General features: G+C 34.9%; 56 protein-coding genes, 1 tRNA gene and 1 other annotated feature (1 of these 58 running past the window's edge). Of the genes, 38 read left to right on the forward strand and 19 right to left on the reverse strand.

The window, feature by feature from the left end; genetic code table 11:
- Window positions 1–522 precede the first annotated feature (522 nt).
- The gene (locus tag U8521_RS06925; protein WP_334331826.1) at window positions 523–2,172 is read left to right on the forward strand and encodes an alpha,alpha-phosphotrehalase; all 1,650 of its coding nucleotides are present in this window, start codon (window positions 523–525) and stop codon (window positions 2,170–2,172) included.
- A 52-nt stretch (window positions 2,173–2,224) separates the two neighbouring features.
- On the forward strand, window positions 2,225–2,956 hold the full coding sequence (locus U8521_RS06930) for a GntR family transcriptional regulator (RefSeq protein ID WP_334331825.1): 732 nt from the start codon (window positions 2,225–2,227) through the stop codon (window positions 2,954–2,956).
- Between the two features lie 127 nt (window positions 2,957–3,083).
- On the opposite strand, the gene U8521_RS06935 is transcribed toward U8521_RS06930, so the two are convergent.
- Entirely contained in the window at window positions 3,084–3,806 is a 723-nt protein-coding gene (locus tag U8521_RS06935; protein WP_334331824.1) for a GntR family transcriptional regulator, read from the reverse strand.
- A gap of 156 nt (window positions 3,807–3,962) precedes the next feature.
- Window positions 3,963–5,039 (reverse strand): GDSL-type esterase/lipase family protein, encoded by a 1,077-nt coding sequence (locus tag U8521_RS06940; protein WP_334331823.1) that lies wholly within the window; start codon window positions 5,037–5,039, stop codon window positions 3,963–3,965.
- Window positions 5,040–5,252: 213 nt separating this feature from the next.
- On the opposite strand from U8521_RS06940, the gene U8521_RS06945 reads away from it, so the two are divergent.
- The 8 genes from U8521_RS06945 (at window position 5,253) to U8521_RS06980 (ending at window position 12,777) form a co-directional block, all read left to right on the forward strand.
- Complete coding sequence (locus U8521_RS06945; protein ID WP_334352284.1) at window positions 5,253–5,996, forward strand: ChbG/HpnK family deacetylase; 744 nt, start codon at window positions 5,253–5,255, stop codon at window positions 5,994–5,996.
- Between the two features lie 101 nt (window positions 5,997–6,097).
- Complete coding sequence (locus tag U8521_RS06950) at window positions 6,098–6,793, forward strand: GntR family transcriptional regulator (protein WP_334352377.1); 696 nt, start codon at window positions 6,098–6,100, stop codon at window positions 6,791–6,793.
- A 143-nt stretch (window positions 6,794–6,936) separates the two neighbouring features.
- Window positions 6,937–7,245, forward strand: coding sequence for a PTS sugar transporter subunit IIB (locus U8521_RS06955; RefSeq protein WP_334352285.1), 309 nt, complete (start codon window positions 6,937–6,939; stop codon window positions 7,243–7,245).
- 1 nt (window position 7,246) lies between these two features.
- Window positions 7,247–8,671, forward strand: coding sequence for a PTS sugar transporter subunit IIC (locus tag U8521_RS06960; RefSeq protein ID WP_334352286.1), 1,425 nt, complete (start codon window positions 7,247–7,249; stop codon window positions 8,669–8,671).
- Between the two features lie 12 nt (window positions 8,672–8,683).
- Window positions 8,684–9,022, forward strand: coding sequence for a PTS lactose/cellobiose transporter subunit IIA (locus tag U8521_RS06965; RefSeq protein WP_334352287.1), 339 nt, complete (start codon window positions 8,684–8,686; stop codon window positions 9,020–9,022).
- The gene (locus tag U8521_RS06970) at window positions 9,015–10,493 is read left to right on the forward strand and encodes a sialate O-acetylesterase (protein WP_334352288.1); all 1,479 of its coding nucleotides are present in this window, start codon (window positions 9,015–9,017) and stop codon (window positions 10,491–10,493) included. The genes U8521_RS06965 and U8521_RS06970 overlap by 8 nt, the downstream gene beginning before the upstream one ends.
- A 2-nt stretch (window positions 10,494–10,495) precedes the next feature.
- The gene (locus U8521_RS06975) at window positions 10,496–11,380 is read left to right on the forward strand and encodes an ROK family protein (RefSeq protein ID WP_334352289.1); all 885 of its coding nucleotides are present in this window, start codon (window positions 10,496–10,498) and stop codon (window positions 11,378–11,380) included.
- A gap of 2 nt (window positions 11,381–11,382) precedes the next feature.
- Window positions 11,383–12,777 (forward strand): glycoside hydrolase family 1 protein, encoded by a 1,395-nt coding sequence (locus U8521_RS06980; RefSeq protein WP_334352290.1) that lies wholly within the window; start codon window positions 11,383–11,385, stop codon window positions 12,775–12,777.
- Window positions 12,778–12,830: 53 nt separating this feature from the next.
- On the opposite strand, the gene U8521_RS06985 is transcribed toward U8521_RS06980, so the two are convergent.
- Complete coding sequence (locus tag U8521_RS06985) at window positions 12,831–13,634, reverse strand: WxL domain-containing protein (protein WP_334331815.1); 804 nt, start codon at window positions 13,632–13,634, stop codon at window positions 12,831–12,833.
- A gap of 301 nt (window positions 13,635–13,935) precedes the next feature.
- Here U8521_RS06985 and U8521_RS06990 point away from each other — a divergent pair, with 301 nt between their 5' ends.
- From U8521_RS06990 to U8521_RS07055, 14 genes are all read left to right on the forward strand, one after another.
- Entirely contained in the window at window positions 13,936–14,811 is an 876-nt protein-coding gene (locus U8521_RS06990; RefSeq protein WP_334352291.1) for an ROK family protein, read from the forward strand.
- A 732-nt stretch (window positions 14,812–15,543) separates the two neighbouring features.
- Window positions 15,544–15,693: a teichoic acid D-Ala incorporation-associated protein DltX gene (locus U8521_RS06995; protein WP_135372392.1), complete on the forward strand. Its 150-nt coding sequence runs from the start codon at window positions 15,544–15,546 to the stop codon at window positions 15,691–15,693.
- Between the two features lie 17 nt (window positions 15,694–15,710).
- Window positions 15,711–17,228, forward strand: a complete 1,518-nt coding sequence (gene dltA, locus U8521_RS07000; protein WP_334352292.1) for a D-alanine--poly(phosphoribitol) ligase subunit DltA — start codon at window positions 15,711–15,713, stop codon at window positions 17,226–17,228.
- A complete protein-coding gene (gene dltB, locus U8521_RS07005; protein WP_334331812.1) occupies window positions 17,221–18,432 on the forward strand; it encodes a D-alanyl-lipoteichoic acid biosynthesis protein DltB in 1,212 nt (403 codons plus the stop codon). The genes dltA and dltB overlap by 8 nt, the downstream gene beginning before the upstream one ends.
- A gap of 12 nt (window positions 18,433–18,444) precedes the next feature.
- Window positions 18,445–18,684: a D-alanine--poly(phosphoribitol) ligase subunit DltC gene (gene dltC, locus U8521_RS07010; protein ID WP_334352293.1), complete on the forward strand. Its 240-nt coding sequence runs from the start codon at window positions 18,445–18,447 to the stop codon at window positions 18,682–18,684.
- Window positions 18,685–18,692: 8 nt separating this feature from the next.
- Window positions 18,693–19,955: a D-alanyl-lipoteichoic acid biosynthesis protein DltD gene (gene dltD / locus U8521_RS07015; protein ID WP_334331811.1), complete on the forward strand. Its 1,263-nt coding sequence runs from the start codon at window positions 18,693–18,695 to the stop codon at window positions 19,953–19,955.
- 118 nt (window positions 19,956–20,073) lie between these two features.
- Window positions 20,074–20,490 carry a MerR family transcriptional regulator gene (locus U8521_RS07020; RefSeq protein WP_334352294.1) on the forward strand — a complete coding sequence of 139 codons (417 nt, stop codon included), beginning with the start codon at window positions 20,074–20,076 and terminating at the stop codon, window positions 20,488–20,490.
- Between the two features lie 275 nt (window positions 20,491–20,765).
- Window positions 20,766–21,977, forward strand: coding sequence for a quaternary amine ABC transporter ATP-binding protein (locus tag U8521_RS07025; protein WP_442886144.1), 1,212 nt, complete (start codon window positions 20,766–20,768; stop codon window positions 21,975–21,977).
- Window positions 21,970–22,836: an ABC transporter permease gene (locus U8521_RS07030; protein WP_334352296.1), complete on the forward strand. Its 867-nt coding sequence runs from the start codon at window positions 21,970–21,972 to the stop codon at window positions 22,834–22,836. Before U8521_RS07025 ends, U8521_RS07030 begins: the two co-directional genes overlap by 8 nt.
- A gap of 10 nt (window positions 22,837–22,846) precedes the next feature.
- The gene (locus U8521_RS07035; protein WP_334352297.1) at window positions 22,847–23,752 is read left to right on the forward strand and encodes a glycine betaine ABC transporter substrate-binding protein; all 906 of its coding nucleotides are present in this window, start codon (window positions 22,847–22,849) and stop codon (window positions 23,750–23,752) included.
- A 201-nt stretch (window positions 23,753–23,953) separates the two neighbouring features.
- The gene (locus tag U8521_RS07040) at window positions 23,954–24,838 is read left to right on the forward strand and encodes a helix-turn-helix domain-containing protein (RefSeq protein WP_334352298.1); all 885 of its coding nucleotides are present in this window, start codon (window positions 23,954–23,956) and stop codon (window positions 24,836–24,838) included.
- A gap of 165 nt (window positions 24,839–25,003) precedes the next feature.
- The gene (locus U8521_RS07045) at window positions 25,004–26,131 is read left to right on the forward strand and encodes an AI-2E family transporter (protein WP_334352299.1); all 1,128 of its coding nucleotides are present in this window, start codon (window positions 25,004–25,006) and stop codon (window positions 26,129–26,131) included.
- A 134-nt stretch (window positions 26,132–26,265) separates the two neighbouring features.
- Window positions 26,266–26,955, forward strand: coding sequence for a hypothetical protein (locus tag U8521_RS07050; RefSeq protein ID WP_334352300.1), 690 nt, complete (start codon window positions 26,266–26,268; stop codon window positions 26,953–26,955).
- 227 nt (window positions 26,956–27,182) lie between these two features.
- Entirely contained in the window at window positions 27,183–27,383 is a 201-nt protein-coding gene (locus U8521_RS07055) for a hypothetical protein (RefSeq protein WP_334352301.1), read from the forward strand.
- Window positions 27,384–27,555: 172 nt separating this feature from the next.
- On the opposite strand, the gene U8521_RS07060 is transcribed toward U8521_RS07055, so the two are convergent.
- The 4 genes from U8521_RS07060 to U8521_RS07075 all read right to left on the reverse strand — a co-directional run bounded on the left by U8521_RS07060 (window position 27,556) and on the right by U8521_RS07075 (window position 33,431).
- Entirely contained in the window at window positions 27,556–28,959 is a 1,404-nt protein-coding gene (locus U8521_RS07060; RefSeq protein WP_334352302.1) for an MFS transporter, read from the reverse strand.
- A gap of 4 nt (window positions 28,960–28,963) precedes the next feature.
- Complete coding sequence (locus U8521_RS07065; RefSeq protein WP_334352303.1) at window positions 28,964–30,511, reverse strand: DUF5060 domain-containing protein; 1,548 nt, start codon at window positions 30,509–30,511, stop codon at window positions 28,964–28,966.
- A 140-nt stretch (window positions 30,512–30,651) separates the two neighbouring features.
- A complete protein-coding gene (locus U8521_RS07070; protein ID WP_334352304.1) occupies window positions 30,652–31,665 on the reverse strand; it encodes a LacI family DNA-binding transcriptional regulator in 1,014 nt (337 codons plus the stop codon).
- 335 nt (window positions 31,666–32,000) lie between these two features.
- On the reverse strand, window positions 32,001–33,431 hold the full coding sequence (locus tag U8521_RS07075) for an L-fucose/L-arabinose isomerase family protein (protein ID WP_334352305.1): 1,431 nt from the start codon (window positions 33,429–33,431) through the stop codon (window positions 32,001–32,003).
- Between the two features lie 288 nt (window positions 33,432–33,719).
- Here U8521_RS07075 and U8521_RS07080 point away from each other — a divergent pair, with 288 nt between their 5' ends.
- From U8521_RS07080 to U8521_RS07090, 3 genes are read left to right on the forward strand one after another with little or no spacing between them, the layout of a single operon-like run.
- On the forward strand, window positions 33,720–34,544 hold the full coding sequence (locus U8521_RS07080; protein WP_334352306.1) for a transketolase: 825 nt from the start codon (window positions 33,720–33,722) through the stop codon (window positions 34,542–34,544).
- Window positions 34,544–35,488 carry a transketolase family protein gene (locus U8521_RS07085; RefSeq protein ID WP_334352307.1) on the forward strand — a complete coding sequence of 315 codons (945 nt, stop codon included), beginning with the start codon at window positions 34,544–34,546 and terminating at the stop codon, window positions 35,486–35,488. The genes U8521_RS07080 and U8521_RS07085 overlap by 1 nt, the downstream gene beginning before the upstream one ends.
- 14 nt (window positions 35,489–35,502) lie before the next feature.
- Window positions 35,503–36,981 carry an FGGY-family carbohydrate kinase gene (locus tag U8521_RS07090; RefSeq protein WP_334352308.1) on the forward strand — a complete coding sequence of 493 codons (1,479 nt, stop codon included), beginning with the start codon at window positions 35,503–35,505 and terminating at the stop codon, window positions 36,979–36,981.
- Window positions 36,982–37,017: 36 nt separating this feature from the next.
- Here U8521_RS07090 and U8521_RS07095 read toward each other — a convergent pair whose 3' ends face one another.
- On the reverse strand, window positions 37,018–37,401 hold the full coding sequence (locus U8521_RS07095) for a hypothetical protein (RefSeq protein WP_334331803.1): 384 nt from the start codon (window positions 37,399–37,401) through the stop codon (window positions 37,018–37,020).
- 254 nt (window positions 37,402–37,655) lie between these two features.
- On the opposite strand from U8521_RS07095, the gene U8521_RS07100 reads away from it, so the two are divergent.
- On the forward strand, window positions 37,656–39,305 hold the full coding sequence (locus tag U8521_RS07100) for an aryl-sulfate sulfotransferase (RefSeq protein ID WP_334352309.1): 1,650 nt from the start codon (window positions 37,656–37,658) through the stop codon (window positions 39,303–39,305).
- Window positions 39,306–39,333: 28 nt separating this feature from the next.
- On the opposite strand, the gene U8521_RS07105 is transcribed toward U8521_RS07100, so the two are convergent.
- The 5 genes from U8521_RS07105 to U8521_RS07125 form a co-directional block, all read right to left on the reverse strand.
- Window positions 39,334–39,786 (reverse strand): hypothetical protein, encoded by a 453-nt coding sequence (locus U8521_RS07105; RefSeq protein ID WP_334352310.1) that lies wholly within the window; start codon window positions 39,784–39,786, stop codon window positions 39,334–39,336.
- Window positions 39,787–39,890: 104 nt separating this feature from the next.
- Window positions 39,891–40,541: an HAD hydrolase-like protein gene (locus tag U8521_RS07110; RefSeq protein ID WP_334352311.1), complete on the reverse strand. Its 651-nt coding sequence runs from the start codon at window positions 40,539–40,541 to the stop codon at window positions 39,891–39,893.
- An 11-nt stretch (window positions 40,542–40,552) separates the two neighbouring features.
- Window positions 40,553–41,725, reverse strand: a complete 1,173-nt coding sequence (locus U8521_RS07115) for an MFS transporter (RefSeq protein ID WP_334352312.1) — start codon at window positions 41,723–41,725, stop codon at window positions 40,553–40,555.
- Window positions 41,726–42,254: 529 nt separating this feature from the next.
- Entirely contained in the window at window positions 42,255–42,806 is a 552-nt protein-coding gene (locus tag U8521_RS07120) for a TetR/AcrR family transcriptional regulator (protein ID WP_334331798.1), read from the reverse strand.
- A gap of 9 nt (window positions 42,807–42,815) precedes the next feature.
- Window positions 42,816–43,289 (reverse strand): nucleoside 2-deoxyribosyltransferase, encoded by a 474-nt coding sequence (locus U8521_RS07125; protein ID WP_334331797.1) that lies wholly within the window; start codon window positions 43,287–43,289, stop codon window positions 42,816–42,818.
- Window positions 43,290–43,678: 389 nt separating this feature from the next.
- Between U8521_RS07125 and U8521_RS07130 the strand changes: the two genes are divergently transcribed.
- Window positions 43,679–44,620: an ADP-ribosylglycohydrolase family protein gene (locus U8521_RS07130; protein WP_334352313.1), complete on the forward strand. Its 942-nt coding sequence runs from the start codon at window positions 43,679–43,681 to the stop codon at window positions 44,618–44,620.
- Window positions 44,621–44,622: 2 nt separating this feature from the next.
- Here the strand turns inward: U8521_RS07130 and U8521_RS07135 are convergent, their stop codons facing one another.
- The 3 genes from U8521_RS07135 to U8521_RS07145 are packed head-to-tail and all read right to left on the reverse strand — an operon-like array spanning window position 44,623 to window position 46,813.
- The gene (locus U8521_RS07135; protein ID WP_334352314.1) at window positions 44,623–45,489 is read right to left on the reverse strand and encodes an amino acid ABC transporter substrate-binding protein; all 867 of its coding nucleotides are present in this window, start codon (window positions 45,487–45,489) and stop codon (window positions 44,623–44,625) included.
- A gap of 19 nt (window positions 45,490–45,508) precedes the next feature.
- The gene (locus U8521_RS07140; protein ID WP_334352315.1) at window positions 45,509–46,147 is read right to left on the reverse strand and encodes an amino acid ABC transporter ATP-binding protein; all 639 of its coding nucleotides are present in this window, start codon (window positions 46,145–46,147) and stop codon (window positions 45,509–45,511) included.
- A 12-nt stretch (window positions 46,148–46,159) separates the two neighbouring features.
- Entirely contained in the window at window positions 46,160–46,813 is a 654-nt protein-coding gene (locus tag U8521_RS07145; RefSeq protein ID WP_334352316.1) for an amino acid ABC transporter permease, read from the reverse strand.
- Between the two features lie 165 nt (window positions 46,814–46,978).
- Window positions 46,979–47,200 (reverse strand) — a binding site (T-box leader).
- A gap of 208 nt (window positions 47,201–47,408) precedes the next feature.
- Here U8521_RS07145 and U8521_RS07150 point away from each other — a divergent pair.
- Genes U8521_RS07150 through U8521_RS07165 form a run of 4 tightly spaced genes read left to right on the forward strand, consistent with a single transcriptional unit; the run spans window position 47,409 to window position 50,166 of the window.
- Window positions 47,409–47,726, forward strand: coding sequence for a PadR family transcriptional regulator (locus tag U8521_RS07150; RefSeq protein WP_334331792.1), 318 nt, complete (start codon window positions 47,409–47,411; stop codon window positions 47,724–47,726).
- Window positions 47,716–48,378, forward strand: coding sequence for a DUF1700 domain-containing protein (locus U8521_RS07155; protein WP_334331791.1), 663 nt, complete (start codon window positions 47,716–47,718; stop codon window positions 48,376–48,378). Before U8521_RS07150 ends, U8521_RS07155 begins: the two co-directional genes overlap by 11 nt.
- Window positions 48,371–49,312: a DUF4097 family beta strand repeat-containing protein gene (locus U8521_RS07160; protein WP_334352317.1), complete on the forward strand. Its 942-nt coding sequence runs from the start codon at window positions 48,371–48,373 to the stop codon at window positions 49,310–49,312. The genes U8521_RS07155 and U8521_RS07160 overlap by 8 nt, the downstream gene beginning before the upstream one ends.
- Before the next feature lie 56 nt (window positions 49,313–49,368).
- The gene (locus U8521_RS07165) at window positions 49,369–50,166 is read left to right on the forward strand and encodes a DUF975 family protein (protein WP_334352318.1); all 798 of its coding nucleotides are present in this window, start codon (window positions 49,369–49,371) and stop codon (window positions 50,164–50,166) included.
- Window positions 50,167–50,185: 19 nt separating this feature from the next.
- On the opposite strand, the gene U8521_RS07170 is transcribed toward U8521_RS07165, so the two are convergent.
- A complete protein-coding gene (locus U8521_RS07170) occupies window positions 50,186–50,836 on the reverse strand; it encodes a metal-dependent transcriptional regulator (RefSeq protein WP_334331788.1) in 651 nt (216 codons plus the stop codon).
- Window positions 50,837–50,955: 119 nt separating this feature from the next.
- Here U8521_RS07170 and U8521_RS07175 point away from each other — a divergent pair, with 119 nt between their 5' ends.
- From U8521_RS07175 to U8521_RS07190, 4 genes are all read left to right on the forward strand, one after another.
- Window positions 50,956–51,477: a DUF308 domain-containing protein gene (locus U8521_RS07175; protein WP_334352319.1), complete on the forward strand. Its 522-nt coding sequence runs from the start codon at window positions 50,956–50,958 to the stop codon at window positions 51,475–51,477.
- Between the two features lie 52 nt (window positions 51,478–51,529).
- A tRNA-Thr gene (locus U8521_RS07180) sits at window positions 51,530–51,602 on the forward strand.
- A 187-nt stretch (window positions 51,603–51,789) separates the two neighbouring features.
- Window positions 51,790–52,137 (forward strand): hypothetical protein, encoded by a 348-nt coding sequence (locus tag U8521_RS07185; protein ID WP_334352320.1) that lies wholly within the window; start codon window positions 51,790–51,792, stop codon window positions 52,135–52,137.
- A 245-nt stretch (window positions 52,138–52,382) separates the two neighbouring features.
- Complete coding sequence (locus tag U8521_RS07190) at window positions 52,383–54,377, forward strand: collagen-binding domain-containing protein (protein WP_334352321.1); 1,995 nt, start codon at window positions 52,383–52,385, stop codon at window positions 54,375–54,377.
- Between the two features lie 41 nt (window positions 54,378–54,418).
- On the opposite strand, the gene U8521_RS07195 is transcribed toward U8521_RS07190, so the two are convergent.
- Window positions 54,419–55,492, reverse strand: a complete 1,074-nt coding sequence (locus U8521_RS07195) for an acyltransferase (protein ID WP_334352322.1) — start codon at window positions 55,490–55,492, stop codon at window positions 54,419–54,421.
- A gap of 110 nt (window positions 55,493–55,602) precedes the next feature.
- On the opposite strand from U8521_RS07195, the gene U8521_RS07200 reads away from it, so the two are divergent.
- Complete coding sequence (locus U8521_RS07200) at window positions 55,603–56,268, forward strand: CPBP family glutamic-type intramembrane protease (protein WP_334331783.1); 666 nt, start codon at window positions 55,603–55,605, stop codon at window positions 56,266–56,268.
- Window positions 56,269–56,371: 103 nt separating this feature from the next.
- On the opposite strand, the gene helD is transcribed toward U8521_RS07200, so the two are convergent.
- Window positions 56,372–57,671, reverse strand: partial view of an RNA polymerase recycling motor HelD gene (gene helD / locus U8521_RS07205; protein ID WP_334352323.1) — the 3' portion only. It continues 974 nt past the right edge of the window; 1,300 of the gene's 2,274 nt are visible here — the last part of the coding sequence; the start codon falls outside the window, past its right edge; it ends in the stop codon at window positions 56,372–56,374.

Raw genomic sequence — 57,671 nt, forward strand, 5'->3', positions numbered from 1 at the left:
TTTGCTTTCAAATCAAAACTATATTTAACCATACAAAAAGTGCTCCATAATCATTAGATTTCTTGTCTAACAATTATGAAGCACTTCAAATTAGTGATGTCTTCTTTTTTGTGTTATTCATATTTCTATTCTGAATAGGGAAGGAAATATAACTATAAATATTAAGCATTATTTATGAATAGAATTAGAATTCCTAAATGAATGGAAAGCAAATAACTAAAGGAAGTGAAATTCAGTCCGGAATAGCAAAGCCGATTTGGCTCAGTGGTGCCCACACGTTCCAGCCAAAATCGGCTTTGCTATGGAGGACGGCATGCTACATCCACCCATCAAACAATAAGAATCTACACTTATAGTTATTTATTTATAAAAATGGACTAGTTCAAAGAATCTTTATATAATAGCTAAATGTAGCTTATTTGAGGAATCTGTATGGTTATAACGTCGTTGACAGATGTATAAACATATTATAAGATTGCGTCGTTAAGTGAGGATTTATCAAAGATTGAGGAGCATTTGTAAATGAAGGAATGGCAAAAAGAAACTGTGTATCAAATTTATCCACGCAGTTTTCAAGATTCTAACGGAGATGGTATCGGTGATATCAACGGTATCATTTCACGGCTAGATTACTTGCAAAAACTGGGGATTGGACTTATTTGGTTGACGCCGATGTACGTTTCACCAGGTAATGATAATGGTTACGACATTGCGGACTATTACCAAATTGACCCAGTGTTTGGGACAATGGCTGATTTTGAGCATCTTTTGCAGGAAGCACATAAGCGGGACATTAAAATTATTATGGATATGGTTTTAAACCACACTTCTAATCAAAACCCTTGGTTTAAAGAAGCCTTGAAATCGAAGGAGAATCCCTATCACGATTTTTATATTTGGCGTGATCCAGTTGATGGTCATGAGCCTAATAATTGGGTCTCTAAATTCAGTGGTAGTGCTTGGAAATATGTCCCTGAGTTAGACCAATATTATTTGCATCTGTATGATGTAACGATGCCTGATTTAAATTGGCGCAACGAAGAATTACGTAAAGAGATTTTTAAGATGCTACAATTCTGGGCTAAACGTGGCATTGACGGTTTTAGACTCGATGTTATCAATAATATTTCTAAAACAAAAGAGATGCCAAACGATACTTTCAAGACACCGCTCGATGATGGTAGAAATTTCTATACCAATGGTCCTCACGTACACGAATATATTCATGAAATGTATGAAAAAGTTTTTGGACCAAATAATTTCATCACGGTTGGAGAGCTTTCTTCAACTCCAATTTCTGAAGCGGTCAAATATACTAACCCTAAACGTCAAGAATTGTCGATGGCTTTTACTTTCCATCACGTAAAAGTTGATTATACGAATGGCAACAAGTGGACGCTTGGACATTATAAATTAGCAGATTTAACAAGTATTTTGAGTGAATGGCAAGTTAAAATGGATCAACAAGGTGGCTGGAACGCACTGTTCTGGAACAACCATGATCAACCACGTGCGATTTCTCGTTTTACTGATGATGATAAGTATCGTGATCAGTCGGCTAAGTTGTTGGCGATGGTCGAGTTTGGACTAAAGGGGACGCCATACATTTATCAAGGCGATGAAATTGCGATGAAGAACGCTTATTTCACTGATATCAAGCAGTACAACGATCATGAATCAATCAATGCCTACAATGAATTGATCAACAATGGCGTGGACAAAGCTTTAGCCATCAAGATTCTGCAACAGAAATCACGCGAAAATGCTAGGTTGCCAATGCAATGGGACTCTACTAAAAACTATGGCTTCACAACTGGCGAGCCTTGGTTGAAGCCGCTTCATCATGATGATTATTCAGTTGAAAAAGTATTGAAAATGAAAGATAACGTTTTTGATTTTTATCGGGCTTTGATTTTCATTAGAAAACATAAAGAAGTTCTCATTGATGGTGATTATAAGTTATTAAATCCTGGGGATAATAGTGTTTATAGCTATGAAAGATTTAATGAAAAGCGTAAAATTTTAGTTATGGCGAACTTTACTGCTCAAGAACAAAAGAGAACTATTCCAACTGGATTCGACCTAGTTTTGGGGAACTACGGTGGATTACAGTTAGATAATGGAACAGTAATTATGCGTCCATATGAAGCATTAATGTTAGAGAAGAGATAGTGGGATTTTTATTTTTGAGGTTTATTGCTAGATGCAATTGTGAGGAGAAATTATGCCAAAAAACTTATATTCAGATATTTACCACATATTAAAAGGTGAGATTGACAGTGAAGTTTATCCACCTAAAACAATTTTGCCAGGTGAGGAAGAATTGTCACAACGTTTTAGTGTGACTAGAAATACGATCCGTCGTGCGTTGAAGAAATTACAATCTGAGGGCTTGGTTTATACTGTTAAAGGCCGTGGTGTAGTGGTTCTAGAACCAGTTACCGACAATCGCATGGTCTTTTCAGCTGCTAATAGAGCCGGCTTTCAAGATTTGATGAGTTTTCCACAAAATAAATCAATTCGTGAACTAGCTACTAAAGTGTTAGCCTTTGAAGAAGTTGAAGTTGATAGTATTCTGTCGGAACACACGTCATTTAGTTTAGGCGATGTTGCTTATCACGTTGAACGACTTCGGATGGTTAATGGTAAAGCTATGGCATTGGATACAAGTTATTTCAGAAAAGAAAATATGCCTAATTTGAGTTCTGAAGATGCTAAGAGTTCAATTTACCAATATATTCGTGACAATAATCTTTTTAAAATTGCGGCTGCCCGTTCAGTTGCAACAGTTGAAACAGCGACTCAAAAGGAATCTGATTTGTTGGATTTACAAGAAGCTAATTGTGTCGGTGTCTTGAAGAAATATGTTTATACTGATTTAGGTAGTTTATTTGAATGTACTGAGACTAAATATATTCCTAACCATTTTTCTTTGGTTGGATTTGAATCTTATTAGATTTGGATATTAAAAAAAGCTTCCCGATTTTGGGAAGCTTTTTTTTAATATCCATAGTTCTATGTTTTATAGTCAAAACGCGTTCCAGTCAACAGGAGTCAACATCCTCCGCCCCTGCTCCACGCTCTTAAAATTTGATAATCTGATTAAATATAAAGTTATCTGGAATAAAATGTGATTCGGTATATTCGAATTGCTTTCCATCATCATTGAAGGCAAAACTGATCATATTTCCGATACAATTATTGATACCTAGATTCAGGTGTTCATAATCGGTTTGGGTGGCATGTTCAATTCTTAATTGTCTTTTGACGACGGCAATTTTCATCTGTAAATCATTGTTTATGTAATTATAAATTGAACCCTTAGCTATTTCGGGAGTTATCTCTGGGACTACTTGAGCGTTGAAGTAGTTGATATCTAAGACAGCGTTCTTATCGTTGATTCTTCTAACTCGTTTAATGGCATAGACTGGGATGCCTACAGCGAACGAGGTCTTATGGTGTAAGTTTTCATCGACGATCACTTGTTGAAAATCGGCAATGATTGTTTTTCGCTCAAGTTTTTGATCTGAATTCAATGATTGAAGACCATTAATTTTTTCCAAACTGAGGTTTAATTCTTTAGTTTTTGGTGTTTGTTCCAATACGACAACGCCTTTTCCTTTAACACTGTAAACTAAACCTTCATTTGCTAGTTGTTTGATTGCTTTACGGATTGCATAACGACTAACGTTGAATTCTTCAATTAATGCATCTTCGGTTGGAAGGCGCATTTTAATGTTGTATTGTCCGCTTAAGACACGTTCTTTTAAAATTGTATAAATATCCTTGTTAGTAGTTTCAACCATTCTTTGTTCTCCAATTAAATATAATTGATCATTATTCACTATTTTATATTACATTATATTAAAAATGATTTAAACATGGTACGTAAAACTTAATAATTACTATAAATAGATATTCCAAATCTCCATAGCAATTATACATCATGGAATATACCAACCTTAAATCATCCGCTTACGAATTAATTGTTCTTGAATGTATTTAGCAACTTTTTTACCACCCTCAGCAGAGAAGTGAACGTGATCGCCACAATCGAAGTTAGCTTTTAATTTATCGTTGTCTGCTACTAGACTGGCAACGTCAATAATATGTGGCATTTTTAGCAATTCTTTATTAACAGCTAAACGGAGTGCCTCTTTTTTATCAGACCAACCATTGACACCACCGTTGATATTGCCCCTGGCAGGCGTTATTGTCATTGGTACGAAGGTAATATCATGCTTCTTACATTTTAATTTGAGCAGTTTGACTGCTTTGACAATAGCTTGGGCCGTTGGTAATTCGTTGATTGGGGCACCGGTACCTGGATGAAGTAAATCATTGATGCCTTCCATGAAAACGACGATGTTAGGTTGATAATTAGCAATCATGTGGTCAAATCTTGTAAAACCGGCTTCACCAAAACTGGTTGACCATTGCGAAATGCTGTGTCCTGGATGCAAAATCCGGTTTCCAGAAATACCAAAATTGGCAGTCATACAATGGAATTCAGATTCCAGATTCAAAGCTAAAGGGGCTGAATAATTGCCTTGATTAGTTAAAGAATCTCCAAAAAAGGCGATTCGTTCGTATTCTTGGTTAGTTTGGACTTGAATGGCGGAAACTCCAAAGAAGTACTTTGGCTCCTGGACAGTTCTGTCTTCAGTTTTAATCAAATCATTAGAGATAGTCATCCCTAAACTGTGGATTGTTTTATTAGGCGAAGTGATTTCAATCGATAGGAAAGAATTGTCACGCATTTTCAAGTCGATCCAATCTGACCATTCAACTAAACGTGGTTCGATCTCAAACGAAGTCTGTCCATTTAAAGTAACTAGTTTTCGATCAGTCGGAGTACTATAAATCTCTAATTGTTCAATTTTTAATGGTACCTCGTCGAATAAATTATTCAGTTGTAATCTAATTTTTTTGCATGGCAATGGTTGAAAAATTTGTAACCGTTGTTGCTTATTTGGATTTATATTTTCAAGATTGGCATAATTAGTGAAATTATGTTTCCAAGTGGTAGTTTCTATCATTTAGTATTCCTTCTTTTTTTGTTGAAACCCTCTAATACCATAATAGCATGTTTAAACAATTTTGGTTATAAGAAAAATCATTATTTTAAGAGAACAAATACAAAAGGTTCGATTTATATTTTAATGCATGTTTACTATTCTTTAATAGGCATAAGAAAGTATAACAAATTTTGAAATTTGTTATATACTTATCTCTGGGGAAGTAGGATAAAAATGAAAATTATTATAAGAGCTGATGATTTAGGATATTCTGAGGGAGTAAATTTTGGGATATTAAAATCAATTGATGATGGAAAAATTAATAATGTAAGTATGATGTCAAACACTGCGTATGCAAAAAAAGGTTATGATTTAATTAAAGATAAAGGTGTTTGTGTGGGATTGCATGCTAATATTTCTGGAGGTTATCCGGTTTCCAATCCTACCGAAATTGATACATTAGTTAATGGTAGAGTATTTCATAAATCCTCTTTTTATAGAGAAGTGGAAGAAGATATTGTTGATACTGAACAAGCTAGAATTGAGGTAGAAGCTCAAATAGAAAAATTTATATCTATAACGGGAGTCTTACCCGCTTATATTGATATTCATGCGACTAATAGTGGTAACTTTGAAGAAGGAGTTAAAGAGGCTGCATTAAAATATGGAATTACTTTTGTACCCGCGGATTTCTCTGGAAGGATAACTAACTTTAAGGGATATAAGTTAAAAACTATTGTAAAATCGTCAGAACCTAACTACGAACCTAAGCAAGTGTTTATTGATTCCATAAACAATAATGTTCAAGATCTTCTACTTTTCATATTTCATCCAGGGTTTATAGATAAGTATTTGTATAATCATTCTTCACTTTTAATTCCAAGAATAATGGAAACTGATTATCTATGTAGTACTGATTTTAAGGATTATTTAAACAAAAAGAAAATTGAATGTATTCGAATTGATTCACTAGTTTGAATTGAATACTGTAGAATTATTGGGTACATTAGAGGGAGAATATATAAGACTATGAAACTTTTAAGGGTGAAAGTCTAGAATGAGGTGTTTACTTGAAAGAAATGCCTAAATATATGGTAATTGCAGAACAAATTAAGCAACGTATTATGTCAGGAGAATTTGAAAATGATCAACAATTGCCTCAAGAAGTTCGGTTAACGAAAGCATATAATGTTAGTAGAATAACTATTAGAAAAGCTTTGGATGTATTAGTATCTGAGGGACTGATTTATCGTATTCAAGGTGCAGGTACTTTTATTAAAGATTCAAATGGAAATAATAGTTCTGTGAGTAAAAATCAAGCTGAATTATTTGATATAGATAATTTGAATATAAAAGTGGGAGATTTTAGTGTTATTAAGCCTCCTACTGATGTGGCAAATATGTTGGAAATTAATCGTTATGATTTTGTTTATGTTGTAAATAGGACTATGGCCCAGGGTGATGAGCCAGTTATTTATCAGGAATTGTATTTTCCTATAAAGTATATTCAAGGTATGCGAATGGATGCATTGAAGTCGTCGATAATAGACTTCTTAACTGACGACTTAGGAGTTGAGTTGACTGCTATAAATCGCAATTATTCAATAGCACATTTAGAAAAGAATAAAGCAGTAAAGATTAATGTCTCAGAAAGTGAGTCCTTATTATTAATAAAAGAGAAAATTCACTTGAAAGATGGGGCAGTCGGAGTTTTTGATAAAAGTTGGATAAATACAGAAAAGTTTAGCTATAATACTAGACTATTATTGGATTGAGTGTTTCCTAAGAAAAGGGTGACACTCTTTTTTAATACAATTTAGTTAAATGTCATAACAAATTTAAAAAGGTCTTTACATATAAAGATGTAGGTGCTTTAATAATCAATGTAAGCGTAATCATTAACTAGGGGGTAAGAAAAATGGCAACTAAGAAAATTGCATTCTTTTGTAGTGGAGGAATGTCCAGTAGTTTAGCTGGTAAACATTTACAGGAAGTTTATACAAAAGAAGACAAGGATATAAAAGTCGATGCTTATGACTTTGGAATGATGGATGACGTCGCTGAAGATGCTGATGTGATTCTACTTGCTCCACAAATTTCTTGGTCTTATGACGATGTTACTAAGAAGTTTCCGGACAAGAAAGTTATTAAGTTATCCATAACGGAATTTGGAAGTATGGATGGTCAAATAATTGCTGATCGTTTAGCAAAGGAAGGTATAAAGTAAAATGGCAAAAGGAAATTTTTGGGGAAATTTCGAACAGAAATTCACTAAAGCTGCAGGGAAAATTGCAGCAAATAAGTTATTGTTAACCTTACGTGATTCATTTGTTTTGGTTGCTTCAACAACCATGATTGCCGGATTTGCCCTATTGTTCCAAAATGTTATTTTGGATCCAGTAAATGGTCTTATTTTTGGGCAACAAGGATTACACATAGGACAGCTAATCTCTGGGTCTGAAAAGGCGTGGGAAGCATCTGGATTTGCGCATGGATTGACTAATATCAACAATTTGATTGGATTAGTTTCTTATGGTTCATTAAGTATTTTTGCATTACTTTTAGTTATTATTTTTTCTTATGAGTTTTCTCGTAAGTATTTTCCAAAAAGTAAAGAACATTTGACATCAGTTTTATACGCTGTCGGTGCATTCTTCATTTGTTTACCATGGCATTTTGACTATACGCCAGCTGGATCAAAAAAAGCTATTGATGTTCTAAATTATGTAGATACAACTTATTTTGGTACTCAAGGTGTTTTTGCAGCTCTGTTAATAAGTGCAGCGGCTGTGTTCATTTATAATTATTTCATGGCAAGAAATATAACGATTAAAATGCCTGAATCTGTTCCACCTGCAGTGGCACGTTCTTTTGAATCATTAGTTCCCGGTTTAATTACTATGGGTGTTTTTATAATTCTTACTGGTATTAGTACATCATTAACAAATGAAACATTACCTGCATTATTGCTAACTGTTTTGCAAAAGCCAGCTATGGCTGTCGCAAAGACTGGATTATTTGCATTTGTGGCTATGTTTACATGGCCATTATTACAATGGTTTGGTATACATCCAACATCTATTTGGGGTCCAATTTTTGGATTAACTTGGAATATTAATGATACTCAAAATATGTTAGGTCAAGCACATCATATCTTCTCAACATTATTTATGAACTTTACTGTAACGGCTTCTGGTTCATTCTCGTTGGCACCTGTAATTGCAATTTTGCTATTTTCACACAGAATTGCTGCAAAGAAAATAGGTAAAATTGCCGTTATGCCAGCGTTGTTTAATATTTCTGAACCAATAACCTTTGGATTACCAATTATTATGAATCCTTTATACATTATTCCATTTGTTTGTGCTACACCTATTGCATTTTATCTTGGATACTTCTTTACAAAGATTGGATTCATAGGTCCTATTGTGAATAATGTTCCATGGACAGTTCCAACGTTACTTTCAGGATTACTTTATACAGGTAATATTCAAGGAGTTATTGTCCAGGCTGTTATATTGATAGTCACAACGGCCATATATATTCCGTTTGTAAAAATGGATAACAAGATTAACGCTGATGTTGTCAAAGAAACTGAAATGGACGAAGCTCATAAAGAATCAGAAAAAGAATTAAAGACTAGTCAAGCATAAGAGGTGTGAAATTTGGACGAAAAACAATTAAAACGTGCGATGAATTTGATTTCTGTAGCCGGAACTGCTAAATCAATGTGTATCAATGCGATGAATCAAGCCGAAAAAGGTGACATTGACGGTGCACGTGAGACATTAAAGGAAGCAAAGAAGACGCTGCACGAAGCACACAATATTCAAACTAAATGGATGACAGATGAAATGAATGGTGAAAAAGTTGAAAAATCAATCATGCTGATTCACTCACAAGATCATTTCATTTCAGCTGACATCATGATGACAGTTGCTGAGAAAGTTATTAATCTCCACGACGAAGTTGCGCAATTAAAAAAGGAAAAAGTAAATGAGTAATTTACAATTAGATGGAATTTATACTGACAAGATGGTCGTGCCAGCTAATAAACATTTTTATATCAGTGGACAAGCTGTACCGCAAGCAGTAGTTGTAGTTGAAGCTTTGAAACAAACTTACCAAACAACCGCAGACGTTAACGGGGCTTGGAAAGTTAGATTGCTTTTAGCTGAAGATTCGTTGTGTGATATTAAAATCACCAGTTTAGATGAAGCAAAAGTTTTGCATGAAGTTCGAAGTGGAAAAGTTATCTTGCTTACCGGGCAGTCAAATATTGAATTCAAATTCAGGGATGATGCTGAGTATCAATCGGAAATTGAGCACTTAACGCTTGATAATACTTACTTTTACAACGTCCCTCAACTCGAATATCACGATCAAAATTTGACTCTGCCAACTGATTTAGAGACTTCGACTTGGCAAGTTGCCAATAAAGAGACCCTTTGGGAAATGTCTGATATTGGTTATTGGGCAGCTAAGAAATTACACGAACTAAATCCGGGAGAAGTCATTGGTATCATCGATTGCTACAAAGGTGGTACGTCGATTTCTTCTTGGGTTCCAGAGTCGGTTTTAACTGGTAATCAGGAATTGATCAACCGTTTTATCAAACCATTTAAAGAAGCTACAACAGGTAAAACTCAGGCAGATTATGATCAAGAATTCGCCGACTACAATGCTTTAGTTGACAAGCACAATACTGATTTAGCTAAATTTCAAAAAGAAAATCCTAAAGTTTCGCTGAGTGATGCTAAAGATGCCGTTGGCCATACGCCTTGGCCACCTCCAATGACACCAACATCATACTTACGTCCTAACGGTTTATTCCATACGATGATCGAACAGGTAAAGAATTATGCGTTTGATAAAATCGTTTGGTACCAAGGTGAAAACGATGCTGATAATCCGCAAGTTTACGATATTATGTTGCGTGGTTTGGTATTGAGTTGGCGTGATTTGTTCCAAGACTTCTCAGTACCATTTCTAATTGTCCAATTGCCAAGGTACTTTGACGAACCAAAGGATGCTTGGCCATCTATTCGTCAGCACCAATTAGAAATTACGCAAAAAATTAATGATGTGCATTTAATTTCGATTGCTGATACGGGTGAAAAGCACAATATTCATCCAACTCATAAGCGAATTGCCGGGACCAGAATTGGTGAGATTCTCTCTGATCAAAGTTATAGTTCGACACCAGTTGTCTTTCGTCAACAAGTTTTGGATGACAAATTGATTTTATCTGTTACAGCAGCTAGTTCACTCGTCCAAAGAGGTAACGCATATTTTCTAGTTAAAAAAGATGACCAATGGCAAAAACGTCAAGTTAGAACTGTTGGTAAGCTAATTGTGCTTGATAATTGTCAGGGGATTCAAAAAATTCGTTATGCTTATGATAATTATCCAACTTGCACATTGTTCAATGAATTAGGTGCACCGGTTGCGCCATTTGAAATGGAGATTGGGTAAAAATGAGTAATTTAGGTTTGATTGATATCGGTGGTACTTCCATCAAATTAGCCGTCATGCAAGATCAAGAATTGAAGAAACTGCCTTCAATTCCTACTCCAAAGACTTTGGAAGATTTCTATTCTGAATTAACTAAGAACGTTACAGCCATGAAATCAGAATATGACATTACTGGTGTCGGGATCAGTTCTCCCGGTGCTGTCAATAAAAAGACTGGTGTAGTTGAAGGAGCTTCAGCCATTCCTTACATTCACAATTTCGAAATTCAACAAGCTTTATCTAAGAAATTTGGATTACCAGTCAGCATGGAAAATGATGCCAATTGTGCCGCATTAGCTGAACTAAATTCTGGTGCTGGGAAAGACGTTTCCAGTCTCTTGTTCTTGATCATTGGAACTGGGGTCGGTGGATCAGTCATTATTAATCATCAAATTTGGCATGGTGCCCATTTATTCGGTGGTGAATTTGGCTTCACGTTAGTTGATGATAAAAGTACTCTCAGTAACCTAGCTACTTCAGTTGGGGTTGCTCAAAGATACAATGAAAATTCCAAACCTAAAACTAACTATACTGGTAAAGAAGTCTTCGATTTAGCCGATAACGGCGACCTCCGAGCTCAAAAGGAAGTTCAAACAATGTACTACTCACTTGCCAAAGGAATTTACAATTTACAGTATAGTTTTGACCCTGAACTCATCGTTTTAGGTGGTGCGGTTTCTAATAACCCACACTTAATTCCTGAAGTTAATAAAGAGATTGAAAAGATTCGTAAAGTTGTCAAAATTGCTTCGATAAAACCTAAGATTGTTCCTTGTCAATACACTGATGAGGCTAACTTACGTGGAGCTTATGTCGACTTTTATCAAACTTATCCAGAGGAGAAATAAACATGCTAACATTTCCAAAAGATTTTGCCTGGGGTGCTGCCACATCTGGCCCTCAATCAGAAGGAAACTTTCACAAACCAAATCAGAATGTTTTTGACTACTGGTTTGAAAAGAGTCCTGATGATTTTTACGATGGCGTAGGACCTGACACAGCCTCTAATTTTTATAACGATTATCAAAAAGATATCCCTTTGATGGCAAAAGCTGGAATCAAGGCATTGCGGACTTCGATTCAATGGAGCCGTTTGATCAAGAACCTTGATACTGGTGAAGTCGACGAAGCCGGAGTGGAATTTTACAATAAGGTAATCGACTGTTTGATTGACAATGGGATAACACCTTACATCAACTTGTTCCATTTTGATTTGCCAATTAAGCTATATCAAGAATATAGTGGCTGGGAATCAAAACATGTGACTGACCTGTTTGCCGATTATGCTGAAAAATGTTTTGAATTATTCGGTGATCGAGTTAAAAATTGGTTTACCTTCAATGAACCAAAAGTCATTTTAGATGGTGAATATTTGTATCAATTCCACTATCCATTAAGAGTTGATGGACCAGCTTCAGTGCAAGTTGCTTATAATTTGAATTTAGCCTCTGCTAAAGCCATCAAGAAATTTAATGCTTGGAAAAAAGCTAATAATTCTGATGCTAAAATTGGAACGATCTTGAATTTGACACCAGCTTATCCAGCAACTGATGATCCAGAAGACGTTAAAGCAGCACAATTTGCTACAATGTGGGATGACAACATGTTCCTAGATCCCGCTGTTTTGGGACATTTTCCAGCTGAATTAGTGAAAATTTTGGATGATGCAGGAGTACTTTGGGAAAGTACACCGGAAGAATTGAAATTAATTGAGGATAACACTGTTGATGTTTTAGGAGTTAATTTCTATCATCCAGAACGTGTTCAAAGACCAAGTATTTCACCAGAGAGCTTGCAAGATTGGATGCCTGATATTTACTTTGATAATTATGAAATGCCCGGTCGTGTGATGAATGTCGACAAAGGTTGGGAAATCTATCCAGAAACTTTGTACGATATATCCATTAACTTGAAAGATAACTATGGTAATATTCCATGGTTCGTCTCAGAAAATGGAATGGGTGTCTCACGAGAAGAACGCTTCATTAAAGACGGCGTTGTTCAAGATGATTACCGAATTAAGTTTATTCACGATCACTTAGTTCAACTTCATAAGGGAATTGAAGCTGGTTCTAATTGCCATGGATACTTCGTTTGGACAGCGATTGATTGCTGGTCATGGAAGAATGCTTACCGTAATCGTTATGGCTTGATTCGTGATGATATTCATACACAGACTAAGACCTTGAAGAAATCTGGTCACTGGTACGCTAAATTAAGTGAAAACAATGGATTTGAAGAATAGAATATAAAATAAAAGCCTAGTCAGAATTTCTGACTAGGCTTTTATTTGTTAAGTTAATTAGTTACGCTAGGGCTAGCAGTTAGAGTCCAAGTAACGACAGCGTTCATATTTTTAGAGGATTTAGTAGAACCAGTACCGTCATTTGGAATCGTCAAACTGGCGGCATCAGGTGTATTATATTTAGCTCTGATGACACCAGGGTTATATGTTCCAGATTTCATGTCGATAACTGTTTGATCATTGCCATCGACGCTTGAAATGTCAACGGCTTTTGTTTTAAGCAATGTATCAGAATTAGTTACATTTTTATCTTCATCGTCTACTAAATTTAAAGCACTAAGATGAAGAATCGCGTCAAGTGATTCGGAAGTCTCATTCGAAGCAATATTTAATTTACCAATTGAAGCACTGAGTTGGAAACCAGGCATATTGCTTGGGTCGGTCAAATTACGTGAATCGGTAACTTGTAGATAGCCATCACTGTTGCCGTCTATTCCAGCATTGTCAGAACCATCATCAGAACCTGTAGTAAATCCATCAGTATTAGCTGTGTTGTTTTTTAATTTGACAGTAGTGCCTTTTGACATAGTCCCAAAATTAAAATCAGGTACAGCATCGAGAGTTAAAATTCCGGATAGGACGGTTACAGTAACCGTTGAAGTCTTTTGGTTAGATTCATCAGCATTAGATTCGTAAGTAATGGCATCAGTTGTACCAGTAGTTGTTGAATCTGAAAAACCATTTTGAACAGTAATTGCATCAGCAGAATCAGCCGCTTTAACTTGAGTTAGGGGAGTTGCAGCGATAATGAGGCTAGTTAATGCTAGTAGACGAATAATTTTATTAAATGGCTTCATTAGCTAACCCCCTAACGTGTTTATTATTGATCCTATTTCATACTTAGATTTTAGCAAAAGTTAACAGACGGTTTGTATCGTAATTGATAAATGTTTTTTATCTAAAATGAAACAAGATTATGTTAATTAATCAACTAACTAATTTTTTTAAAAAATTTTGATATTAAAAAAATACAGTTTGTAAATACGTAATTTTTTATTACCAGAGATTATTGATTCATCAATGCCGGTAACGTTTTATTAGTGAATATGGTAATCTGGTATTGTTAAGTGTAAACGATTGCAATTTGGAGGGGAAATAATGAAAGATGTCGCATTAATTGATGTTGGTGGTACTAGCATCAAATATGGCCTATGGAATTCAAAGCAAAATGCATTAACTGAGAAAGGTTCATTTGAAACACCAAAAGATTTAGCTGGTTATTATGTTGGTTTGGAAAAAGTTGTTAATGACTTTAAAAAGGAATATGAATTAAGTGGTGTGGCAATGAGTACACCAGGAGCAGTTAATAAAGAAACTGGTGTGATCGAAGGTGCAAGTGCTTTACCTTATATTCACAACTTTAAGATTCAACAAGAATTAGAGAAACGTTTTGATTTACCAGTTACAATGGAAAACGACGCCAACTGTGCTGCTTTAGCAGAAATGGACAGTGGTGTTGCTAAAGGATTGAAAAATTTGATTTTTCTTGTTATTGGAACAGGTGTCGGTGGTGCTGTGATTTTAGACGGACATGTTCATCATGGAAAACACTTATTTGGTGGTGAGTTTGGTTATACCTTGTCACAAGACGGCTATAAAACGGTCAGTGAAGTTGGTACGGCTGTATCGCTAGCAAAGCGTTATAACGAAGCAAAAGGAACTAACTATACAGGCAAAGAAGTCTTTGATTTGGCTAATCAAGGTGACCAACTAGCTCAAAAATATGCTCATGACTTGTATCATAATTTAGCTGTAACAATTTATAATTTGCAATATGGATTTGATCCGGAAATGATAGTTTTAGGTGGAGGAGTCTCACAAGCAGACTTTTTAATTCCTAATATTGAAAAGGAAATCCAAAAGATTTTGGATGAAGTAAAAATTGCTCCATTCATGCCAGTTATCAAGAACTGCCAATACCGCAATGACGCCAACTTAATCGGTGCTTATGTTGATTTTAAACAAAGTAATTAAGGACGTTCTTCGTAACAAATATTGTTTCTATTGATTATTTACTTTTCAGTCTTTTAAAAATAGAGATAATAATAGCAAAAGAATTAGGATCTTACTAGATGCCACATTTAAAGTGGCTTTGGTAAGATCCTATTTTTTTATATTAAATTAAACCGATTCAAATAGAGGGCGAAGGCGACAAGCCATCATTCACTTCAAAATTATAAAAGAAGAGAAATAACTCAATATCATAAATATTATTTTTGATATTTTTACAAATAAATCCAGAATAATATCGGTAGCAAGTAAGCGCTTTATCTTACAAAAATGTCACATGAGACTAACAGTTTGGTAATTATTTCTATCAAATATTTACTTTTAACTTTCCTAAGTCATAATGAAAAACTGTTGAGACTGATCTAGCAAATTCCTCATGAAAAAACTGTTATTGGATAAAGTAACGGTACGGAGTGTCTATTATTGGAAACTTGATTAATTTTCATTTATAATAAAATTTGTTTAAACATATATCTCCGAATGCCGTGACACACATGTGATTGGTCAAAAAAGGATAATTTTATTTATAGAAAAAGCCATATTATGACATTTGGAACGTTATTATAATGTTTATGCAAATGATATAGAAATAACGATATTCAGTTATTTCAAGTCATTTTCTGGTTTGACACAGTTTTTTTTGAATGGTTAGATAGTTTTCGCATAAAGCAAACTCTATTCGGTGAGGTGTAAATTATGAAAAATAGTTTACTAGTTTTTCTAAAAAAACCAGTTACGGTTTTTATTATTAAAACGGTTGTATTTTTCGCTATTCTCTTAGTGCTCTTATACATTTACGGGTACAACGGTGTAGGAAGTGCCAAGTTTATTTACAACGAATTCTAGGAAGAAGGTAATATCGAATGAATGCAATCATTGAAAAGATAACCACCGTCGCATTACAAAACCCTAACAAAGTTTGCTACAGAAATGGGACACAAACACATACGTATCAAGAGTTGATTCAAAAATCTGATCGAGTGGCTAGTTTCATTCAGGATAAATTCTTACCTGAGAAAAGTCCGTTGATTATTTACGGTGGCCAACAATTTGAGATGTTAGTCATGTTCTTAGGTGCAATCAAGGCTGGACATGCTTATATTCCAGTCGACGATGCTTCAGATCCACAACGAGTGATTCAGATCAATTCGGTAGCAAAACCATCATTGATACTGAACTGGAGTGACACAACTGATTTTGGAGTTGAAACTCCTCAAGTAACTAAAGAGGAACTTCAACAAATATTAGTTTCTGAAAACAATATTTATGACAGTAATCGTAGTGTTGGACCAGATGACAATTTTTATATCATTTTTACTTCAGGAACTACTGGAACTCCTAAAGGGGTTCAAATCAGTACTAATAACATTTTGGATTTCTCAAACTGGGCTGAAAAGACCTTTAACTATTCAGCAGAGATGAAGATGCTTTTGCAAGCTCCATTCTCATTCGATTTATCGGTCTTTGATATTTATCCTGGCTTAATGAGTGGCGCTACTTTAAATGTTGTTGATAAGGATACAACTAAGAATTTTGGCAAGTTACAAACAGCCATTATCGATTCTGACTTCAACACTTGGGTTTCCACACCATCATTTTTTGAAATGTGTCTTTTGTTTAGAGGTTTTGATGAAGCACATATGCCACACTTGAATAAATTTATTTTCTGTGGCGAGGAATTAACACATGCGACAGCTAAGAAGTTGTTGAAAAAATTTCCTTCGGCTGAGTTGTATAACACTTATGGTCCAACTGAAAATACTGTTGCAATCACAGCTATTAAGATTGACGAAGCTGCTTTGGAGAAATTCGATCGTTTGCCAATTGGTTACTTGAAACCAAATATGGAACACAAGATCATTGGTTCTAAAGATGACAAAGGTATGTTAACAGGTGAGTTACTTGTCAGTGGACCGGATGTTTCAAAGGGTTATTTGAATAATCCAGTTCAAACCAAAAAAGCTTTTGAAAATATTGATGGAAAAATTTTCTATCACACAGGCGATATGGTCAGTGTGGCTGATGATGGCTTGTTGTTTTATCATGGTAGAACTGATTTCCAAATTAAGATGCACGGTTACCGAATTGAACTTGAAGAAGTTGATTCATTATTAGGTAACTTGGAACAGGTAAAGCAATCATGTACCGTTCCTTTGTACAACAACAAGAAACAAGTTAGCAAGATGATTGCTTGCATCGTTTTGGAAGATAAATTTAAAGATGATGACGAAAACAATTTGAATTCTGATATTAAGGATTCATTAAAAGAAACCACGATGGAATACATGATTCCCAACGTTTTAAGATTTGTAAAGCAACTACCAATTAGTAAGAATGGGAAAATTGATAGAAAGACTTTGATAGGCGAAATTAATGAATAACATTACACCTTATAGCAGTCCCCATTACTTTATATATTTACTTTTACTTTTATTGCCAATCATGATTGGTTTGTGGTTTGGTAAAAGATTCAGATTTTATGATTTAATCGCAACTGTCGTCATCTTAATCATCACTTTCTTTGGTGGCAATATGTCGCAAGGATTGTCACTGATCTTCTATATCCTGTACGAGATGCTTTTAGTTTTCGTATACCTCTCGTATCGTCGCAAGAAAAATAACTTTTGGGTCTTCACTAGTTTTGTCGTTTTAGCGATTATCCCATTAGTCTTTGTAAAACTAGATCCGCTTCTAAAGAATGCTACGATATCACTCTTTGGATTCATGGGTATTAGTTATTTAACATTCAAGGCCGTTGAAATAATTATGGAGATTCGTGATGGAGCTATCAAGGATATCAAGCCTTATGAGTTCTTACGTTTCTTACTATTCTTCCCAACTATTTCATCAGGACCTATCGATCGATTCAGACGTTTCCAAAAAGACGTTATTAAAGTTCCTACGCGAGATGAATATGTTGAACTTTTGCACAGCGGTGTGAATAAGTTGATGCAAGGTCTCTTGTATAAGTTCATCATCGGCTACTTCTTTGGAACTTTGTTACTACCAAAAGTACAAATTTTGGTAATGTCATATCGTGATCAAGCACCATTAGGAATTTCTTGGGCCTTAGTCGCATACATGTACGTTTATAGTATGTATTTGTTCTTTGATTTTGCTGGGTATTCACTCTTCGCGGTATCCATTAGTAATTTCATGGGTGTTAAGACGCCAATGAACTTCAGAGCTCCATTTAAGTCACACAATATCAAAGATTTTTGGAACAGATGGCACATCACTTTGTCATTCTGGTTCCGTGATTTCATTTACATGCGTTTGATGTTTACCGTTATCAAACACAAATGGATGAAGAATCGTGTTAAAATCGCTAATTTTGGATATATCACTTTATTCTTGATTATGGGATTCTGGCACGGTGAAACTTGGTATTACATTGTTTATGGTATTTTCCACGCCTGCGCAATGATCACTAATGATGCTTGGTTAAGATTCAAGAAGAAACATCGTAAAAAGATTCCAAGCAATAAGTTTACTGAAGCTTTTGCAATTTTCTTAACCTTTAACGTGGTATGTTTCAGTTTCTTGATCTTCTCAGGTATTTTAAATAAATTATGGTTCAGTTAGGAGAAAATTATTATGGATGAAATTAAAAACAAAATTGTTGATATTTTAAAAGATGTTACAGGTTTGGATAACGTTGGCCAAGATGCTGATCAAGATTTATTTAAAGATGGTGTATTGGATTCAATGGCAACAGTTGAAGTATTAGTTACTTTACAAGATGACTTTGGTATCCAAGTACCAGTTTCGGAATTTGACCGTTCACAATGGTCAACCGTAAATAAAATTGCTCAACGTGTACAAGAATTGGAATAGAGTAGATTATGAAAAAAAAGTTATGGATGATTTTTGGACCGGTTATAGTTGCTATTGCTGCTTTATTGATTCTTCTTTGGGCACCGATCAACTTTAAGACGGTAACTCCTCAAAAAGTTAAACAAGCAGCAACTTCATTGGACATTCGGGTTTTGAAGGGTGAAAGTGTGAAGAATGCCGCCGAAAAGGAAAACTATATTCCTATCATTGGTTCATCGGAACTTTCTAGAATGGATCCGTTCCACCCATCTTCCATGGCGCAGAAATATCATTGGAAGAATAAGCCATTTTTGCAAGGTAATCCGGGAACAGCTTCATTGACACAAGCGATGAATGTTGGTGGGATGACTAATTTAAAGGGAAATAAAGCAGTTTTCATTATTTCTCCACAATGGTTTAGTAAATCTGGTGTTGCTGCAAATGCTTTCCAATATTTCTTATCACCGTTGCAATTAACAGGTTTTATTTTGAAATCTAATACGGGTGATAAAGCAATGAATAAATACGTTGCTTCAAGAATTCTTGATTTAGGTGTCAGCAAAGGACCAATCGAAGATGGTGCTTTGAAACGTATTTCTGAAGGTAAGCAGATTACTAGTTTCCAACGCTTTTACATTAAAACCTTTGCCCGTTCTAGTCTAAAGAGTCAGGATAATTTGTTTGGTTCAATTTCTATGAAAGATCATGAACAAATGATTCAAAAATCCGCAAGCAAATTACCGGACAACTATAACTATAAAGATTTGAATAAATTAGCTACTAAATTAGCTAAGCATAATTCTCGCGACAATGATCTCCAGATAGGAGACACGTTCTATCGTAAGGAATTACGTAAGAGAATTAGAACTTATCGTAATACGCACCGTCACGTAAAATATACAAGTTCGCCCGAGTATAATGATTTTCAAGCCTTACTTTATATGTTTGCTCGGAACAAAGTAGAAGTAATGTTTGTTATTCAACCGATCAATCCTCATTGGGTGAAATACACTGGTATGCCAAAGAGTTCAATTCTTAACTTTGATAAGAAGATCAAATATCAATTGAAATCACAAGGCTTTAATAATATTGTTGATTTATCAGATGTAAAAGATCAAAATTACATTGCTGAAGATACAATTCACATGGGTTGGCGTGGTTGGTTGATGCTTGACCATCATTTGAAGAGTTATTATCAAGATAAGAAAGCAAATCCTGAAAATACTCAATATCATATGGATAGTTACTTCTTATCAAACGACTGGGCTCAAAACAAAACTGTTACTAAGTAAAAAAGTCCTACATCAACTCGAAGCTGATGTAGGACTTTTTTACTTCAAATATTTATTGTGTTATTATTCCTGTAATCATCTGAACCTAACTTTAGGTAAAGGGTAAAGGAGGAAAGAAATGCAAGAATTAGCTGTTACTTACTCAATTGGTGAAGTTGCTGAAAAATTTGATTTATCTATTCCCACGATTCGATATTACGATAAAGAAGGATTGATTCCAAACTTACAAAAGAACGCTGCAGGTGTGCGTCGTTTTTCAGAGGATAATATAGGTACACTTAAGTTAATTGAGTGTCTAAAAAATGCTGGAATGCCGATCAAAGACATTAAACAATTCATTCAGTGGACATTAATGGGTGACGATACCTTAGATGAACGTTATCAGATGTTTCAAGAATTACGAGTTTCGGTTCAAAAGCAGATGAAACAAATGCAAGAAACACTTGATACAATCAATTTTAAATGTGCATATTATGGAAAAGCTACCCAAGATGGTACAGAAAAATTTGTTAAAGATGAGATGCATTTGGAATAAAAAAATAAAATAATTTGAATATTTATTTTTATAAAGTTTGTGAAACTTGCTGAAGCTATACGGCTATTGGAATTGGCGTCTGTCCTTAAACTCGGACATGACGCCTTTTTTACGTGTTTAAACTGCTTACATCAAGACTTATAATTTGCACAAGCAAAATATATTTGTTAGGGTTATAAGGGTCGTTGTTATTTCTTTATTGTTAAATAACAACTTTTTTATTTCCAAATTATGAATATAAGATATTTATTTCGATTCCAAGAATGGGGGATTTAATGAGTACTAATAAAAGTACAAAAGTAGAAGTCAAAAACTTAACTAAAATCTTCGGTAAAAGAATTGCCAAGGCTAAAGAGTTAAGTAGTCAAGGAAAAGATAAATCGGAAATTCTCAAAGAAACAGGCGCCACAGTCGGTGTCGACCGCGCTGATTTTAAGATTTATGATGGTGAAATTTTCGTTATCATGGGTCTATCAGGTAGTGGTAAGTCAACATTGGTAAGAATGATCAATCGTCTTATCGAGCCAACAGATGGTGAAGTATTGATTGATGGCGAAAACTTGATGAAGATGGATAAGAAAAAACTTCGTGAAGTTCGTCGAAAGAAAATGAGTATGGTTTTCCAAAACTTTGGACTATTACCTAATAGAACAATTTTGGAAAATGCAGAATATGGCTTGGAAATTCAAGGAGTAGATAAGGATACTCGTGAAAAGAAAGCCAAGGATGCACTAGAAACAGTTGGTATTACAGGTTATAACGATGAATATCCTGATCAATTATCAGGTGGTATGCAACAACGTGTTGGTTTAGCTAGAGCTCTTGCTAACGACCCCGAGATTCTTTTGATGGATGAGGCTTTCTCAGCTCTTGATCCATTGAATAGAACTGATATGCAAGATCAATTGCTAGATATTCAAGAGAGATTGCATAAGACAATCATCTTTATCAGTCATGATTTGAATGAAGCTTTGAAGATCGGTGATCGAATTATGATCATGAAGGATGCTAAGGTTGTTCAAACTGGTACGCCAGAAGATATCTTGACACATCCTGCTGATGAATATGTTGAAAACTTTATTGAAAATGTTGATAGAAGTAAGGTTCTTACTGCCGGTAATGTTATGATTCGTCCAATGACAATCAATATTGAAAAAGCCGGTCCTCGTTTAACCTTGAATATGATGAAGGCTAACGAAGTTTCAACTGCTTATATTGTTAACAACCAACGTAAATTGATCGGTGTCGTTGATGCTAACGATGTTATTAAATTAGTCCGCGAGAAGAAAGGGGATATTACACCTATTATTCAAACCAAAGTTCCTACAACAGATGAAGATACACCAATTTCAGACTTAATGGATGATATCTCACAAACAGGTATTCCATTTGCCGTTGTAAACGACAAGAAGCAACTGAAAGGAATCATTGTTCGTGGTGCCGTATTAGGTGCCCTTGCAGGAAATGAGGTGAGCGATTTTGAATAGTCTTTTACTATTAGGTAGTATTCCCAAACTTCCATTAGCTAGCTGGATCGACAGCTTTGTTGACTGGTTAGTACAATTTACTGGCTTTTTCAATGCCATCACTAACTTTATTGGTGGAATCAATAACGCTTTCCAATGGGTATTTGATGCTTTACCAATTTGGTTATTCATTGTTCTAATTTTAGCTTTAACTTATTTTGTCAATCGTGATAAGCAAAATTGGGGATTATTGATCTTCGAGTTTGTTGGATTACTGTTGATTTGGAACCTTGATTATTGGCGTGATATGACACAAACATTGACGCTAGTATTAACTTCAAGTTTGATTGCTTTAGTAATCGGTATTCCACTTGGTATTTTAATGGCTAAAAGTCATATTGCTGAAGTTATTTTGAAACCAATTCTTGACTTCATGCAGACAATGCCAGCTTTCGTTTACTTGATTCCTGCTGTTGCCTTGTTCGGTATTGGTATGGTTCCAGGTATCGTTGCTTCAGTTATTTTTGCTATGCCACCAACAGTTAGAATGACTAACATGGGTATTCGTGAAGTTCCTGATGAATTGATCGAAGCTGCTGATTCATTTGGTTCAACTGAGTGGCAAAAACTATTTAAGGTTGAATTACCAATCGCCAAAACTAGTTTGATGGCTGGTGTTAACCAAAGTATGATGCTTTCACTATCAATGGTTGTTATTGCTTCTATGATCGGTGCTATGGGACTTGGTACAGAAGTCTACTTCGCCGTTGGTAGAAATGATGCTGGTAATGGTTTCGCTGCTGGTTTGGCAATCGTTATCTTGGCAATTATTTTGGATAGATTGACTCAATCACTTACAAGAACACGCAGAAAAAACTAGGAGGGATTTTTTGAAAAAACAAAAGTTTATTAAACTTTTCTTATTAGCATTACTGATTATCCCAATTATTTCCGCATGTAGTTCCCAAACAGCTCCATATAATAGTAAGGAAAAGTTGGGTCCCCAAATTAATTACACGATCACTGGTATTGATGCCGGTGCTGGTGAAATGAGTACAACACAAACTGCAATTAAAAAATATAAGCTTGATAAAGATAACTGGCAATTGCAACCAAGTTCAACTTCTGCAATGACTAGTACTTTGGACAAAGCTTACAAGAATAAACAGCCAATCGTAATTACTGGTTGGCAACCACACTGGATGTTTAAGAAGTATAAACTTAAATTCTTAAAAGATCCTAAAAATGTTTATGGAGAAGCTGAACATATCAGTACGATTGTTCGTAAAGGTTTGAAAAAAGATTCTCCAGAGGCATATACAATCTTAGATCGGTTCCACTGGACTCCATCACAGATGTCTGATGTAATGTTGGATGTTAATGCTGGGATGGATCCTAAGAAAGCCGCTAAGAAATGGATCAAAAATAATCCTAAAGAAGTTCAAAAATGGACTAAAGGTGTGAAAAAAGTTAATGGCAAATCTATTAAGTTAACTTATGTTGCCTGGGATTCTGAAATTGCTTCAACTAATGTGATTGCACAGGTCTTGAGAGATCAAGGTTATAAAGTAACAATTCAATCAATGGAAATGCAACCGGTTTGGGCATCTATTGCTACTAAGGCTGCGGATGCAACTGTCAGTGCCTGGTTACCTAAGACTGCTGCTAAGTTCTATTCTGATTATAAGGGTAGATTCGAAGACTTAGGTGCTAACTTGGAAGGTGCTAAGGTTGGTTTAGCTGTTCCAACTTATATGACTAATATTAATTCCATCGATGATCTAAAAAATAAATAAATTAACTAAAAATTGGAAGAAATTCCAATTTTTTTGCGTTTTTAGGACATTTTTATATGAGTATGGAATAAAATTGCATGATTGCTATGAGGTATATTAAATGAAATTTTATTTTCTTGGATGAGGTAGACGATTTGAATTCTTTTTCACAATGACAGAGGTTGTATAAGGGTATATAATTATATTAATTATGATATAAATATGTTATATAGGGGCGATGGCGTGGATATTCAAGCTTTTATCAATAAACGAAAAGAATTAGGCCTTTCTCAAAAAGAATTGAGCAATGGTGTTTGTACGCAAGCAACTTTGAGCAAATTCGAGAATAATGGCAAAATACCATCATTAAAAATCCTGATTCAATTGTGCAATCGTCTAGGTTTATCTTTGGATAGTATTATTGGTGTAAGTGACAGTAGCATTAAAAAAGTTGCTAAAGAAATGAATCAAGCAGAATTCAATTTGATCATTCAAGAGTACGATCAATCTTGGGAAATTATTAAAAGTATTGATCCGAAAACTTTGAATAATGATAAGCATTTGTTGATGCAATATTACTATTTGAAAGGTTATCTAAATGTTTTGGATGATGGTGATTTATTTGATGCGGTCTTTGATTTTAATCGAATCTTGTCAGAGTTAGATGATCGCAGCGAAACCATTTTTACATTCCTTGCTTTTGTTGGTATGGGAATGGTTTATGGCAAGCAGGGGGATGATGCGAAGAGTGAATACTACTTCAGCAAGGTCTTCAATGAAATTTATACAATGTCGATTGATGATGTTTCTAAGATTTGGCGTTATATCAACATCATTTTCTACTGTGCAATTTATTATTCTGAGAAACAAGATTTGGAAACTGCTAATGCACTGTTGAATTATGGAGTTAAAATTTGCTCAGAGAATCATGTTACGTACTACATTGCTAGAATCTATGCTCAACTTGCTATTAATGCACGAAGAGTTAATGGTGATGAGAAGAAGATTCGCAGTTTTATGAATAAGGCTTTAGTCTTTTCTGAATTCAATGGAAATAAAAAAGAAATTAAACTCATTAAACGTTGGGTTGCAAGCAATAATCTATAAGTTGTTTGGTTAGTGGAGAAGTCATCTATTTGTTTAGATGGCTTTTTTGTTTGGTTCTTTTGTTTGAGGACAGCATACTTATATATAAATAAAAACAAAGCTTGTATTTCTTTGATGGTTAGTTTTGTGATATATTGAGGGAATAATCATAGTAGGGGAGAATTTATGAAGGTTAGTAAAAAAGACATAATCAAATATAGTATTATTGTTGTTTTGTTGTTATTTATTTTAATATATCCAGTCAAAATTTATGGTGGCGTGATGAACTTATTAGGCGTTCTGATGCCATTGATTCTTGGTGCCGTGATGGCTTATGTGTTGAACATTTTATGTGTGAAGTTGGAGAAGTATTTCTTTCCTAACACTAAAATAAAAATTCTTCAAAAAAGTCGCCGCGGGTTGGTAATACTCAGTACTTTGATTATTGTTTCGCTTGTTTTGGCCGGAGTTTTCTGGCTTGTTTTGCCACAATTCTTTAGTGCCTTGAGTAATTTCTTTAAATATATCCCATCATTTATTAATGATTTATCCGACCTTTTTGAAAAAATCAATCACAATTCATTTATTTCTGATCAAATTGAATCCATGAATATAGATTGGAGTTCAATTCAATCTAAAGTAATGAAATATTTGACCAGCGGTGTCGGTGGAGTCTTTGGCTCAACTTTTAAGATTGTTTCAGGTATCACTAAAGGATTCGTCAATTTTATTTTAGCTTTGACTTTTGCTATTTATATTTTGGCAACTAAGGAAAAATTGGGACGTCAAGTTAAGAAGTTAATGAATGCCTATATGAAAGAAAAGCATATTAAAAAAATCAATTACGTTTTACATGTTACTAACAACATGTTCAGTAGTTTTATTGCTGGACAAGTAACCGAAGCTATTATTTTAGGAAGTTTGTGTGCGATAGGAATGTTGATTTTCCGATTGCCATACGCTTTATCAGTCGGGGCTTTTATTAGTATCACCGCCTTGATCCCAATTTTAGGGGCTTGGTTAGGTGGAATCGTTGGTTTCTTGTTAATTGCCGTTGAATCCCCTATTAAAGCAGTCTTCTTCGTAATCTTTATCTTAGTCTTGCAACAATTTGAAAGTAACGTTATTTATCCACGTGTTGTTGGGACTTCAATTGGCCTACCTGGAATCTGGGTTTTGGCAGCTATCACTGTTGGTGGTGGTTTAAACGGAATTGTCGGGATGCTTTTAGGAGTACCCGTTGCCGCAACTATTTATCAATTGCTTAAGAATGATTCAAATCGACGTCTAAATGAGGTAGAAAAAGTAGAATAGGAATATAATTTACAAAATTACACTAAGGAGAGATCGGTGTGTGGACGAATTATTTTGATTTTGTGATAATTTTTGTAGCTATATTTACGCTAGTACCTTATTTAACATCGCTAATTACCTCGTGGTTGGGCCATTTGTCAAAAATTATGTTGGTCAATAACTTGGGAAATAACAGTCAACTCATCGTGGGTGGTGCTGGCGTGATTATCCACGAATTAGGTCATGCAATTTTTGCCTATCTATTCGGACATCAAGTGACCAAAGTGCAGCTGTTGAACGTTAACTATAAAAGCTCCGGAGCTTTGGGTTCAGTTGATCATCGATATAACGACCGCAACGTCTATCAATTGTTGGGTAACTTTTTTATCGGTTTAGCACCATATTATATGTGTTCAATCGTTTTATATTTATTACAAAAATTTTTGTTAAAAGCTCAATTCAGTTTAACTGCCTTAGCTCAAAGTTTGAATATTGATACCCAGTTGTCGGCTAGCATGATTTTTGATTCAGTTTTGGACAATTTGAAATCAAGTTTTGCCAATGCTTCGTGGTGGATGATCCTAATTTATATCGTTTTGACGATCATGATTGCTAGTACAGGCTATGATTTGAGCCGTAATGACTTTATAACAGTTAACAAAGGAATCTTACCTTGGGTGGTTGTCTTGATTATCCTAGGCTCTATTTTGTATTTATTGAACTTCAGATTAGTGACAATGACAGCAGCTATTTATTTTATAACTTTTTCAATTTTATTTATGCTACATGCGATTATCAGTATCGTGTTATCAATGATCGTGATTAAAATCTTGGGATTTATTTGAGAAGAAAATTATGAAAGTGTCTCTGATTAGGCATTCAGAGACAGTTTACTCCCAAAGGAATTGAGGCTGCCAAGAGTCCGATTTTTAATGAAATTCAAAAAATCTTGATTTTACCTTATATCAGAACCGTGGAAACAGCCCTAGAAATAGTCAAATAACATCCTGATATTCCAACCCAAGTCGAGCTATTGCTGCATGAATGTCGCCCAGATAAACCAGGACGAAAGTTGGAAAATTACGAGCAATTGCAACAGATTTATCGTGACTATCGAAATAACACCCATATAACAGGTCCGGAAATCATTGCCCGCGTCAGTTTAAAAATAAGTATGACCGCATTGTTTGTATATGTGATCCGTTGGATGACAGGAATGAATCTGGACGTTGATATGTCTTATTGTGGGATTTATGAAATGGATTATGAGTAAAAGGGCTTGGAACATAACTATTTTTTACTACTAAACTTGCAGCATAAACGCGGAACATAACATGGCAATTTCTTCTTAAAACAAATAGCACCGGGTAATCGTTCTTTGATTACCTGATGCTATTTGCCTTAATGCTCGAAAGCTGACCTATGTCTCGCTCTCGTTTTGAAATTTAATTATTACGCATTTTGTTTAATTCCGCACTGATATTAGGTTGTTTCTTATCCAAATCATAAAACATTAATAGGATTATTAATGCTATAGCAGCAATAACAGGAATCCAGATGAAACCATTTGAAATCATATTGATTGTGTGGCTGGATTGGTGAGCAAGTGTTCCGTCATAATTGGAAAATGCTAGAACCCATGCGACCATAGCACTGGAAAGTCCCATGCCAATTTTTGAGGCGAAACTATTGGCAGAGAAAACCAAACCGTCTGCACGAATACCAAAGCGCCATTCACCATAATCAATTACATCAGTTAGCATTGGATTTGCAGCTGCATTCATTGGAACTAATCCGATTTGACGAAGCAAAATACAAATAAAAATTAATACTTGATTACTTGGATCAATTAGCATTAACAAACTACTTGGAATTAGTAGCAAAAATCCAGCGATAATTGAATTACGCTTGCCTAGTTTCTTTATTAGTGGTTCAGATAAAGGTAAGCCAATTACGACGGGAAGAATCGTAGCAATTCCCAACACTGCAACTAAATTGGAATTATTCAATACATACTTGGCCTCGTATGCAAGCATCCCATTGGCAATACCAGTCAAAACCCAGTTTCCAAGTCCAAAAATAGTAGTGATCCACCAGTACTTGTTTTTTAACAATGCACTAAATTGACGTTTAACACTAACATGTTCAATTTGCGTGCTTTCTTTGATTACAGGTTGGACACGTTCTTTTGTGAAATGAAATGTAAACCAATAACCAAATGGAATTAGTATACCGATGATTCCAAAAAGAATCAGCCAACCCTTTGGAGAGTTAGATGGGAATAAATTAATAAATGGCATGGCGATTAATGATAGTATTAATGCTGCAATATTAGCAATTGTCATTCGATAAATATTTAATTTAGTTCTTTGATCAGAATTGCTCGTAATTAATGAATTTAAAGAACCATAAGGAATATTAACGGCTGAATAAAAGAAGTTAACAATGAAGTAAATAGCAAAGGCATAAACGATTGCTAAATTGGGATTTATACCAGCAAAAGGATTGGTGAAAAGAAAAATGAAACTAATTCCATATGCAATTCCACCAAATAAGACCCATGGTCTTGCTTTTCCATATTTAGTATGTGTTCTATCAACTAAAACACCAATGATTAAGTCCCAAATTGCAATAACGAATCTAACTGATAATAAGATTATGGCTGCCGTAGCGGCAGATATACCTACGATATCTGTGTAAAACATTGTTAGATAAGTAGCAATTGAGTTATAACCAAGGCTTGTCCAAAAGTCACCCATGCCGAAAGCAAATTTTTCAAGGAATTTTGGAGCATAATTACTGTCTGCAGTTTGAGTAATTTTTTTAGATTGAGTTTGAGTCATTTCCATAAATTTAATCCTCTTTTAGGGTAAGGATTAATGCTTGATATTTTTCCCTAGGTAATTCGAACCATGTTGTTGAATCTATTTCATCCTTGAATGGCTTTTGGGTCATGCTCCATGCGTTAACTAGTTCAGCTTTATATTTCTTATCTTGTAGTAAAAATGGGATGTTTTCGAAACGTGGTTGACTAGTACCAAAGTAGATAACAATGTGTTTGTCATCACGTGTAGCTCCAGCATATAATTCCCAGTCAGGAGTATCTATACCGATAGGAACAATATCTGTTAGATTATTTTTTTCGAATAATTTACGCATAAAGCCAATACGTTTGTAACTTTCTCCGTAAAGTTTGCCACCATGAGCCCACCAAATTGGACGATTGGTTTGTGGTTTGTCGAGTAATGTTTCACCATGAGTAGCGTAAGCACCATGGGCCATCAATTTCCAGAATCCATCAACTTCTCCTTCAGCTGATCTGTTACCCCAGCCCATTTCAATATTTCCTTCATATCTGATTTCATCAAATATGACTGGTTTTTGATATTCTTTTTGCCATTGTACGGCCATATAGTAACTATAATTTTGAATACTGATATGGGTAATCCATGGTTTAGAATAGTCGTACCAATTGCTTGTTTTTAGATGGTGAATTGGTGGATTGTAGTAATTATGGATGGAAAGTAGATGTTGAGATGGATCTTCGAAATGTACAGTTTCACAAAGTTCGTCCCAATCACCTAATTTAATTTGATCATAATCATCCATTAAGTCATACTCATTTGCCATTGACCACCAAACATTTTTGAAACTGGCCAGACGTGCAACAATATATTTTAGATAGCGTTTGTTGTTTTCCATTCCCATTCTTGCGAACCCCCAATGATCGTAAGGATGGAATAAAATTAAATCGGCTTCAATACCCATTTCATCTAAGGCATCAATTTGTTTTTCAAGGTGTTCGAACCATTTAGGATTGAATTGTGTGAAATCGAATTTAATATCTTCTTTTTTGATCCACCAGTCATCAGTAGTATAGGGATGATGTGATTGAGGATGACTACCTTTGAATGGATACATCGATGGTTCTTGAGTATTGTAGTTATAGTATTTAGGAAATACGGTCATTCTTATTTTATTAAAATTAGTATTTCTTAGAGTTTCCAAAGTATCTTTTTGAACATCTTTTGGCTGCCATGCCCAAGCATATGCAGTTGTACCAACTGGAGTATAAGAAGTTCCGTCAGCATAACTAAAACTAGTAGTGTTCTTTACAATAACTGGGCCGTGATTATTACCAGTAGCTGCACTTACATTGAATTCTCCTTGTAAGTTATTTAATTCAGAAACATTAGAACTTGTTTTATAATTCCAATGTCCAGTTTCTTGTGGCATATATCTAACTGTATATTTGCCATTGCCTGCATAAAAACCACGTACATGATGTGTATGATTGTTATTTACAAAATCTGCAAAGATATCGACATCTGTGTAAGGATTTCCGTCAATAGGTCCGTTAAATGTCACTTCAAATCTTTTCCATTGCTGAATAGTTTCCATATAAAATTCCTCCTTGTTGTCAGCGCTTACAAATAGAATATAATGCTTTAGTAAAACTATGTCAATAAGTTTTGTAAATAAAACATTTAATTTATGTTAGTTTAGTAAAAAATAAAGGATTGAATCTTTTGATTCAATCCTTATAATGAACGTCTTTTAATTAATTTTGTTGCAATTAAAGTTTTTTGAGGTGCCCAGTTTGTTGAATACATTCTTTTTTGCAGTTGCGATAATGCTTGATTAGCCATTTGACTCACCGGGACATGGATAGTAGTGAGTTCTGGGCTTATTAATGAACTTTCATAAATATCATCAAATCCTATAATGGCTAATTGTTTAGGAACTTTAATATTTTCTTGTTCTGCTGCCTTGATTAATCTAATTGCTATATAGTCATCTTCACAGAAAATTGCATCTGGAAGACCATCTTTTTTCATTTTTTTTATGTCTAATCCCTGAGGATCAATTTTAGTAGGAGAAACGGAGTAAAAATATTTATTATCAATATCTATACTTGCATCTTTAAGGGCACTTCTGAAACCACGTCTTCTTTCGATGAAATTAGAAATGATTTTATCAGATGCAAAATAGCCAATTCTTTTATATCCTTTACTTAAAATATACTTTCCGGCTAATGATGCTCCTTGATAATTATCCATAGTAACAAAATCAGCAGTAATATTATCGAAATAGGTGTCTACAAAGACAATATTATTTAATTTTTCGTTAATTAAATTTGCTTGTTCATTGTTTAAATCCGTTCCTAAAACGATTGTTCCACCGCCTTGATTCTTTTTCATTTCTTCGAGAGTTTGTGATAAATTCTCATTTTCAGTAGTCATTATTTTTAGACTACCACCAGTTTCACTTACTTTTTCAGAGAGTGAGGAAATTAAACTGTCAAAAAATGGTAAAGAGCGGTAATTTCCGCTTATTAAGCCAGAAGTTTTTACTACAAGAAAATTTACACTAGTAATTACTTTAGTAGTATTTTTTTTACTTTTTCTCAAAGGTTTGTAACCATATTTGTTAACTACGTCAAAAATTTTGTCCCGAGTTTCTTGGCTAACACCGTCTTTTCCATTAAGGGCTAATGAAACAGCTGACTTTGACACATTGGCCAGTCGTGCAATATCATCCATCTTTATTGTCATGAAAATCCTCCTGTTTTCAGAATATTATTAAGTTCATGTTCTATTTAAAGTTCATTTAATCTCTTTACCTAAAATAATATCATTAGTTTAGTTTAAACTGTATAGATATGATTATAAGAAATTGTTTAAATATTAATTTAAATGCAGAAATATGAGAAAAAGGAAGAATATAGCATAATCAGTTTTTGAGTATTAAGGAAAATGGGACCTGGTAATCTTTTTTGATTACTAGGTCCCATTTGTTGTTTTAAGCGGAAAAACTATAGCATATTTCACATTTATTCCGTAGATTTGAACAATAAATTTTCCTAAATTTTTATCTATTTTGAAATTAATTATTTAAGAATAGAACTACTATCACCACGAAGATAACCTTTAACATCATCTTCAATTGGGTCATAAAAGTCTGGTGTAACACCAATATACTTACATGCTTCATACAAAATAGGTACAACGTCATCACGAACAGCAGCCATATGGTGAATATATGGTCCATAAACTAATTTAGTTTCGAATCTATTTAGGTTAGCAAATTGTAGCCAGATATATGTTCCTTGTTCATATGGTCCTTCACAAGTTTTAGCATTACCCATGAGCATTGAGTACTTACCATTATCCCCATCAAAGCGGCAAAGTGTGTAGTTACCATCTTGGGCTTTGAAGCCAACTGACCCTGGATAATCAAAGACAAAGTGTGATTTTGGTAATGTTGGTTTGTTCTTTGCAGTTGAGAATGGGAAGACACCAAGGTGTTGTAATAGTTCACCATTTGGATTTTCGGGATGACGACAGTTAACGTCAGCAAAAATGGCTCTGTGGTCACCAAGAGTTGCTGCTTCAACTAACAATTCTGAGATGACACCGTGAATATCAGTTTCACAAGTTACCGGTAATCCTTCATCCTGTAGCAATGACTCTGAAGCATAAGGGAGGATACCAATTTCATCTTGTAGAGCAGTCCAACATTGAATAGCAGCTGAATTACATCCATAGTCTTTAGCTAAACGTTTAATGGCAACTTTTAGGGCGGCGACCATTTGGAGATCTTTGTCCGAAATTAATACATTGGCAATTTTTCGTAGTGTGTTTTCTGTTTCGTTAATTTCGGGATCTTTTTTGTCAATAAGTTCATGAATCTTTTCAACTAATTCGGTTAGTGGGATAGGTGATAGGGAAATATTAAATTTCTCTAGTAGCTCACCTTCGTTGACCATTGTGCTCCAAAAGTCGAATGGACGTGGCCCAATTTGAAGGATTCTAGTATTCTTGAATGTTTTAACTACATTGCAGACTTTAATGAAATCATTAACACCTTGTTCAAAAGCGGGGTCATCAAGATCGCAATTCTTTACGTATGTAAAAGGAATTTGAAATCTACGTAAGACTTTACCGATGGCAAATAAGCCGCATTGTGTGTCTCTTAAACGTGATCCATCTTTAGCTGGTGCTTCATCTTTAGGTCCCCATAATAAAACAGGAACATTTAATTTTTTAGCTAAACGAGCACATTCATATTCGGTACCAAAATTTTCATTGGCTAAGAATAATCCATCGATGTGAGCATTTTGAAATTTCTCAGCAATTTTGTTCATTCCCTCATCGTCGTAAAGCAAACCATCATCATTAACATCTTTGATATCTACATAGTCGACACCCATATCATCAAGCTTCTTACGTGTGTAATCGGCATATTCAATGGCAGCGTCAGCAGAGAAGATATTTCTTCTTGTTGGGGCAAAACCTAGTTTGATTTTATCTACACTCATAAATATTACTCCTTTAATTTATTAAACTATTTGTTTGGAAAGCGTTTCCACTCCTAAACTATAAAACTAATTTAGATGTTATTCAATAGTTTATTTAAATTAATCACTAAACAATATAGACAACAAATTGGAATAAATGCCTGTTTAAAGGTGTTTTGGTAAATAAAGCAAGAAATCAAAATAGGATATTTACTGTTTTTATCTAACTAAACTATTGAAAAATTTAGATAAACAGTTTAGTATAATTTTTGAAAGCGATTGCTGAAATTGACTGAAGGAGAAATTATTATGGATGTCGAACAATTAGAGAAAAAAGCTATTGAAATGAGAAAAGCAACCTGGGAAATGATTTATCGTGCTAAGACTGGTCACACTGGTTCTGACTTGTCATGTACTGATATTTTGGTTGCTCTCTACTATAAGGTTTTGAATCAAACCCCAGAAACATTTAAGAATGAGGACAGGGATAGATATATTCAATCTAAGGGTCATGCTGTAGAAATTCTATTAAACGTGTTAGCAGATCGTGGATATTTTCCTAAAAGTGATCTCTTAACATATTCGCAATTTAAATCACCATATATTGGTCATCCTAATAATCACGTAAATGGCATTGAAATGAATACTGGTTCACTTGGACATGGCTTGGCATTGAGTGTTGGAATTGCTAAAGCAGCTAAAATGGACAACAAAGATTATCACACCTACGTATTGATGGGTGATGGCGAACAGGCTGAAGGTTCTGTTTGGGAAGCCGCTATGGCTGCAGGAAGTTTTAAATTGGATAATTTGACGGCCATCATTGATCATAATGGTTTACAGATTACTGGTAAAACGACTGATGTTATGAATAGTGAACCATTGAAGGCAAAGTACGAAGCTTTTGGTTGGAATGTTATTGAAATTGATGGTAACGATATGTCACAACTAGTTTCAGCTTTTAACCTTAAACCAGTACAAAATAAGCCAACTTTGATTTTGGCTGATACAGTTAAAGGTTGTGGCGTTTCATTTGCTGAAAATAAAGCTGAATGGCATCACAAGGTTCCAACAAGGGAACAATATGAGGAAGCACTTGCAGTGTTCGATAAAGAATTGGAGGAAAGAAAATAATGTCAGAAGAAAAAGCACGTAAAGTTGGAGAAGTTATTTGTGAACAATTAGTAGATGCTGGTAAAAAGGATTCTGATATTGTCGTTTTGACTAGTGACTCTAGAGGATCAGGTTCATTAGTTCCTTTCGCTAAAGAATTGCCAAAGCAAATTGTTGAAGTAGGTATTGCTGAACAAGATCTAGTTACAATTAGTGCTGGACTTGCACACAGTGGAAAACGTCCTTTTGCGGTTTCACCGGCTGCCTTTTTGACAATGAGAAGTATCGAACAAATTAAGGTCGATGTTTCTTATTCAAATACTAATGTTAAGTTGCTAGGTATTAGTGGTGGTAATTCATACAGTGTCTTGGGAAGTACACATCATTCACTCCAAGACTTAGCTATTACCAGAGCAATCCCTGGTTTAGAAATTTATATGCCCTGTGATCCTAATCAAACGGTCGGATTATTTAAATATTTAGTTAAATCTGATAAGCCAGCTTACATTCGAATTGGTAAAAAAGCATTGAGTAATTGCTATGACACACCAAAAGCTGCTTTCGTTAAACCTGGTAAAGCAAACGTTTTACGTGACGGTAAAGATGTTGCTTTAGTTGCTATGGGTGAAACTGTTCCTGAGGCTTTGAAAGCCGCTGACTTATTGGCAAAAGAAGGTATTAACGCTACAGTGATTGATTTGGTCAGCTTAAAGCCTTTGGATACTGAATTGTTGGGCAAGATCAGTAACGAATTTTCAGATATTTATACTATTGAAGAACACAGTATTTACAACGGTATTGGTTCTGCTGTTGCTGAAGTTGTTGCTAGTTCTGGGAGTGCTAAATTACATATTTTAGGATTCCCTGATGAACCTGCTATTGCTGGTACCCAAGATGAGGTCTTTGGATACTATGGAATTGATGGTGCAGGAATTGCCAAAAATGTTCAAAAATCAATTTCTTAATTTAAGGAGAGGTCATGATGAAATATTTATTAGGAATTGATCAAAGTACTCAAGGAACAAAAGTTGTTCTAGTGGACCAAGATGGACAAATTTTACGAAAAGTTACTCGGAATCATCGACAAATTATTAGTAAACAAGGTTGGGTCAGTCATGACCTTCGGGAAATCTATCAAAATATATTATTTTTAGTTAGAAAATTATTAGATGATCCTAAAGTTGATTCAAGTAAAATTGTCGGTTTAGGAATCACTAATCAAAGAGAAACTGCTACAGCTTGGTCAAAAATGACTCGTAAACCATTATCGGAATCAGTAGTTTGGCAATGTTCAAGAGCTAAAGATATTTGTGATCGAATTGCTAAAACAGGAGTTGAAAAGTCAATTTATAAAAAAACTGGAATGCCTCTGTCACCGTATTTCACGGCCGCAAAATTTACATGGTTGTTGGAAAACGTTCCTGAAGTAAAGACAGCTGCCGATGCGGGAGATTTATGTTTTGGAACAGTTGATAGTTGGTTGATTTATCAATTGACTGAGGGTAAAAGTTTTAAGACAGAGCCCTCCAATGCTTCTAGAACACAATTAATGAATCTAGAAACTGGTAATTGGGATGATGAGTTATTAAAGATTTTTGGTTTGAAAAAATCGTATTTAGCAAAGATTGTTGATTCCAATGACAAATTTGGTACGACTGATTTTGAGGGAATACTTGATCACCAAATTCCAATCTATGGAGTGATGGGGGATTCTCAAGCGGCTCTATTTGGTCAAAGATGTGTTGATTTTGGTGATGTTAAGTCGACATATGGAACTGGATCTTCAATTATGATGAATATTGGATCAAAACCAGTTTGGTCTCAAAATAGATTAATGACTTCAGTTGGCTGGAAGATAGATGGTGCACCAACTTATGTTTTAGAAGGTAACATCAATTATTCCGGTGCAGTTATTGAGTGGTTGAAAGATGACTTAGGCTTGATAGAACATAGTGCTGATACGGAAAAAATGGCTTATCAAGCAAATAAAGCAGATAAAACGTATTTAATTCCGGCTTTTACTGGATTAGGTGCACCATATTGGAATGACAAAGCTACGGGTACAATTGTTGGAATGACTAGAAAAACTCGTAAAAATGAAGTCGTAAGGTCAGGTCTAGAGAGCATTGCGTATCAAATAAATGATGTTTTACAACTTATGAAGAAAGATACTGGTTGTCAGATTAAAACTCTAAAAGTCGATGGAGGAGCTACTGCTAATAATTACTTGATGCAATTTCAAAGTGATTTACTACAAGCTCAATTGAAAATTCCTAACATTGAAGAGTTAAGTGTACTGGGTTCAGTCTTTCTGGCAGGTATGCAATTAGGCATTTATAATGAACAAGTTTTAAGTGAAGCGGTAGAGTATAAGACTTTTGAACCAAAGATGGAAATTGATGAACGTGATGAAAAAATTCACGGTTGGGAAAAAGCCATTTCATTAATAAATGTATAAAAAAAGTGTCAATTCGTCGTGAATTGACACTTTTTATTATTGTTCAATTTCCTTAATGCGTCCCTTAAAGTCAGCTTTGATCATTTCGTGATAGAAGGCATCTTCAACGGGATTCATGTGTGAAAAGTCAACGTCGGTTGCGGCGGTGAAGGTTTCTAAATAAGTCTTGCCGTTTTTCTCTTGTGAAACCATGATGACCATTTGATCGGGGTCAACATCATTGGCAGCTGCAAGCATGCAATCGTCGGGATGGAATTTTTCCTCTAGTTCAGTGGGATTATCGCCACCAACATTTTGCATAAACTCATTATACATTTGGATGTATTTTTTACCTGTTGTAACGCCGAGGTCTTTAAATTTGCCGGTTGCCCAAACTTTTTGAACAATCTTGAAGTAATCATCTGATGAAATATCTGCCATAGTAAGTTCCCCTTTATTAAAGTCTTTAATAATTATTATAATAATCTTTCTAACAAAATTATAGGGGCTTGGCTTATCTGATTTGAAAAATTCTGGAATTTGTGAAGTGTGATGGGGATTTCGCTCAAAAAGGTTATACTGCTTGGAAATCCTAAATTAAGGAACTTCACAAAATCTTCAAAAAATATTGGCATTATGTCAACATTTTTTTATATTATTAATTAGTTGAGAATTTTTTTATTAAGGAGATTTTAATGAGGAAAAGGAAGCTTTTTTTATTAACTTTGATTCCACTAGTATTGTTGGTGCTAGTGGGTTGTTCTAGCAAAACTACCGATAGTGATAAGCCACTGTCGACAGCGCAAATTAAGAAGAATATTGGCTCTAAGTTAATTACTACCCGTGAGGATGCACAGAAAAAATTAACTAAGCAATATCAAAAAATTACCAAGGATAGTAGTTATACTTTGGAAAATCCTTATGTAAAGGTTAATCCCTATGAAGATTCACCTTTGACAGCTTTAGTTATTTTTCAAACTAGTAAAGCCGCTAAAGTCAGTTATACAGTTGAGGGTAAAACTGACAAGACTAGTATTACTAATTCAGTAAAAGGATATAAGAAAGTTCATCAAGTACCAATTGCTGGTTTATATGCCGATACTAATAATACAGTTACAATGACTATTACTTACAAAGATGGTACGACGGAAACGAAGACTTTGACAATCAAGACAGGTGAATTACCTAAGTATGTCAAGAGTGCCAAAATTGAAGTAACTAAAAATGATAAAGATAAAATGGATATTGGTCAAAATAAATTAACTTTGATCAACCGTACTACTAAAGAACCATTTGCAGTTGATGCGGATGGTGAAGTTAGATGGTATTCAACTAATTATTCACAACATACGATCGAACAAACTAAGAATGGACATTTCTTGATTTTGACGAAGGAAAACGTTGATTCAATGGTTTATAATGATTTGATTGAAACCGATGTCCTTGGTCGAGTTTATAAAGAATATAGTTTTAATAGTAAAGTAAAATCTAACGACAGTAATAACGCTAAAGATGAAACAACTGTCATTCACCATGATTTACTTGAATTACCAAATAAAGATATTTTAGCAACGGTCAATGACGGTTCGAAGTACAAAGAAGATGTCATGGTTCAAATCTCACACAAGACAGGAAAAATTGTTAAAGTGATTGATTTGAAGAAACTGTTACCTAGTTCAATGTATAAAAATTACAAGGCGGGTGCAGATGGTAAGATTGACTGGTTCCATCAAAATGCAGTTGATTATGATGCATCTGATAACACGATTATGATTTCTGGTCGTAACCAAGATATGATCATGAAACTTAATTACAGGACTAATAAAATTATTTGGATTTACAGTGGTAAGAAGAAATCTAGTTGGCCTAAGAAATATCGCAGTAAGATTTTAACTCCAACCAAGGGTACTTCGATCACTGGTGGTCAACATGGTTTGTATCAGCTTGATAAGACTACCGATGGAGAAGATATTATCCTTTATGACAACAATATTGATGTCACGAATGGTGATAAGAAGACTTCTGGTAAGTATTCACAAGCAGTTCAATATCATGTCAACTTGAATAATATGACGATCGATCAAACTTGGGCTTACGGTAAGTCACTTGGCAAAGCCAACTTCACTAATATTATTGGTTACGCTGAACGTGAAAGTAATGGCAATACCTTGATTGACTTTGGTTTCAAGAATAAGGGTAAAGAAAGTAACATTATTGAAGTCGATTCTGAAGGTAACCAAGTCTTTAATATTACCGTTAAGAATGCCGCATCAAAAGCTTATGTCTATCGGGCCTACCGTTTAGAATTTTATCCTAGCGGATATACATTTGACGTGAATAAATAAAAAAAGTCGACCAAACGGTCGGCTTTTTTTAATCGGTAAATGATTGATTCAATTTATTCAATTCGCCATCATTAAATTTAATATCATCCAGTTTATCAGCATTTTCACTAATCTTATTAGTGATAGTTTCAGTTAATTTGTCATTATCTGCTTGACTATAATCATCAGGTAAGATTCCAATAATCAAATAATCAATCGGAGTGCGGTCGTTGCCCCACAAGACTGGCTCTTTGAAAGTCAAAGTCATAGTGTGATTGCGACTCTTTTTGTCACTGGTGATAAACATGTAGACGACCCGATTTTCCAAAATGCTAGGTTCCTGGGCAGCACTAGCAAAGAGGCTACTTTGAACGGCTTGTGGATCCAAATTGAACTCATCGGCAGTTTTAGTGGCAGCAAGTTTTAAGGCACTCAATTGATTGTTATCAGATAATTCGATATTTGCGGTAGTATGGTTTTTTCTAAAAAGTTTGAATAGCATAATTATATCTCCCTTGTCTTATTAACAAGGAGCTTCGACATGTCTAACTCTCTTTACAATGCTTATACTAACTTATCGAACCCGTTTCATAGCAAGGAGAAAATTTAAAAAGTTCTGATTTCTGATGGAATTTCAGTGGGATCTTCTAAAATTGATTCCGCACCTGCAGCTTTAAGTTCTGCATAAGATCCGAATCCATAGGTAATTCCCAAGGTGTGGACGTGATTAGCGATACCACCTAAAATGTCAGTTGCCCGATCACCTACAATTACTGATTCATCGGCAGTGGCTTTGACGCTTTCTAGTGCATATTTTAAAATGTCGGCTTTACTTGAACGAGTAACTTGATCCTCTGAAGCCCCGAAAAGTCCATCAAAGTATTGATTTAATTTTAAATAAGGAATCAATTTTTTAATGAGAGATTCAGTCTTGGCTGAAGAAATATAAAGTTGATAGCCGTCGGATTTTAAGGCTGCCAACACATCAGCAATCTGGGGATACAAAGTTAGGTCATATAAACTGTTATTTTTGTAGTACTCATCATAAGAAGTCATCGCTGCTTGGTAGCGTGATGGGGATAAATCAGGGTAAAACTTAGCCAAGCTTTCTCCAAGAGCTGGGCCGATAAACTTCCTATAAGTATCAGTGCCTAAATCTTTTAAGTCGAGTTCTTGAGCCATGTGTTGCAAAGCTTCAATAGTACCTTTTTGAGTGTCGGCAATAGTGCCATCAAAATCGAAAAATAAATATTTCATTATAAATACTCCTATTCTTTAATTGGTGAGTGACGTGCAATAAAAATCCCGGAAGTCGTCAGCAAAATTGACAAGGCAATCAAGATGATAATGATCAAATTCCAAGAGTTAGTTTGGGTTTGAATTATACCAAAGAGGGTTGGGCCCACGGCTGCTAGTAAATATCCAGCTGATTGAGCCATTCCCGAAACTTCAGCGGTCTGATAAGGATTGGTCGTTTTTTCGGTGAAGAAGATCACGGCCATGTTGAACGCTAATCCGGATCCAAAGCCTGTCAATATAGTGATGATAGTTAGAAAAACAATATTTTCACTGGGCAAAAGGTATCCAAGTGGTGAAACAGCATAACCTAAGCACAACATGATCAAAAGTTTTTTCATGCCACCTTTTTTAACTGACAAGAAGGGTACGATAAAGGAACAAGGTAGACCACTTAACTGTAACAACGTCAATAAATTACTAGAAGCAATTGTTGAAATGCCGTGGCTTTGCAAAAGTGATGGTAACCAAGTGATAAAAGAGTAATAAACGATTGACTGTAAGCCGAAGAAGGCCGTGATCAGCCAGCCCAAATTCTGATTCCAAACACTTCGATAGTTTTTAGTCGTGATCTGTTCTTTAGTTTTTTGATTAGTTTTCAAACGCGGAATCCAAAAAATTGTGGCGACAATTCCCATCACGGACAAAATTGCTAGAGTACTTTGAAGACTGATTTTAGTAATAAAAACTCCAGAAAGGGCAGTTCCAATCGCACCAATCAACAACATCGATAAAGTGTAGAGACTAGTTCCCAAAGGAATTTGATCAGGCATTTGGTCCTTGATAACAGCGGGAACTAAAACATTACCACTGTCAATTCCCACTCCAACGAGAAAAGTCCCAAACATTAATGAAAAAGCAGTGGGAATGATTCGTAGGTAACTTCCAGCAATTAAGATTAGGAAGAAGACAAAAATCGTTAATTCGTTTCCCCATTTTTTTGCAATCTTGACGATAATTGGTGACAAGACAGCAAAAGTGATCAATGGAATCGAAGTAATCAATCCAACCATTGATTTAGGAATTCCCAGTTGATTTTCAATCGTATTCAAAAGTGGTGGAATGATCATAATCGGCAGACGCAAGTTAGCAGCAATCAACATCATACTGATCAAGAACCAAGTTTGTGATTTTTTAGTAGACATATTTTCCCCCCTCACAACATAGTTATATTTTAGAACAGTATGAGATTGGGAACAATTTTGTTTTTTTATTTGGTTGTGTTGATTGGTGGAAGACTGGAGGTGTAAATCTATGCGGTTGATTTTGTAAATTCTAGAATGGATACAATTCTATTCTGGACAAGGGAAAATTTCATTTATAGTCTGGATACGTTATAGACCTTTAATTCCTAAGTTGATCAAATTGATAGAAAAAACAATAGAGGATTTTATTAGAATCACAGTAATCTGCTAAGATCTAATAAAATCCTCTTCCTTTATTTTCATTAACTCTTATTTTTATTATGGGAGTGACAATGCCTAATTAAAATACTAAATTTTAAATCGGAATAGAATCACTATCCTTAAACAAATGGAAGGCAAATAACCAAAGAGAGTGAAATTCAGTCCGGAATAGCAAAGTCGATTTGGCTCAGTTGTGCCCACATCGTTCCAGCCAAAATCGGCTTTGCTATGGAGGACGGCATACTTCCACTATCCCTCAAAAAAACTATTATTCACTCCATTTAGTAAAGAAATTCCCAGTAAACTCAATAAACTTATCGTAAGAAACATTGAAGTCGTTGTCTTCCAAATACTCAACGAGTCCAATCAATCCACCAACAATGAAACTGATCATCAACTCGGGTGTATCGGATTCAGTAATCATCTTGATCAATGGATCGTTTTGGCTGGCAGGATCTTTACTCTTAGTTTTGACAATATCCCTTAAAATACTACGAAACTCAGGATAAAGATTAGCCTTAGTTTGGTATTGAGGTGAAATATGATGCATAAAATTGCTATTTTTTTCCATGAAATCAGCAATTTGATAAACGATTGTTTTGGCATTAGATGTATTATTCAATAAATCATCTAATAAGTAAGAAAAGACAGCGTGTAACAAGGAGTATTTGTCAGTAAAGTAACGATAAAAGGTACTGTGATTAATTAACGCCTCGTCACAAATGTCGCCAACAGTAATCTTTTCAAACGGCTTTTTTTGTAACAATGAAATCATTGCTGTAATAATCGATTTTTCTGTTCGTTGTGTTACTTGTGACATTATTTCCTCCTAAAGTACCTTCACGTTTTCATATCTAGTCATTAAAGTATTGAAATCATAATTTTTAATTTCTTGAATACTTTCATGGCCATTGAAGAAAGCTGTTAAACTCCCAGCTAACATTAAGTTCAATGGTTCATCGGTAATGTTTCTGACGCCGATAACTGGAACATTGTTAGCTACGGCATAACCGCATTCCCACATCGTTCCGGAATCAGGTTCCATTTCGTTTTCTTCTATTTTGTAATCTAACATTGCGACTACAACATCAGACACATTGATATTGTTGATATCATGTTTATAAACGGCAGTTTGCCATTCGAAAGATCCCATTTTTGCATTGGAGTATTCGTCCTTGCCAGGTCGGAAAATGTCCCCAATAGTTGGATTAGCAGCTAAAAGTTTTTCAATTTCATCCAAACGTTTGATTTGGTTGTCGCTAAAAAAGGGCCCGGCTAAATATACTCGATTCTTTTTTTCCATAATGTTAAAAAAAGCTCCTTTGTGTTTATATACCAATTATACTGAAATAATTAAAAATTTCATGAAAATTCCATTGTGATTTCAAATAATAAGTTTAAAATGTATTTTAATTTGAAAAACTAATAAAAGTTTTTATTAAAGTATCTTTTCAGGGGACAAAGATGATGTTATAACAAAAGTGGCACGGAGGAATGATATTATGGACAGAAATAAATTAAAAAAAGTTCATGACGATAGAAAGAGAGTTAATTTGCTGGCAGTGTTCGGTATTTTTTTAGCTTTCATTCTATTGATATTCTAGGGACTACGTGCTATAGATGGGATTCTAAAATCTATTAAATATCAACTGAGGCCAATTTTGACCTCAGTATTTTTTTAGGAGTGATAACTTGTACAACTTAAAAAACATTTTATATGCAGCAGTTGTCGGAGATGCACTTGGAGTTCCGGTAGAATTTAAAAAGCGTGACACTTATTACATTGATAAAATGACTAGCGGTGGGACTTGGGAACAAAAACCTGGTAGCTGGTCTGATGATACTTCATTTACTTTGCCACTGATGGAGAATTTGGTAGAGCATGGGGATTATGAGCAGTTGATGCAAAAATTTGAGAATTATATGTTTAGAAATCAATATACCCCAGATGGTGAGGCCTTTGGAATCGGTCAAGGTTGCGCCAAGGCGATTCGCAATTGGTCAATCAATAACTATCCAGCTTTAAAATGCGGTGATCCTAGTGTCTATGCCAACGGCAATGGTGCTTTGATGCGTTTAGCACCTTTGGCAATTCATTTGCGTAAAGTTGGGAAAACAGCACAGCGGTTAGAACTGACGAGAAATTACACTTGTCTGACTCACCGGCATCCTCGAAGCGTGATGGCTAGTTTCATCTACCTAGAAATTTTGCATTTTCTTTTAAATGGAGAGCATTTAACGGAAATTCTCAAAAAATTACCAAATCACTTAGAAAGTAATTTACAGGATTACTCTGAAGAATGGAATGAATTCACTGAATTTGCTGATATTTTTCAACCAAAATTTAAGCAGACCAATCGGCAAGATATTAAGTCGACAGGATACGTGGTTGATACGTTGCAGGCCTGTTTGTGGTGTGCTCTGAATGCTACTTCGGTTGATGAGGCGGTTCTTTTAGCGGTCAATTTAGGTGATGATACGGATACCATTGCCAGTATTACAGCAACTTTGGCCAGTTGTATGTATCCTAACGACCAAATAAATCCTAAATGGGTTGAACAACTACGAAATAAAACACTTTTAGATAGTATTATTGATCCCTTTGTGCAAATGGAATTAAAAAACAGTGACTAAATTTAGTCGCTGCTTTTTTTGTTGGTAGGTGTAATTAATGAATTATCAGAATTACCAAACCATTTCTTATTTATCTTTTGTAAAGTTCCATTATTAGCCAATTGTTGTAATCCTTGATCAATTTTCTTCTTTAGAGTTTTGTCGCCTTTACGCATCCCAACGGCAAAATCTTCGCCAGTGAAACCACCACTGACGGTGCGGTAGGAAGCAGGGTCCTTTTCTTTACTGATGTAGTAACCTGCATAAACACTATCGATCAGCAGTCCTTGGATACGGTTATTATCTAAATCCATCAAAGCATTATTGAAAGAATCGTATAAGACAGGCGTCCTATTTTTTATGTAATTCTTTAACATAGTTGGTTTTTGATCTAACAAACTAGCACCTGAAGAACTAGTCTGAACACCGAGAGTTTTACCTTGCATACCCTTAAAAGTAGTGATGTTCTCTTTAGTTTTGGTTACTAAAACTTGTCGGTTAGCCATGTAAGGTCGGGAAAAGGCTAGTTGCTTTTTCCGTTCAGGAGTGATGGTGTAGCCGTTCCAAATTAAATCAATCGTCCGATTTCTAAGTTCAGTTTCTTTCATATTCCAATCAATTGGTTGAAAGTCAGCTTCAATACCGTACTCTTTAAAGACTGCTTTGGCCAAATCAATATCGTAACCGACTAATTGACCATTCTTTTCACGAAAGCCCATTGGAACAAAGGTATCGTCTAAACCGATGATGACTCGACCTCTTTTTTTGATGTGCGACCAAGTATCGGCAGTGTTTGCTTGCTGAGCGACTGACTTTTGACTAGTTGAACAGCCAGATAATCCAAGGGCAAAGAATAAGAGCGCAATGAATATTAAAATTTTTTTCTTCATACTATTAATCCCCCTTCGATTAATTATTAAGTGGTTTGACTTCAAGCAATTGATCGGCAATCTTTTTGGCAAAATCAGGATCATGGGTGATGACGATTTGAGTAATACCAGTTTTTTTCAAATCCAAAATAACTTGAGCTACGGTGTCACGTAGACTTGGATCGAGCGCAGAAGTTGGTTCGTCATAACAAAGAATTTGTGGTTGCATTGCAAGTGCTCGGGCGATAGCGACTCGTTGCTTTTGTCCGCCAGATAGTTCGAATGGATATTGGTCTTTTAATGAAGTTAGTCCTAGTTGGGCTAATAGTTTAGTGACATTTTTTTGAATAGTAGTTTTGTCTTGTTTCAAAACTAATTTGGGGGCTAAGGCGATATTTTCCATCACCGACAAATGTGGAAATAGATTGAAATCTTGGAAGACGACACCAACGACTCGTTCCTTTTCTGATTCATTGTAGGGATCAAATGGGTGATTGTTTAAAACGAAGGTTCCAGAATCTATTTTTTCCAAACCAGCGATGCAACGCAACAAAGTTGTTTTACCAGCACCGCTAGGACCAACGATACTCAAGATGGAGTTATCTTTGACTTCTAAATTTAGGTTATTCAGGATGGTCTTGCCATCGAAACTTTTAGTGATATTTTCTAATTTCAACATAATTTTTATCTCCTAACGGTAGTAACTGAAGCGTTTTTCGAGGACTTTGAGTAGCCAAGTGCAGACTAGTGTTAACAGTAAATAAATAACGCCGACTAAGACGAGAGGCAACAATGTAACATCTCGTGAACTGGCAATATTTCCGGCTCGAAGTAGATCGCCTAATCCGATAACGTAAACTAACGATGAATCTTTGACTAAGTTAATGACTTCATTACCGATTGAAGGGAGAACTATTTTGACCATTTGAGGGATGATGATTGTGCGAATCGTCTGCCAATAATTTAATCCAAGTACTTTAGCACCTTCGAATTGACCATTGTCGATTGCTCCAAAGCCACTGCGGAAGATTTCAGCGAAGTAAGCAGTGTAGTTGAGAATGAAAGCAAAAAGAGCTGCATCGTATCGTTCAAACACGATTGGGAAGAATGGCATATTTGGTAAGCCATAGAAAACGAAGATCAGTTGAAGTAACAAAGGTGTTCCTCGCATTACCCAAATATAAAATGAGATCAGCCAACTTAGTGGTTTAAATTTAGAACTTCTCCCTAATGAAACTAAGATTCCTAATGGCAATGAACAAATCAAAGTCCAAAAGAAAATTTTTAAAGTCATCATCGTACCACTCAATAACGATGGTAAAATTTCAAAAATATAATTGATCATAATTAATTCCCCTTTCAAATATAAAAAAACGTCCTCTAGCAAAGTTGCTAAAGGACGTTTAAACGTGGTTCCACCTTAATTTGTCGATACCTCACGATATCGACCTCAAGAAGTTCTTGTAACAGTCGTACTTAAAAAAAGAAAAACCCTCTCGGTCAAATTGACCAAGAGGGCGAATTTTCGCGGTACCACCTCTGATTTCTAATATCTCACGATACTAGACTCATGAAGTTACAAGAACTTCAGCTTTAACGGTGCTACCGAAATGACCTACTGTATTTCAATCATTCAACTTACAGATGTGTTTCATCAAGGACTGGGACAACTTCCACCAACGTTGACTCTCTGGACCAGTTTACTCAATTACTCTTCTGTCGTCGTTTTTATATTTGTTTTAAAATGTTGAAATTATCGTACGTCCTCTGAAAACTAATGTCAAGTATTTTTGTTTTAAAATGTTGAAATTATCGTACGTCCTCTGAAAACTAATGTCAAGTATTTTTGTTTAAAAATTGACATATACTATAAAGTATCATAATATTATTTATGAAATGATATTATACGACGTATAATATAACGGAAATGAGGAGATATTATGGCAATTCAGGTATCAACTGAGATTCTTGAAGGTTCTGTTTTAGCTCTGCTCACGAGAGAAGATTATTACGGATACGCGATAACACGGGAAGTTAAAAAGTCATTCCCAATTTCAGAATCCACAATGTATCCCATCTTACGTCGCTTAAAAAAGGAAGGCTGGTTGAGTACTTACGATGAGGCTTATGAAGGTCGCAACCGTCGCTATTATAAAATTACTGATTTAGGTGTGGAGCAACTGGAACAAATTAAGAAGAATTGGCAAAATCTAAAAGATGCCACTGATTCTATCTTGGAGGGGAATAATGAAAAATAAAGTAATAGATGCTTATATTGATGAATTTAAAATCTATTTACATCAGCTGAGCGAAGCAGAGCAAAACGATGTTGTTGAATTTTATCGTGAATATATTGCGGATGCTAATTTACAAACTTCAGATGCGATTATCAATGAATTGGGGACACCCAAAAATTTAGCTCGGAAAGTTTTAACAGACTATTCGATTAAAATGTCTGAAGAAAATTATCAAAATGTTAATAATGGTCAATTATCAGGCAATGAACGTGCTAAGAAAAATTTAGCGATGATTGGCTTAGTTTTGCTCGCTCTGATGGCATCTCCAGTAGCGATTCCAATTGCTTTAGTGATTATTTTGATGTTGGCACTAGTCGTTGGTCTAGGAATATTCTTTATTTTATTATTCCTCTTTTTAGTTGCTGCTTCAGTGATTGTCGGAATAGGCTTGATCTTCATGGGGCTTTGGGTCATTTTTCAATCGTTCCCAACCGCAATTTTCTATGTTGGGATAGGTTTATTAGTTTTAGGAGTAGATTTCTTCCTAATACCAATTACGATTGCGTTATTTAAGTGGTTCTTTAGCGTGATTGTTATCTTCTTCCGCTGGTTAGGAAAGAAATTACTTCACGGTCGAAAAACTCCGATGAAAGGGGAACAAAAAAATGCGTAAGTATTTCGTAACCGGTTTTTATTTACTAATTGTCGGTGGTTTGTTGTTACTTGGCGGATTTATTATGGGTGGTAATAAATTAGTCGTTTGGAATCATGGTTTTCAAGTCGTTACAAAGATTGATCAAACTGATCCCTTGAATGATTTTAAGAATATTTATATCGAAGGCAAAGACATGGATGTCAATATTCGACTAGGTGATCGTTATAAAATTCGTATGGCTGGTGATAAGTCGTCACTACCTACCCACGAACAACATGATGATACTTTAACGGTTACTGGACAAACACAAAAAAATGGGACTGTCGGTGTTGGAGTAGATGCAATAAATCGGGCACACGTGACGATCACTGTACCAATGGATAAATCATTGAACAATGTTCATATTAGACTTTCCAATGGTTATATTCGAATGAACGATGTAACGATAGAAGATCTGGTTAAATCTGTGAAAGATATGGATTATGACTCTAATATTTATATGAGTGATGTAACGGTCAACAATGTTAAAAAATTGAACATGTATGATACCAATTTGACTTTGATCAATACAAAATTGAATAATGCTAATATTGTTGCTAACGCCTATTCACGTATTGAAGCAAATAATGTTACTTTTTTAAAGTCTAATATCAACATGGACGAGTCTGATTTGATAGTAAAGGAATCAAATTTTGATACGTTAAAAGCAATGGCTAATCACAGTAAAATTTCAATTTCTAAAACAACCATGATGAACAAGAATGAATTTCGAATGTATAGCTCAGGCCGCTTCAATGCTAAGGATTTGACGGTCGAGGGGATGAATTTAACTTCTGAGAATGGTTATGTTCGTTATAACGATAAAAAGCAGGGTGAAACTTATCAAATCAAGTCTGATGCGCAAAATCTTTTGACCGTTGTAACGACAAAAGCTCCAATCACCATCAATTGAGTTAGGAGTGTGCGGTCATCTTTGTTATAATGGCGTTATTAATGTGAGGGATATTAATGAATAACGCGAACAATATATCAGCTTTAGAGATTAGAAGAGATGCACATCGTGCTTTCTTAAAAGATATTAAGGGTAATATTTCACTGAATATTATTCCAATCTTATTAAGGTTTTTAGCAGTTTATTTTGGAATGAAAGTCTATCATAATTGGATGTCGAATTTGAATGTTAACTTGGCTGATCCTGAACAAGCTAGCCAACGTTTGCAAGAGATTTCGAGAAATTTAGCAAATGATCCAACGTCGTCTGCTCAATATATGTTGAGCTTGACACCGCAAAGTAATGTTGCTGTTTATGCTTTATTTTTCTTCTTTGTGATGGTCTGTGTAGGAATTTCCTATGCTTTAGTAGATAAATTCCGAAATCCAGATGTAGAGATCAATGCAATCAAAGATAGTTTACGAGCTTTTTCAGGACGTTACTTTTTTCCAGTCCTATTCATAACGGCGTTATTCGGCTTGTTTTTAGAAGCTGGTTTAATGCTTTATGTCATTCCGGGAATTTGGTTTTTAGTGATTTTCTCACAAGCTTTCTTAGTCTTTCGAGATGATCAAAAAGATCAAGGGACATGGACTATCCGAATGGCATTTTCAAGTTTCAGCCGTAGTTCGATCGTGATGCGTGGTTACAAGTGGACTTTCTTTTCCATTTGCGTTGAATTCTTCTTCTGGGAGATTCTAAATGCTTTCACGCATGAATTATTATCGGTTTGGTTGCAGCCATATGAACAATTAGTTTTGGCATCGTTTTATTATAAAATTGCTGATGAGAAAAATAAAAACCGTGATGAATAAAATTTCATCACGGCTTTTTTTATCTGAGTTCAACGAAAATATAGTCGATAGCTTTAGCACCAATGGTCAATTTTGAACCATCCTTTTTTTCAACAACTAACGAATTATCGAATTTTTCATGTTTTAAAACGGTAATCGTATCATCAATTTCCAAGTTTAAACTACCAAAGTATTGTAGAAAATCGTAGTTATCAGAAACACGAACGATTTGAACTTTAGTATTGTCAGGAATCATACTGAGCAATTTATCATCAGCATCAGTCTCTCCTTGACCGTTACCGGGAATTATTCCACCATGGGGACAACGTTGGGGATGATCGAGAAAATCGTTTAAATGGTCAATTAGGCCATCATCTGAGGCGTGTTCCAAAGCATCTGCATTATGGTGCACATTATCAACCGGATATTTGAGACATTCATGAAGAAAAACTTCCCAGAGACGATGAGTTCTCACTAATTTTTCAGAAACCTTATTACCCTTGGGAGTTAGAACAATTTTATTGTATGGAGAGTGCGTCAAATAACCCTCACTAGCTAAGGAATTTAGCATCTCAGTAACTGATGGTGCAGAAACGTTCATGATTTCAGAAATACGTTTGTTAGTGATCTTAGTGAAATCATAATTTAGTTCGTAAATAGTTTTTAAATAATTTTCTTTGTTAGGGGACAATTTTACAACCTTTCGTTTAGCCTAATATTTATGTTAGCCCTTATATTATAGCGCATATTGTTCAACATTGATAACTCTAAATGGTAAAATGATTACTGGAATTAAAGGAGGAGAGGTTTATGGGTGAACCCAAACGACGTTTTGATTGGTTCGGTTTCATTATTGGACTAATTTCTTTGTATGCAGGTTATTTAGTTATTTGGTATCCATTGCGCAGTTTGTCTACTATTGCTGTAATATTCGGATTTTTTGCAATTTTACGTGGAGTTTATCAATTATGGTTCGGTTCTCAAATGACTAGATTTCTTGGCGTTAGAAGTGGTTGGACGATTTTTAGTGCAATCGTCGATATTATTATTGGTATTATTTTTATTTCGCATGTTCAAGTGGGTGTAGCTGCCATCGTTTATCTGTTTGCAACCTGGTTTTTGTTGGATGCAGTTTTCCAAATCTTCACGGCCCGGTTCTATCATTTCTTCGGTCGGAAATATTATATTTTGATTGTAATCGTGGCACTTTTGAACTTATTATTTGCGGTAATTTTGTTGTTTAATCCTGTTCTAGCAGGTGACTTTATCGTCTTCTTGTTAGCATTCTTCTTCTTTGCAACAGGATTGTCAGAAATTATTGAAGCATTTTGATTTAAACCATTTTCTACACGTAAGTAATTTGGTAAAATGTAGAAAGTGATTTGCCATCTTAGCTCAGGAGGTAGAGCGCCACCATGGTAAGGTGGAGGTCGTCGGTTCAAATCCGATAGATGGCTCTAATACGGAACTGGAAATGTTTATAGTAAACGTTTCTGGTTCTTTTTTATTTTCCATAAAATAAAAAATGATGATTAATAATCCAATTTGTATAAAAAGTAATTAAATAAAATTAATCCAAAAAGCTATTGCTGAAAATTTCGTTAATGGATATTGTTGGTTTATCAAATAAACGGAGAAGTGATTATGCAATTCTTTTACAATATTTTATTCTGTCTTTATCCATTAGTTTTAATTTTTTTGATAGACAAACATTTCCATATTATGGATGTTCAGACACAGCAATTTGATTTAGATTTAGGACTGATCATTAGCAAAAGTTATGTCTATACGATTATTTATTTGGCTGTGGCAATTCCTTTGATAGTTGTTTTTATTTATTTATCACTATCACCAGCAATTAATCAGGAACTTACTGAAATAGTGGCGATAGTTTCGAAAGGAATTGATATGTTGCTAACAGGATTAGTTTTTGTTTTTTGTGGTTCGCAATTGATGATTTTAAATCGAGACAAGAGAAAGGTTATTGGATAATATTTTATCGATAGTATTTAATCAATTAATTAAAATAGTATATATAGCATGATGATTTATTTTTCTGCTTTAAAATACATATAATAAAGGGCTTACATACTATTCCCTAGTAGAGTTACCATAAAATATATCGTTATTTGACAATAAATTGGAGTAGAGTAATAATTTTCATAAATAAAATTATTACCAGTTTTATTTGATAATAATAATTATTCTAAACTCAACGAGGGAGATTTTAGTTAATTATGTTAATGAAAAAAGGGAAAAAATGGGCTTTATCGTGCGTTGCAATTAGTGCAGTTGTACTAACGGGGATGAGCGCAAATAACGTTAAAGCTGACGAGGTTTCAAATTCTACTGATAGTGCCGCTACTACTCAAAGTGCTGGTAATCAAAATGGTGTTGACAGTGAAAGTAATTCTGTACAATCTCAAAGTGTCGATAATCAAAATAGTATTGATGTTGATAATACTTCTGTGCAATCAACTCAAAGTACTGGTAATCAAAAACAAAATACTTTGGTAAAATCAGAAAATAATAATGTACAAGATGGTAAAACAATTCAAAATGATTTTGGTCAAGAAGAGCCTAATAATCCATTAGGGTATGCCTCAAATTTTCATATTTTTGCGAATGAGGCATCGTTAAAGGCACATACAAATGGAAATGTTGTTGCTGGAAATCTTTATGGTGACGTAAACTTTGGAACTAATATAATTAATGACTCAAAAAGTCATGTTGATACAGATATCTCATATATTCAAAATGTATATAATTTAGCAAATAGTTCATTTGTCAGTAAAACCGACAGTAGGTATAACAAAGTAATTTTTGGTGTTAATAATGATGTTAAATTAGGAAATGAAAGTGGTGATGGGAACGAAAAGTTTCCTAGTGTTAATAATATAAAAATTGATCACTTGGACAATGATGAAATTTATCAGGATAAGGGTTCAAATGTTTATATAGATATTAGTAAATATTTGGAGAAACTTGAAGGAAATTCCCAAAACTTAGCTGATAGCCATATTACCGCTAATATTTCAAATGATAATTTTCCTGATCGTAACCAACGTGTAATTAATTTAGAAGAATTTGAACCAACGAATAATAAAATTATTATTAATCTTGATAAAGAATCACTAGAAATGGATACGCCTATAACTATTGCTGGACTTTCATCCGATAAAGGAGGAACCTCTGTAATTATTAACGTGGATTCCAAAGGAGAAACTCCGCTTAATATTAATTCTCAGATTAAGTTGATTTTTAATGATGGTATCGGTGGTAATAACAAAGAACGTCCAAATCAGGAAACTGAGTATTTTGATGATAACCATCTATTATGGAACTTTTATGATAGTACAACATCCAATAATCAATATGCTGGAGATATTGAAATTAATAGACCATTCCAGGGAAGCATTTTGGCACCAGATGCAACTATAAATATTCATCAAAATTTAGATGGAAATATAGTTGCTGATAAAGTGAATGTACAAGGTGGAGAAACCCATAGATGGGATTTACAAGATAATTCTGATATTGAAACTGAGTTTGAAAAACCAGTTACTATCCCTGGTGAAGTTGATTGGTTGCCTGGAGAACCAGATCAACCCGACGAAAATGATGGTTCTAATATTGATGAACCTGATGAAGGTGAAGAAAAAGATATTGATGATAATGGTAATTTAGTTGATCCCAAAAACCCCGATGAAAATACTAACGAAGGCAATGAAGGCACAGACCCTGAAGAACCTGGTGAAAATACTGACGGTGGTAACGAAGACAATGAAGGCACAGATCCTGAAGAACCCGATGAAAATAACAACAACGGTAATGAAGGAAACGAGGGTACAGATTCAAAAGATCCTGATACTGATAAAGATGACGAAGATGAAGACTCCGAATCCGAAGAAGAAACAGGTTCTGAAAATGAAGATAATGACTCTGAAGAAACTGATTCAGAAGAAAACAATGGTGGCAACATCATCACAAACGGTGGATCAGAAGGTAACTCCGAAGATTCAAATGATTCAAGTGAATTAGGTGAAGGTGTCTTGCCTGATGTTGTTGGTAGTGACAAGAATGAATCACAAACTCCTGCTAATGACACTTCTGACAATGCTGCTAAATTGCCTCAAACTGGTGCTACATCTGGTATCTTGGCAACAATTTCTGGTATTCTTTTGATTGTTTTAGGTTTTTTATTAAAAGGGATTAAACCAAGAAAAGACTAATTAAGTTGTAAAGAAATAACCGATTCCAAAAATGGAGTCGGTTATTTTTTTCGTCTGGTGTGTCCAGTTAGTAAGTAGTTAATTCCGGGGATTAAACTTAAGAACCAGATAATGACGGTTGAAATTATTATTACGATAAAATATCTGGCAAACGTTGCTGGGATGCCACGTAGATCGATATTTTTGAAGAACCATGGTTCCACATAAAAAACTACTAGATTGTGGATTAAGTAGATACCGAAAACTAAAGGTGACATGAATTTAAAGAATCCTTTGACACTTCTGGATTTTATCCACAGTCCCCACTTCTGTAAGAGAATAAAAGCAGCTAATGACATTATCGGAATAAAGAGTGAAGTTACGTAGTAGCTGTTGTTAGTATCAAAGGTCTTGGGGACTGATTCGGAGAAGAAATTACCAAAGGTAGCAATTCCGATGAACAAAACTAATAACGCTAGTGTACTGATTTTATGGGGATCAATATTGCTGAGGATGTAGCCCAGGATATAGTAACCAACGAAGCCACCGATTAACATGAAACTTGAGACCGGAGAAATTTGAAAGACGTGTTTCATATCTTTTCCCATCATGACATTGACTGAAGGGATTAAGGAACAGGTGATTAACCAAACACTGGTGACATACATCAACATCTTCATATTGGCATTGTCGACAAAAGTTTTAATGATTGGCGATAAAATATAAATCCCGATTAAAGGATACATGAACCAAAGGACTGGTGAAGTGGGCTTACTCATGATAAATTTCAATCGATTCCAATATGCGTGATTGCTGATTTGGTTGGACGTTAAGTAGGCCGCAGTTGGCAAGATGATCGACCAGATCAAAAAGGGGATGGTTACCCGTGGAATTCTATTTTTCCAAGTGTACGAGAGCGACAAAGTCTTTTGACTGTTGAGAATCAAGGCGCCAGAGATCATGAAAAAAATCGGCACACTGATGTGGGCAAAGTAATTGAGCATCTTGATGATTTGCCAATCAGTTGTTCCAATATGTTTTAAAGTGTCGACTGTGGAAACGTGAATAAAGATAACTAACAGAATAGCTATCACGCGAATGAAATCCAGGTAAAATATGTGTTGTTTTTTATTCATAAGTAACCCCCATAAATAACTCTCTCAATTCTAATGTAAAACGCCACTAAAATGAAGTATTAGCGTATGATATAATGACAAAGTAAATTTATTGATTGGAAGAATTTATTATGAGAGTAGGAGAATCCCCAGGGACTGATTTCGTTAGATATTTAATTTGGATCGTATTTTCTATTGTAACTTTGATGTTGAAAAATCATGCGGCAAATAAGAATGGTTTGAACGTCTTTATAGTTATTTTATTTTTTATTGTTGGAATCGTAACGTTATTTTTGATGATTAGAAAATATGTCCGTGAAGAAGATTCTTTTTCTGATACAGCTGATGGTTTTGCTTATTCATTAGTTTCTAACATTGGATTTATTAGTTTGATGATTATCATTGCTGGTGCCTTGAGAATCTTGGTCAGTTATTTACAAATTTCGGGTAGATTACCAAAATTCGTGAATGATGATGTTGCTAGTGCAGATCAAAATGTTTTTATCTTTAACATGATTGCTAATGTCTTCGTGATAGCTATTCAGCAACAGTTAGTTCAAACAGGATTTTTCTTTAATTACTTTTTCAGAGATAGTTCAGCTTACAGTGCAATCATGGGAATTATCTTGAGTGGTGTGATTGCTGGTTTGATCAGTTTACCGGGCTCACTACTACAATTCTTCATGATGATGGCGCTTGGTTGGTGTTACGCTTTGACATACTTGTATACCAAGGATGAAAAAATGGCTATCTTCGTTGGTATGGTCAGTGCTATTGTAGGTACGATTATTATATAAATAGAGTGTGACTGAGCATGTTTAAAACAAATAGGCCGTGGTAATTTTTTAATTACCACGGCCTATTTGTTTTAAGCGATATAAAAATGTCCCCAATTTTTGGTTAATCAACAGAAATTAAGGCACTTGGTTCACATTCTAAAAGTGGTGAGATTTGGTTATCCACACACAGAGTCAAACTGTGCATTGCTCGGGTACAGATGGTATATAAAACATCGATACTGCGAGAATCTGGATAGTTCTTGGCTGAAATATCGTGACCAATCACGGCATCGAATTCTAATCCTTTAGCTAAATAAATTGGTAAAATCAAAATTCCCTTGGGAATTGAACGAAAGTCGGCATCTACTAGAGTAACGATTGATTCATCGCTAAAGTGAGTATAAATTTGTTCCGCTTGAGCTTGATTACGGGCTAAAATCGCCACGGTTTCATATTTTTGATTCAATTCTTTAGCAGTTTCTTTTAAACCATGATAGTAATCATTGTCGTTGAAGACTTTGATAACCGGATCTTCACCTTGACGAGAAAAGGCTTTGACCTGATCTCCATGTGGTAATAGTTTCTTAGCGAAGTTAGTAATTTCGGCAGTAGAACGATAACTCTGATTCAAAGTGATCGTAGTGATACGTTTCTTTTTAAAAAGTTCATTGACCTCGGTTACTAAGTCATTCTTTCGATAGGAACTAGTTAGGACATCTTGGGAACGGTCACCTAAAAGGGTCATTTTTGCGTTAGGAAAAGCGTGTTCGATGTATTTTAGTTGAGCCATCGTATAATCTTGAACTTCATCGATAAAGATGTGCTGGATACCGCGATTGACGCCACCGTCAGTCACAAAGTCACGCAAATAAAGAATTGCAACGGCATCGCTGAGACTCAATTTATGAGTTTCAATATTGTGGTCGATCGATTCGATCATCGTTTGCCAGACATTTTCGGAAACGAGTTGTTGGTCAAGTTTTCCGAGTAAGAACAAGTATTCTTTATAAGGATTGAAGAAATAGTTATTGATCAAAGCATTGTAAATTGGAGCGTAACGTTCTTTGAGAAATTCTTCAGCGATGATCTCACGTTGGTTAGTTGATTCCTCGATGTTGTGGTCCGTGATGATCTGTTGAAAATCTTCATCAGATAAGTTGTCGATTTCGGCTTGGACCCAATCTTCATTGCGATCTTGATGAATTCGTTTTTGAAGGTGCTTGATCAAGGCATTTTTCGTTTGTAAGAAGCGGTCGGGGATGTGATAAGCCGGATTAGTTGCCTGATAAATCGTATCGATTTCTGTTTTGGTAAAGAATGGTTTGCCTTCAAAAATTACATCCTCAAAATAAGGTGTGTGATGGGGATGATCATTTTCCAGTTGTTCTAATTTCTCCAAAAAGGCACCACTTTCCTTGTAA

The sequence above is a fragment of the Companilactobacillus miaonis genome (genome assembly GCF_036913615.1).
GTDB lineage: Bacteria > Bacillota > Bacilli > Lactobacillales > Lactobacillaceae > Companilactobacillus.

What these genes read in the sequence shown, in the direction of transcription:
- U8521_RS06980 (WP_334352290.1), top strand. Translation starts at nt 11,383, where the DNA reads ATGCTAACATTTCCAAAAGATTTTGCCTGGGGTGCTGCCACATCTGGC.
- U8521_RS07120 (WP_334331798.1), bottom strand. Translation starts at nt 42,806, where the DNA reads ATGTCACAAGTAACACAACGAACAGAAAAATCGATTATTACAGCAATG.
- U8521_RS07200 (WP_334331783.1), top strand. Translation starts at nt 55,603, where the DNA reads ATGAGAGTAGGAGAATCCCCAGGGACTGATTTCGTTAGATATTTAATT.
- U8521_RS06995 (WP_135372392.1), top strand. Translation starts at nt 15,544, where the DNA reads ATGAAAAATAGTTTACTAGTTTTTCTAAAAAAACCAGTTACGGTTTTT.
- U8521_RS07075 (WP_334352305.1), bottom strand. Translation starts at nt 33,431, where the DNA reads ATGAGTGTAGATAAAATCAAACTAGGTTTTGCCCCAACAAGAAGAAAT.
- U8521_RS07060 (WP_334352302.1), bottom strand. Translation starts at nt 28,959, where the DNA reads ATGGAAATGACTCAAACTCAATCTAAAAAAATTACTCAAACTGCAGAC.
- U8521_RS07175 (WP_334352319.1), top strand. Translation starts at nt 50,956, where the DNA reads ATGGGTGAACCCAAACGACGTTTTGATTGGTTCGGTTTCATTATTGGA.
- dltA (WP_334352292.1), top strand. Translation starts at nt 15,711, where the DNA reads ATGAATGCAATCATTGAAAAGATAACCACCGTCGCATTACAAAACCCT.
- U8521_RS06970 (WP_334352288.1), top strand. Translation starts at nt 9,015, where the DNA reads ATGAGTAATTTACAATTAGATGGAATTTATACTGACAAGATGGTCGTG.
- U8521_RS06935 (WP_334331824.1), bottom strand. Translation starts at nt 3,806, where the DNA reads ATGGTTGAAACTACTAACAAGGATATTTATACAATTTTAAAAGAACGT.
- U8521_RS07065 (WP_334352303.1), bottom strand. Translation starts at nt 30,511, where the DNA reads ATGGAAACTATTCAGCAATGGAAAAGATTTGAAGTGACATTTAACGGA.
- U8521_RS07025 (WP_442886144.1), top strand. Translation starts at nt 20,766, where the DNA reads ATGAGTACTAATAAAAGTACAAAAGTAGAAGTCAAAAACTTAACTAAA.
- U8521_RS07090 (WP_334352308.1), top strand. Translation starts at nt 35,503, where the DNA reads ATGATGAAATATTTATTAGGAATTGATCAAAGTACTCAAGGAACAAAA.
- U8521_RS07135 (WP_334352314.1), bottom strand. Translation starts at nt 45,489, where the DNA reads ATGAAGAAAAAAATTTTAATATTCATTGCGCTCTTATTCTTTGCCCTT.
- U8521_RS07140 (WP_334352315.1), bottom strand. Translation starts at nt 46,147, where the DNA reads ATGTTGAAATTAGAAAATATCACTAAAAGTTTCGATGGCAAGACCATC.
- U8521_RS07110 (WP_334352311.1), bottom strand. Translation starts at nt 40,541, where the DNA reads ATGAAATATTTATTTTTCGATTTTGATGGCACTATTGCCGACACTCAA.
- U8521_RS07040 (WP_334352298.1), top strand. Translation starts at nt 23,954, where the DNA reads ATGTTATATAGGGGCGATGGCGTGGATATTCAAGCTTTTATCAATAAA.
- U8521_RS06985 (WP_334331815.1), bottom strand. Translation starts at nt 13,634, where the DNA reads ATGAAGCCATTTAATAAAATTATTCGTCTACTAGCATTAACTAGCCTC.
- U8521_RS07045 (WP_334352299.1), top strand. Translation starts at nt 25,004, where the DNA reads ATGAAGGTTAGTAAAAAAGACATAATCAAATATAGTATTATTGTTGTT.
- U8521_RS07105 (WP_334352310.1), bottom strand. Translation starts at nt 39,786, where the DNA reads ATGCTATTCAAACTTTTTAGAAAAAACCATACTACCGCAAATATCGAA.
- U8521_RS07115 (WP_334352312.1), bottom strand. Translation starts at nt 41,725, where the DNA reads ATGTCTACTAAAAAATCACAAACTTGGTTCTTGATCAGTATGATGTTG.
- U8521_RS06990 (WP_334352291.1), top strand. Translation starts at nt 13,936, where the DNA reads ATGAAAGATGTCGCATTAATTGATGTTGGTGGTACTAGCATCAAATAT.
- U8521_RS07080 (WP_334352306.1), top strand. Translation starts at nt 33,720, where the DNA reads ATGGATGTCGAACAATTAGAGAAAAAAGCTATTGAAATGAGAAAAGCA.
- U8521_RS06950 (WP_334352377.1), top strand. Translation starts at nt 6,098, where the DNA reads ATGCCTAAATATATGGTAATTGCAGAACAAATTAAGCAACGTATTATG.
- U8521_RS07125 (WP_334331797.1), bottom strand. Translation starts at nt 43,289, where the DNA reads ATGGAAAAAAAGAATCGAGTATATTTAGCCGGGCCCTTTTTTAGCGAC.
- U8521_RS07020 (WP_334352294.1), top strand. Translation starts at nt 20,074, where the DNA reads ATGCAAGAATTAGCTGTTACTTACTCAATTGGTGAAGTTGCTGAAAAA.
- U8521_RS07085 (WP_334352307.1), top strand. Translation starts at nt 34,544, where the DNA reads ATGTCAGAAGAAAAAGCACGTAAAGTTGGAGAAGTTATTTGTGAACAA.
- U8521_RS06960 (WP_334352286.1), top strand. Translation starts at nt 7,247, where the DNA reads ATGGCAAAAGGAAATTTTTGGGGAAATTTCGAACAGAAATTCACTAAA.
- U8521_RS06925 (WP_334331826.1), top strand. Translation starts at nt 523, where the DNA reads ATGAAGGAATGGCAAAAAGAAACTGTGTATCAAATTTATCCACGCAGT.
- U8521_RS07070 (WP_334352304.1), bottom strand. Translation starts at nt 31,665, where the DNA reads ATGACAATAAAGATGGATGATATTGCACGACTGGCCAATGTGTCAAAG.
- U8521_RS07100 (WP_334352309.1), top strand. Translation starts at nt 37,656, where the DNA reads ATGAGGAAAAGGAAGCTTTTTTTATTAACTTTGATTCCACTAGTATTG.
- U8521_RS07150 (WP_334331792.1), top strand. Translation starts at nt 47,409, where the DNA reads ATGGCAATTCAGGTATCAACTGAGATTCTTGAAGGTTCTGTTTTAGCT.
- dltB (WP_334331812.1), top strand. Translation starts at nt 17,221, where the DNA reads ATGAATAACATTACACCTTATAGCAGTCCCCATTACTTTATATATTTA.
- dltC (WP_334352293.1), top strand. Translation starts at nt 18,445, where the DNA reads ATGGATGAAATTAAAAACAAAATTGTTGATATTTTAAAAGATGTTACA.
- U8521_RS06975 (WP_334352289.1), top strand. Translation starts at nt 10,496, where the DNA reads ATGAGTAATTTAGGTTTGATTGATATCGGTGGTACTTCCATCAAATTA.
- U8521_RS07185 (WP_334352320.1), top strand. Translation starts at nt 51,790, where the DNA reads ATGCAATTCTTTTACAATATTTTATTCTGTCTTTATCCATTAGTTTTA.
- U8521_RS06945 (WP_334352284.1), top strand. Translation starts at nt 5,253, where the DNA reads ATGAAAATTATTATAAGAGCTGATGATTTAGGATATTCTGAGGGAGTA.
- U8521_RS07190 (WP_334352321.1), top strand. Translation starts at nt 52,383, where the DNA reads ATGTTAATGAAAAAAGGGAAAAAATGGGCTTTATCGTGCGTTGCAATT.
- U8521_RS07195 (WP_334352322.1), bottom strand. Translation starts at nt 55,492, where the DNA reads ATGAATAAAAAACAACACATATTTTACCTGGATTTCATTCGCGTGATA.
- U8521_RS06955 (WP_334352285.1), top strand. Translation starts at nt 6,937, where the DNA reads ATGGCAACTAAGAAAATTGCATTCTTTTGTAGTGGAGGAATGTCCAGT.
- U8521_RS07095 (WP_334331803.1), bottom strand. Translation starts at nt 37,401, where the DNA reads ATGGCAGATATTTCATCAGATGATTACTTCAAGATTGTTCAAAAAGTT.
- U8521_RS07155 (WP_334331791.1), top strand. Translation starts at nt 47,716, where the DNA reads ATGAAAAATAAAGTAATAGATGCTTATATTGATGAATTTAAAATCTAT.
- U8521_RS06930 (WP_334331825.1), top strand. Translation starts at nt 2,225, where the DNA reads ATGCCAAAAAACTTATATTCAGATATTTACCACATATTAAAAGGTGAG.
- U8521_RS07145 (WP_334352316.1), bottom strand. Translation starts at nt 46,813, where the DNA reads ATGATCAATTATATTTTTGAAATTTTACCATCGTTATTGAGTGGTACG.
- U8521_RS07160 (WP_334352317.1), top strand. Translation starts at nt 48,371, where the DNA reads ATGCGTAAGTATTTCGTAACCGGTTTTTATTTACTAATTGTCGGTGGT.
- dltD (WP_334331811.1), top strand. Translation starts at nt 18,693, where the DNA reads ATGAAAAAAAAGTTATGGATGATTTTTGGACCGGTTATAGTTGCTATT.
- U8521_RS06940 (WP_334331823.1), bottom strand. Translation starts at nt 5,039, where the DNA reads ATGATAGAAACTACCACTTGGAAACATAATTTCACTAATTATGCCAAT.
- U8521_RS07165 (WP_334352318.1), top strand. Translation starts at nt 49,369, where the DNA reads ATGAATAACGCGAACAATATATCAGCTTTAGAGATTAGAAGAGATGCA.